This window comes from Arthrobacter sp. UNC362MFTsu5.1 (assembly GCF_000685965.1).
GTDB lineage: Bacteria > Actinomycetota > Actinomycetes > Actinomycetales > Micrococcaceae > Arthrobacter.
On record NZ_JMLE01000016.1, the window covers coordinates 1 to 57,671 of the forward strand.

General features: G+C 65.9%; 47 protein-coding genes and 4 tRNA genes. 33 read left to right on the forward strand and 18 right to left on the reverse strand.

What is annotated here, in order from left to right; translation table 11 throughout:
• Positions 1–4: 4 nt before the first annotated feature.
• The gene (locus BS38_RS0115240; protein WP_028271594.1) at positions 5–667 is read right to left on the reverse strand and encodes a DUF1684 domain-containing protein; all 663 of its coding nucleotides are present in this window, start codon (positions 665–667) and stop codon (positions 5–7) included.
• Positions 668–765: 98 nt separating this feature from the next.
• Here BS38_RS0115240 and BS38_RS0115245 point away from each other — a divergent pair, with 98 nt between their 5' ends.
• Both BS38_RS0115245 and BS38_RS0115250 read left to right on the forward strand, forming a co-directional pair.
• Positions 766–1,593, forward strand: a complete 828-nt coding sequence (locus BS38_RS0115245) for a hypothetical protein (RefSeq protein ID WP_028271595.1) — start codon at positions 766–768, stop codon at positions 1,591–1,593.
• A 75-nt stretch (positions 1,594–1,668) separates the two neighbouring features.
• Entirely contained in the window at positions 1,669–2,475 is an 807-nt protein-coding gene (locus BS38_RS0115250) for a transglutaminase-like domain-containing protein (RefSeq protein ID WP_028271596.1), read from the forward strand.
• A 20-nt stretch (positions 2,476–2,495) separates the two neighbouring features.
• Here BS38_RS0115250 and BS38_RS0115255 read toward each other — a convergent pair whose 3' ends face one another.
• The 8 genes from BS38_RS0115255 to bcp all read right to left on the reverse strand — a co-directional run bounded on the left by BS38_RS0115255 (position 2,496) and on the right by bcp (position 12,697).
• Complete coding sequence (locus BS38_RS0115255) at positions 2,496–2,957, reverse strand: MarR family winged helix-turn-helix transcriptional regulator (RefSeq protein ID WP_028271597.1); 462 nt, start codon at positions 2,955–2,957, stop codon at positions 2,496–2,498.
• Positions 2,957–4,081, reverse strand: coding sequence for an LLM class flavin-dependent oxidoreductase (locus BS38_RS0115260; protein ID WP_028271598.1), 1,125 nt, complete (start codon positions 4,079–4,081; stop codon positions 2,957–2,959). Before BS38_RS0115260 ends, BS38_RS0115255 begins: the two co-directional genes overlap by 1 nt.
• A gap of 192 nt (positions 4,082–4,273) precedes the next feature.
• Positions 4,274–7,507, reverse strand: coding sequence for an efflux RND transporter permease subunit (locus BS38_RS0115265; RefSeq protein ID WP_028271599.1), 3,234 nt, complete (start codon positions 7,505–7,507; stop codon positions 4,274–4,276).
• A gap of 69 nt (positions 7,508–7,576) precedes the next feature.
• Positions 7,577–9,082, reverse strand: a complete 1,506-nt coding sequence (locus tag BS38_RS0115270) for a malate:quinone oxidoreductase (RefSeq protein ID WP_028271600.1) — start codon at positions 9,080–9,082, stop codon at positions 7,577–7,579.
• 78 nt (positions 9,083–9,160) lie between these two features.
• Positions 9,161–10,837: an ABC transporter substrate-binding protein gene (locus tag BS38_RS0115275; RefSeq protein ID WP_028271601.1), complete on the reverse strand. Its 1,677-nt coding sequence runs from the start codon at positions 10,835–10,837 to the stop codon at positions 9,161–9,163.
• Between the two features lie 241 nt (positions 10,838–11,078).
• The gene (locus tag BS38_RS0115280) at positions 11,079–11,753 is read right to left on the reverse strand and encodes a fasciclin domain-containing protein (RefSeq protein WP_028271602.1); all 675 of its coding nucleotides are present in this window, start codon (positions 11,751–11,753) and stop codon (positions 11,079–11,081) included.
• Positions 11,754–12,003: 250 nt separating this feature from the next.
• Positions 12,004–12,085, reverse strand: a tRNA-Leu gene (locus BS38_RS0115285).
• A 141-nt stretch (positions 12,086–12,226) separates the two neighbouring features.
• Positions 12,227–12,697, reverse strand: a complete 471-nt coding sequence (gene bcp / locus BS38_RS0115290; RefSeq protein ID WP_028271603.1) for a thioredoxin-dependent thiol peroxidase — start codon at positions 12,695–12,697, stop codon at positions 12,227–12,229.
• A gap of 96 nt (positions 12,698–12,793) precedes the next feature.
• Between bcp and BS38_RS0115295 the strand changes: the two genes are divergently transcribed.
• The gene (locus tag BS38_RS0115295) at positions 12,794–13,276 is read left to right on the forward strand and encodes a MarR family winged helix-turn-helix transcriptional regulator (protein WP_051628953.1); all 483 of its coding nucleotides are present in this window, start codon (positions 12,794–12,796) and stop codon (positions 13,274–13,276) included.
• 12 nt (positions 13,277–13,288) lie between these two features.
• Here BS38_RS0115295 and BS38_RS0115300 read toward each other — a convergent pair whose 3' ends face one another.
• From BS38_RS0115300 to BS38_RS25340, 5 genes are all read right to left on the reverse strand, one after another.
• Entirely contained in the window at positions 13,289–13,564 is a 276-nt protein-coding gene (locus BS38_RS0115300; RefSeq protein ID WP_156037146.1) for a hypothetical protein, read from the reverse strand.
• Between the two features lie 172 nt (positions 13,565–13,736).
• Positions 13,737–13,812 (reverse strand) — tRNA-Lys (locus BS38_RS0115305).
• 106 nt (positions 13,813–13,918) lie between these two features.
• On the reverse strand, positions 13,919–15,070 hold the full coding sequence (locus BS38_RS0115315; protein ID WP_051628960.1) for a PQQ-dependent sugar dehydrogenase: 1,152 nt from the start codon (positions 15,068–15,070) through the stop codon (positions 13,919–13,921).
• Positions 15,071–15,098: 28 nt separating this feature from the next.
• The gene (locus BS38_RS26495; protein WP_028271607.1) at positions 15,099–16,181 is read right to left on the reverse strand and encodes a sunset domain-containing protein; all 1,083 of its coding nucleotides are present in this window, start codon (positions 16,179–16,181) and stop codon (positions 15,099–15,101) included.
• 75 nt (positions 16,182–16,256) lie between these two features.
• A complete protein-coding gene (locus BS38_RS25340) occupies positions 16,257–16,820 on the reverse strand; it encodes a hypothetical protein (protein ID WP_231511270.1) in 564 nt (187 codons plus the stop codon).
• Positions 16,821–16,957: 137 nt separating this feature from the next.
• Here BS38_RS25340 and BS38_RS0115330 point away from each other — a divergent pair, with 137 nt between their 5' ends.
• The 17 genes from BS38_RS0115330 to BS38_RS0115410 all read left to right on the forward strand — a co-directional run bounded on the left by BS38_RS0115330 (position 16,958) and on the right by BS38_RS0115410 (position 39,122).
• Positions 16,958–17,881: a LysR family transcriptional regulator gene (locus BS38_RS0115330; protein ID WP_028271608.1), complete on the forward strand. Its 924-nt coding sequence runs from the start codon at positions 16,958–16,960 to the stop codon at positions 17,879–17,881.
• 142 nt (positions 17,882–18,023) lie between these two features.
• Positions 18,024–19,745 (forward strand): dihydroxy-acid dehydratase, encoded by a 1,722-nt coding sequence (gene ilvD, locus BS38_RS0115335; RefSeq protein ID WP_028271609.1) that lies wholly within the window; start codon positions 18,024–18,026, stop codon positions 19,743–19,745.
• A 299-nt stretch (positions 19,746–20,044) separates the two neighbouring features.
• Positions 20,045–21,946 (forward strand): acetolactate synthase large subunit, encoded by a 1,902-nt coding sequence (locus BS38_RS0115340; RefSeq protein ID WP_028271610.1) that lies wholly within the window; start codon positions 20,045–20,047, stop codon positions 21,944–21,946.
• A 2-nt stretch (positions 21,947–21,948) separates the two neighbouring features.
• A complete protein-coding gene (ilvN, locus tag BS38_RS0115345) occupies positions 21,949–22,461 on the forward strand; it encodes an acetolactate synthase small subunit (protein ID WP_028271611.1) in 513 nt (170 codons plus the stop codon).
• A 79-nt stretch (positions 22,462–22,540) separates the two neighbouring features.
• Complete coding sequence (ilvC, locus tag BS38_RS0115350; protein ID WP_028271612.1) at positions 22,541–23,566, forward strand: ketol-acid reductoisomerase; 1,026 nt, start codon at positions 22,541–22,543, stop codon at positions 23,564–23,566.
• 141 nt (positions 23,567–23,707) lie between these two features.
• Complete coding sequence (gene serA, locus BS38_RS0115355) at positions 23,708–25,297, forward strand: phosphoglycerate dehydrogenase (RefSeq protein WP_028271613.1); 1,590 nt, start codon at positions 23,708–23,710, stop codon at positions 25,295–25,297.
• Between the two features lie 208 nt (positions 25,298–25,505).
• The gene (locus tag BS38_RS0115360; RefSeq protein WP_028271614.1) at positions 25,506–28,301 is read left to right on the forward strand and encodes an ABC transporter permease; all 2,796 of its coding nucleotides are present in this window, start codon (positions 25,506–25,508) and stop codon (positions 28,299–28,301) included.
• The gene (locus BS38_RS0115365) at positions 28,298–29,053 is read left to right on the forward strand and encodes an ABC transporter ATP-binding protein (RefSeq protein WP_028271615.1); all 756 of its coding nucleotides are present in this window, start codon (positions 28,298–28,300) and stop codon (positions 29,051–29,053) included. The genes BS38_RS0115360 and BS38_RS0115365 overlap by 4 nt, the downstream gene beginning before the upstream one ends.
• A 65-nt stretch (positions 29,054–29,118) precedes the next feature.
• The gene (gene metG / locus BS38_RS0115370; protein ID WP_028271616.1) at positions 29,119–30,678 is read left to right on the forward strand and encodes a methionine--tRNA ligase; all 1,560 of its coding nucleotides are present in this window, start codon (positions 29,119–29,121) and stop codon (positions 30,676–30,678) included.
• A 414-nt stretch (positions 30,679–31,092) separates the two neighbouring features.
• On the forward strand, positions 31,093–31,845 hold the full coding sequence (locus tag BS38_RS0115375) for a hypothetical protein (RefSeq protein WP_156037147.1): 753 nt from the start codon (positions 31,093–31,095) through the stop codon (positions 31,843–31,845).
• Between the two features lie 88 nt (positions 31,846–31,933).
• Positions 31,934–32,740, forward strand: coding sequence for a class F sortase (locus tag BS38_RS0115380; RefSeq protein WP_028271618.1), 807 nt, complete (start codon positions 31,934–31,936; stop codon positions 32,738–32,740).
• An 82-nt stretch (positions 32,741–32,822) separates the two neighbouring features.
• Complete coding sequence (locus BS38_RS0115385) at positions 32,823–33,875, forward strand: 3-isopropylmalate dehydrogenase (RefSeq protein ID WP_028271619.1); 1,053 nt, start codon at positions 32,823–32,825, stop codon at positions 33,873–33,875.
• A 102-nt stretch (positions 33,876–33,977) separates the two neighbouring features.
• The gene (locus tag BS38_RS0115390) at positions 33,978–35,090 is read left to right on the forward strand and encodes a branched-chain amino acid aminotransferase (RefSeq protein WP_011692370.1); all 1,113 of its coding nucleotides are present in this window, start codon (positions 33,978–33,980) and stop codon (positions 35,088–35,090) included.
• A gap of 91 nt (positions 35,091–35,181) precedes the next feature.
• Complete coding sequence (locus tag BS38_RS0115395) at positions 35,182–35,964, forward strand: MBL fold metallo-hydrolase (RefSeq protein WP_028271620.1); 783 nt, start codon at positions 35,182–35,184, stop codon at positions 35,962–35,964.
• Positions 35,965–36,048: 84 nt separating this feature from the next.
• Positions 36,049–36,825 carry a fumarylacetoacetate hydrolase family protein gene (locus BS38_RS0115400; RefSeq protein ID WP_028271621.1) on the forward strand — a complete coding sequence of 259 codons (777 nt, stop codon included), beginning with the start codon at positions 36,049–36,051 and terminating at the stop codon, positions 36,823–36,825.
• 45 nt (positions 36,826–36,870) lie between these two features.
• Positions 36,871–38,385 carry a glutamate--tRNA ligase gene (gltX, locus tag BS38_RS0115405; protein WP_028271622.1) on the forward strand — a complete coding sequence of 505 codons (1,515 nt, stop codon included), beginning with the start codon at positions 36,871–36,873 and terminating at the stop codon, positions 38,383–38,385.
• Positions 38,385–39,122, forward strand: coding sequence for an HAD family hydrolase (locus BS38_RS0115410; protein WP_028271623.1), 738 nt, complete (start codon positions 38,385–38,387; stop codon positions 39,120–39,122). The genes gltX and BS38_RS0115410 overlap by 1 nt, the downstream gene beginning before the upstream one ends.
• Before the next feature lie 47 nt (positions 39,123–39,169).
• Here BS38_RS0115410 and BS38_RS0115415 read toward each other — a convergent pair whose 3' ends face one another.
• On the reverse strand, positions 39,170–40,564 hold the full coding sequence (locus BS38_RS0115415; protein ID WP_028271624.1) for a hypothetical protein: 1,395 nt from the start codon (positions 40,562–40,564) through the stop codon (positions 39,170–39,172).
• 347 nt (positions 40,565–40,911) lie between these two features.
• On the opposite strand from BS38_RS0115415, the gene BS38_RS0115420 reads away from it, so the two are divergent.
• From BS38_RS0115420 to BS38_RS0115435, 4 genes are all read left to right on the forward strand, one after another.
• A tRNA-Gln gene (locus BS38_RS0115420) sits at positions 40,912–40,983 on the forward strand.
• 128 nt (positions 40,984–41,111) lie between these two features.
• Positions 41,112–41,187: transfer RNA gene (locus BS38_RS0115425), tRNA-Glu, on the forward strand.
• Positions 41,188–41,327: 140 nt separating this feature from the next.
• Positions 41,328–43,109, forward strand: a complete 1,782-nt coding sequence (locus BS38_RS0115430) for a dynamin family protein (protein WP_043438890.1) — start codon at positions 41,328–41,330, stop codon at positions 43,107–43,109.
• Positions 43,106–44,725, forward strand: coding sequence for a GTPase (locus tag BS38_RS0115435; protein ID WP_028271626.1), 1,620 nt, complete (start codon positions 43,106–43,108; stop codon positions 44,723–44,725). Before BS38_RS0115430 ends, BS38_RS0115435 begins: the two co-directional genes overlap by 4 nt.
• On the opposite strand, the gene BS38_RS0115440 is transcribed toward BS38_RS0115435, so the two are convergent.
• Both BS38_RS0115440 and BS38_RS0115445 read right to left on the reverse strand, forming a co-directional pair.
• On the reverse strand, positions 44,722–45,267 hold the full coding sequence (locus BS38_RS0115440; RefSeq protein WP_028271627.1) for a DUF1697 domain-containing protein: 546 nt from the start codon (positions 45,265–45,267) through the stop codon (positions 44,722–44,724). The genes BS38_RS0115435 and BS38_RS0115440 overlap by 4 nt on opposite strands.
• A gap of 13 nt (positions 45,268–45,280) precedes the next feature.
• Positions 45,281–46,000, reverse strand: a complete 720-nt coding sequence (locus BS38_RS0115445; protein WP_011692361.1) for an IclR family transcriptional regulator — start codon at positions 45,998–46,000, stop codon at positions 45,281–45,283.
• Positions 46,001–46,112: 112 nt separating this feature from the next.
• Between BS38_RS0115445 and leuC the strand changes: the two genes are divergently transcribed.
• The 6 genes from leuC (at position 46,113) to BS38_RS0115475 (ending at position 52,733) form a co-directional block, all read left to right on the forward strand.
• Positions 46,113–47,567, forward strand: a complete 1,455-nt coding sequence (leuC, locus tag BS38_RS0115450; protein WP_028271628.1) for a 3-isopropylmalate dehydratase large subunit — start codon at positions 46,113–46,115, stop codon at positions 47,565–47,567.
• 82 nt (positions 47,568–47,649) lie between these two features.
• On the forward strand, positions 47,650–48,252 hold the full coding sequence (gene leuD / locus BS38_RS0115455; RefSeq protein WP_028271629.1) for a 3-isopropylmalate dehydratase small subunit: 603 nt from the start codon (positions 47,650–47,652) through the stop codon (positions 48,250–48,252).
• 201 nt (positions 48,253–48,453) lie between these two features.
• Positions 48,454–49,779 carry a UDP-N-acetylglucosamine 1-carboxyvinyltransferase gene (gene murA, locus BS38_RS0115460; protein ID WP_028271630.1) on the forward strand — a complete coding sequence of 442 codons (1,326 nt, stop codon included), beginning with the start codon at positions 48,454–48,456 and terminating at the stop codon, positions 49,777–49,779.
• 10 nt (positions 49,780–49,789) lie between these two features.
• Positions 49,790–50,536 (forward strand): lysophospholipid acyltransferase family protein, encoded by a 747-nt coding sequence (locus BS38_RS0115465; protein WP_028271631.1) that lies wholly within the window; start codon positions 49,790–49,792, stop codon positions 50,534–50,536.
• Positions 50,533–51,585 (forward strand): NAD(P)H-dependent glycerol-3-phosphate dehydrogenase, encoded by a 1,053-nt coding sequence (locus BS38_RS0115470; protein ID WP_028271632.1) that lies wholly within the window; start codon positions 50,533–50,535, stop codon positions 51,583–51,585. The genes BS38_RS0115465 and BS38_RS0115470 overlap by 4 nt, the downstream gene beginning before the upstream one ends.
• A 2-nt stretch (positions 51,586–51,587) precedes the next feature.
• A complete protein-coding gene (locus BS38_RS0115475; RefSeq protein ID WP_051628955.1) occupies positions 51,588–52,733 on the forward strand; it encodes a D-alanine--D-alanine ligase family protein in 1,146 nt (381 codons plus the stop codon).
• A 62-nt stretch (positions 52,734–52,795) separates the two neighbouring features.
• Here the strand turns inward: BS38_RS0115475 and BS38_RS0115480 are convergent, their stop codons facing one another.
• On the reverse strand, positions 52,796–53,299 hold the full coding sequence (locus BS38_RS0115480; RefSeq protein ID WP_028271634.1) for a DUF3515 domain-containing protein: 504 nt from the start codon (positions 53,297–53,299) through the stop codon (positions 52,796–52,798).
• A gap of 101 nt (positions 53,300–53,400) precedes the next feature.
• Between BS38_RS0115480 and thiL the strand changes: the two genes are divergently transcribed.
• Genes thiL through BS38_RS0115495 form a run of 3 tightly spaced genes read left to right on the forward strand, consistent with a single transcriptional unit; the run spans position 53,401 to position 57,665 of the window.
• Positions 53,401–54,438 (forward strand): thiamine-phosphate kinase, encoded by a 1,038-nt coding sequence (gene thiL, locus BS38_RS0115485; protein ID WP_028271635.1) that lies wholly within the window; start codon positions 53,401–53,403, stop codon positions 54,436–54,438.
• 22 nt (positions 54,439–54,460) lie between these two features.
• The gene (locus BS38_RS0115490; protein ID WP_028271636.1) at positions 54,461–55,450 is read left to right on the forward strand and encodes a DAK2 domain-containing protein; all 990 of its coding nucleotides are present in this window, start codon (positions 54,461–54,463) and stop codon (positions 55,448–55,450) included.
• Between the two features lies 1 nt (position 55,451).
• Positions 55,452–57,665 (forward strand): ATP-dependent DNA helicase RecG, encoded by a 2,214-nt coding sequence (locus BS38_RS0115495; RefSeq protein ID WP_028271637.1) that lies wholly within the window; start codon positions 55,452–55,454, stop codon positions 57,663–57,665.
• The last annotated feature ends 6 nt before the right edge of the window (positions 57,666–57,671 follow it).

Below are 57,671 nucleotides of genomic sequence, written 5' to 3' on the forward strand. Positions count from 1 at the left end.
CCCGTCAGTACAGTTCGCCGACCGGGATCTCCACGGCCAGCCGGTTGGACGGGCCGGCCAGCGGGCAGGCCCAGGCCTCGTTGTAGGCGCAGGAAGGGTTGTAGGCGAAGTTGAAGTCCAGGATGAACTCGGCGTCCGGCCCTGATCCCAGCACGCCGTGGAAGGCGCCCTTGATCGTGTCCAGCAGGTAGCGTCCGGCGCCGTAGCTGCCGCCGGGCTGACCCGCCGTTGCATCCCGGAACGGCACGAAGATGCCGCCGCCGTAACCGTGCAGCTTCCAGACGGCCAGCTGGCCCATCTCGGGCAGGTCGAAGGTTCCCAGGCGGACAAACCTGACCACCCCGTCGGTGCCCGTCTCAACGTTCATTTCCCGGCCGGCTCCCTCTTTCGTCAGGCGCACGTGGAACCTGTAGATGGGATCGTAGTCCGCTGTCCGGAGGCCGCTGAACGTGGCTTTGGAGGCGGCGGTGAGTGCCGACGCCGGGTGGGTGCCGAACATCCTGTCGCGTTCCTGCCGCCAATACGAGTGCGCCTCGGCGGGGCTGTCCACGGCTATCCTGCGGACGTTTTGGTACATGGCGAAGGTCCGGACCCGCCAGTCGGCAATGTCCAGGGCCGAGATGTGCGCCACGCTGTCCTGCTCCGTCTCAAAGTGCTGTTCCGCCATGCCCCCAGCGTAGCCCTCTTTGCGGGCGGGAAAGCCCGTGCGTCAACACTCCGGCCCGAAGGCGGCGGCCGCGCCGGGCGCGCGGCTACTCTTGCCTCATGACAGGGAAGGCAATGGCCCGCAGGGCACGGCTGGGCGCGGCGTTCATCGTTGCGGCCGCGGTGATGTCCGGATGCAGCGGCGACGGCAAGGGGCAACCGGCCTGGACGGCGGGCAGCAGCCCGTCCGAGAGTTCGACGGCGGGAGGAACGCCGTCGGCGTCGGCAACAGGCGCAACTCCCGGACCCTCCGCAACCGGCGGACAGCCTTCGGCGTCCGGTACGGAATCCGCGTCCGCCGGTGCGACGGCCGCCGCGTGGAAGGTCTTTTCGGACCCCGCCAAGGTGGTCAGTTTCGAACTGCCCCAGGACTGGATCGCGCAGTCGGTCACACCGGACCAGGGGACGCTTCCGGGGGCCCTCAAGGTCGAAGTCAAGGACGCCAAGGGCACGTATCTGGCAACGCTTCAGACCGGCCTGCCATCGCCATCCCCGGCTGCCTGCGCGGACGCGGCCCGAAGGCCGTACGTGGTGGTCAGCAGTGTTCCGCTGGACCTGCCGCACCGTGAGGGCGACGGGCTGATCACCCCGCACGTGGTGTTCCGCGTGATCCAGGGATACAAGTACTTCGGCTCCTTCGGCATCACCAACGTGGTGGGAGGAAGCGACGGCAAAGCGTGCGCGCTGCAAAACGTGGTCCGTGGCCCCGAAGGCAAGGGCGACGTCTCGTTCGGTGACCTGGCCGCGATCAGGGCCTTCGCCGCGGATGAGAAGGTAGCCCCCGCCAAGGCTTTCGACACCCTGGACCAGGCGGCCAGGTATGTCAACGAGGGCTCTGAATTTGCGAATGTCCAGCGGATGCTAATGTCTCTGAAGATCAAAAGTTAGTCCCGCCGCCCGCCCGTAAACCCAACCGGCCGGCACCGGGGACTGTTCGGCAACTACCTCACACCCCGGAGATACATGGAACGCAGCGTGGCCGCCCGCCTCGTCTTCAAGACCGCAGCTGAAACCAAAGTCGCGCTGGCGGTTGCCGTCGCAAGGAATCCGGGCTATTCGTCGCTCGTGGAGACGCTGTCGGTGACCTCCGGCACGGACCCGGTGCCGGTGACGGAGCTGTCCGACCACCACGGGGGCCGCTTCCATTACATGGAGTTCGCGGATCCCACGGAGGTGACCGTGGACTACTCGGCCACGGTTTCCGGGCTGGCCCTTCCGGAAGAGCCCACCCGGATGGAACTCATCCGCTATGTCCGGCCCAGCCGCTACGCGGAGTCCGACCGGCTGCTGCCCACGGCCTACGCGGAATTCGGCGGGCTCCAGGGCGAAGAGCTCCTGCTGGCCGTCCGCAACTGGGTCTTCAGCGAGCTTCGCTACGTCAGCGGTTCCTCCCGGGGGACCGACGGGGCGGTGGAGACGCTCCTGAACCGCCGCGGCGTGTGCCGGGACTTCGCGCACCTGGCCATTTCCCTCCTGCGTTCGAAGGACGTCCCGGCCAGGCTCGTGGCGGTATACGCACCCGGGCTGAGCCCGATGGATTTCCATGCCGTGGCAGAGGCCTATGTCAACGGCGCCTGGCATGTCATCGACCCCACCGGGCTGGCGCCGCGCGAGAGCATGCTGAGGATCACCGCGGGCCGGGACTCCTCGGACACGGCCTTCCTGTCCACGGTGGGCGGAAGCCTGTCCCTGCGGGAACTTCGGGTGACCGCAGTAGTGGACGGGCAACTGCCTGCGGAGGACCCCGCCAGGCTCGTCGCGCTAACCTGACGCCGGCCCTGGCTAAGCATCTAGCGCCCTGACAGGGACCCTCGCAGTTTCTCGGTAAGCCGCAGCAGTTCACGCTGTTCACTGGCGGTGAGCGCCGGCGTGATCAGCGCGGAAATGTCGCGGACATGCTCGCGTCCGATCTGCTTCTGCAGCTCCCGCCCGGCATCTGTCAGCTTCAGGAGGACCCCGCGTCCGTCCTGAGGTGCCGGCATACGCTCCACCAGTCCCCGCTTCTCCAGCCTCTCCACAAGCCTGCTGAGGCTGGACTGGCTGAGGAGCACGTTGTCATTCAGCTCATTCAACCGCAGCCAGCCGGAGGGGCAGCGCGAGAGGGTAAAAAGGACGTCGTATTCGTTGACGGCCAGCGACTTGAAGGCAGGGCCGGACTGGAGCCTTCGCATCACCGCCACCTGGGCACGGAACAGAGACTCCCAGGTTTCCGAAGCGAGTCTGACGGGCGAGCCGCCTGGCTGGGCGTTCATCAGGCGTCCTGGGCTGTCGGATTGGTCACTGCATCCTCCTGCACCTGGGCGGCCAGCCGGGCTGCCACCCGCCCGGCGTGGGTGGGCGGTTCCGGCACATGCGCGGGCGTGAGGGCGGCGTACTCCTTGCGCAGGACCGGCAGGACCTCTTCGCCGAACAGGTCGAGCTGTTCCAGCACGGTCTTCAGCGGCAGGCCGGCGTGGTCAATCAGGAACAGCTGGCGCTGGTAGTCGCCGAAGTACTCGCGGAACGTCAGGGTCTTTTCGATGACTTCCTGCGGGCTGCCGACGGTCAGCGGGGTCTGCGAGGTGAAGTCCTCCAGGGAGGGTCCGTGGCCGTAGACCGGGGCATTGTCGAAGTACGGGCGGAACTCCTTGACGGCGTCCTGCGAGTTCTTGCGCATGAAGAACTGTCCGCCGAGGCCCACGATCGCCTGGTCGGCCTTGCCGTGGCCGTAGTGCTCGTAGCGTTCGCGGTAGAGGCCGATCAGCTGCTGGTAGTGCTCCTTGGGCCAGAAGATGTTGTTCGCAAAGAAGCCGTCGCCGTAGTACGCGGCCACTTCGGCGATCTGCGGCGTGCGGATGGAGCCGTGCCACACGAAGGGGGCGACGCCGTCGAGCGGGCGGGGTGTGGACGTAAAGTTCTGCAGCGGCGTGCGGTGCTTGCCGGACCAGTTCACCGTGTCCTCGTCCCACAGTTTGCGCAGCAGGCTGTAGTTCTCGATGGCCAGTTCGATGCCGTCCTGGATGTTCTTGCCGAACCAGGGGTATACCGGTGCCGTGTTGCCGCGGCCCATCACCAGGTCCACGCGGCCGTCGGCGAGGTGCTGCAGCATGGCAAAGTCTTCGGCGATCTTCACGGGATCGTTGGTGGTGATCAGGGTGGTCGCCGTGGACAGGATGATGCGTTCTGTCTGCGCCGCGATGTAGGCCAGCGTGGTGGTGGGGGAGGAGGAGAAGAACGGGCGGTTGTGGTGCTCGCCGATGGCGTAGACATCCATGCCGATCTCTTCGACCTTCTTGGCGATGGCTACGGACGCTTTGATGCGCTCGTGCTCCGTGGGCGTGCGGCCCGTGGTGGGGTCGGTGGTGATGTCACTGACACTGAATACGCCGATCTGCATGATGTGCCTTCCGTTCCTGAACTGTTCGGGTCTGGTTTCAGTGTACCCGAGATACATGCATTTGCATCTATTGGTGGATGTAACGTCAGGCACGCCAGGATATTCCCGCATGGTTAAACGGCCGTGCCCGTGCCACTTGGTGGCACGGGCACGGCTGTTGTTCGGCTGCAGAAAGGCGTTCGGGTACCGCCGCTATTCGGGTTCGCCGGCCGCAGCGCGGCGGCCGGATACCTTCGGCACCATGCCCGTTGTCCAGTCGCGGAACTCGGCGTCGACGTCGTCCGGGGGCCCGAAGTCGGGACGTTCGTGCATTGCCCGGAGTAGGGCTTTCTTCTCGCGGCGCCCTTCCACCAGCCGGTACAGGACCGGTACCAGCACCAGCGTCAGCGCCGTCGAGGACACCAGGCCGCCGATCACCACGATCGCCAGCGGCTGGGAGATGAATCCGCCGCCGCCGGTCAGGCCGAGTGCCATGGGCGTCAGGGCGAAGACGGTGGCCAGCGCGGTCATCAGGATGGGGCGGAGGCGCTGCCGGGCCCCGTGCGTGATGGCATCGGCCACGCTCATTCCGGGGGCCTTCATTCCGGAGGGCCCGGTCCGCGGTTGCCGGTACTGGTTGATGAGGTCGATCAGGACGATGGCGTTGGTCACCACGATGCCCACCAGCATCAGCATGCCGATCAGCGAGGGCAGCCCCAGCGGCACCCTGGTCACCAGGAGGAGCGCGATGGCTCCCGTGGCGGCGAACGGGACGGACACCAGCAGGATGAGCGGCTGGATGAGCGATTTGAACGCCGCCACCATGATCACGTACACGATGGCGATGGCGGCGAGCAGGGCCAGGCCCAGCTGCTGGAAGGATTCTGTCTGCTGGGTGGTGGCCCCGCCGATCTCCGCCGTCACGCCTGCGGGCAGTTCCACTCCCTTGAGCCGGTTCTGCACCTCTGTGCTCACGGCGCCAAGGTTGGCGCCCGACGGCGTCACCGAGACCCGCGCGGTCCGCTGGCCGTTGCTGGCGGTGATGGACACCGGGATGTCCACCTGTTCCACGGAAGCGACGCTTCCCAGCGTAACGGCACCGCCAGCGGCCGGCAGCGGGATGTTCCGGACGGCGCTAACGCTGGTGAAGCGGGTTCCCTCGCCGATCTGGACCGGGAAGTCGTTGGTGTCGATCCGCACCGTTCCGGCCGGCAAGGGGCTGATGGTGGAGGCCAGGACACCGGCCACCTGCTCCTCGTTCAACCCCGCCGCGACGGCTTTGGCGCGGTCCACTTTGACCTGGACCACCGGCTGGCTGGCCGCAAGGTTGGTGGCAACCTCGGTGCTGCCGGGTACGCCTTCCATGGCCTTGACCATGGCGTCGCTGGCCGCCCTGAGGTCTGCGGAATTTGCCGCCTTCAGGGTGATGTCCACCGTGGACGTGGTGCCGAACCCGCCCTGCTGGGAGCCTACGGAGATCTTGCCGACGTCACTGATTTTGGCCAGTTCGGTGCGGACGGTTTCCTGGAGCCTGGCCTGGTTGGCCTTCTCCTCGGTGACCACCGTGAACGAGGAGTTGGAGGCGCCGCTGGACGTCAGCGCGGTGAAGCCCGTTTGTGCGTTCCCTGACGTGACCTGGACGTCCTTGATGCCGTCGATGTCCCGCAGGACTTCCTCGACCTTCACGGCGGCCGCGCTGGTATCTGTGAGGCTGGTTCCGGCGGGCAGGACTTGCCGGACCGTCATGCTGTTCTCGCCGGAGCGGCCCAGCAGGTCGGTGGCGAGCAGGGGGGTCATGGCCGCCGTTCCGCCGAGCACCAGGACAGCCGCGATGAGTGTCACCACCGGGTGTTTCTGTGTCTTGTTGAGGACTGGCAGGTATCCCCGCTGGAGCAGGCTACGCTGCTCCTTCTCATGGGCCCTGGCGGCGGCTTCCCGGGCCGCCTCTGCGGAAAGCTCGGCGCCCGCACTGCCGGCCGGCGTCCTGAGGAACCAGTACGCCAGGACGGGAACGATGGTGAGGGACACCAGGAGTGACGAGAGCAGCGCTATGGTCACCGTCAGGGCGAAAGGCCGGAACAGTTCGCCTGCCAGTTCCCCGACAAAGGCTATGGGGAGGAAGACGGCCACGGTGGTCAGGGTGGATGCCGTAATGGCACCGGCGACTTCCCGGATGGACGTGAGGATGGCGGAGAGCTTGGTTTCGCCATAGCTCAGGTGCCGCTTGATGTTCTCGATGACCACAATCGAGTCGTCCACCACGCGTCCGATCGCGATGGTGAGTGCTCCGAGGGTCAGGATGTTCAGCGAGTATCCCGTGGCGGAGAGCCCGATGAACGTGATGAGCAGCGAGAGCGGGATGGACACGGCGGTAACCAGCGTGGACCGCACGGACATCAGGAACACCAGGATCACCGCGACGGCAAAGCCGAGGCCCAGGAGACCCTCCGTGGTGAGGTCCTTGATGGACTTTTCGATGAACGGGGCCTGGTCGAACACCGGGGTGAACTTGGCGTTGGATCCCAGCTCGGCTTCAAGCTGGCTGATGGAGTCCTTCACCGCGTGGGAGATCGCCACGGTGTCGCCTTCGGGCTTCTTCGTCACGGAGAGGGCAAGCGTTTCCTTGCCGTTGGTCCGGGTGATCGAGGTGCGTGTGTCGTCCTTAATGCTGACATCGGCCACGCTGCCGATGGTGGCGGCGTCCCTGGCGCCACCTAGCGGCAGGGCCTTGACGGCGTCCAGGGAGTCCACGGGGCTGCCGATCTGCAGCGAGAGCGTTTTGCCCTGTTCCTCGATGGTGCCTGCCGGAACCAGCGCCCCGTTGTTCTTCAGGGCGTTGGTGATGGACTGGAGGGTGGCGCCCTTGGCTGCCATGGCCTCGGGGCGGGGGAGGATCTGGATGTGCTGGGACGCACCGCCGGTGACGTCGGCGCCCCTGACGCCGTCGAGCTTCTGGAGGCGGGGGACGCTGAGGCGCTGGAGATCGGCGTTCAGCTCACTGAGCGGTTTGTCGGAGGAGACCGCCAGGAAGACAATCGGGAAATCGCTGATGCTGCCCGCAATGGCCTGCGGCTGGACGTCGTCGGGCAACGTGCGCTTGGCATTGGAGATGGCACGGTCGATCTGGTTCCGTGCCCGGTCCAGGTTGGAACCGTACGTGAACACCATGGTGATCTGGGAAACGCCGGTGCGGGACGTGGACGACGTCGACTCCAGCCCCTCGACACCATTAAGCGCGGTCTCGAGGGGCCCGCTCACCTGCTTGTCCACCACTTCCGGCGAGGCCCCGGGCATGGCCGAGATGACCGTTATTTGCGGAAACTCGATGGAGGGAATGAGCTCCTGTTTCAGCGAGGACATGGTGATCACGCCGAACACCGACGCAAAGACGGTAATCAGCGCGATCAGTGCCCTGTTTGCCAGCGAAAGTTTAGCCAGCCGGTACATCTCATGGTCTCCTGGTGGGTTGACGGTCTAGTGGTTGGAGGTGGAACCGGCCGTAACCCGAACAGGGCGTCAGCTGGAGGGCGCGTCCACGGCTTCCAGCTGGAGGGCCTTGGCAGTTTCTGCCTCCAGCTGTGCGGCCAACTCCGGGTTGTCGTTGAGCTTGATGCCGTAGCCGGGCATCATTTCCTTGAGCTTGGACTGCCAGCCCTTGAAGTCCTTGGGGAAGGACTTCTGCAGGAGTTCGATCATGATGGGAACGGCGGTGGATGCTCCCGGGGAAGCCCCCAGCAGCGCTCCGATGGAACCGTCGCGTGCCGCGATCACCTCGGTGCCGAACTGCAGGACACCGCCCTTCTTCGGGTCCTTCTTGATGATCTGAACACGCTGGCCGGCGGTGATGAGTTCCCAATCGCCGTCTTTTGCTTCGGGGTAGTACTCGCGCAGGGCCTCGACCTTGTCGCCGTGACGCTTGGCCACTTCCTTGACCAGGTAGGCCGTGAGGTCCATGTTGTCCTTGGCCACGGCAAGCATCGGGATGATGTTGCTCGGGCGGATGGACAGCGGCAGGTCCAGGTACGAGCCGTTCTTGAGGAAGTTGGTGGAGAACCCGGCATACGGGCCGAACAGCAGTGAACGCTTGCCGTTGACGTAGCGGGTGTCCAGGTGCGGTACGGACATGGGCGGTGCTCCGACGGAGGCCTGGCCGTAGACCTTGGCGCTGTGCTGGGCTGCGAGGGCCTCGTCGGTGCAGCGGAAGAACTGGCCGGAGACCGGGAAGCCGCCGTAGCCCTTGCTCTCCGGAATTCCGGAGGCCTGCAGCAGGTGGAGCGCGCCGCCGCCCGCGCCGACGAAGACGAACTTGGCGCGGATGTTGCCGTGCTCGCCGGACTGCTTGTGCTTGAGCGTGAGGTCCCAGCCGCCGCCCGGTGCACGGCGGATGCCGTTGACGTCGTGGCCGTAATTGATCTCCACACCGTTGTTGCCCAGGTACGTGGTCAGCTCGCGGGTCAGGGCGCCGAAGTCGACGTCGGTCCCCTCGGCTGCGCGGGTGGCAGCGATCCGCTGCTTGGCGTCCCGGCCCTTGACGATCAGCGGCGCCCACTTGGCGATCTGCGCGTGGTCCTCGGAGTACTCCATCGAGCGGAAGAGGGTATTCGGCTTCAGCGCCTCATACCGGGCCTTCAGGAAGTCGGCGTTGGCGTCCCCGATCACAAAGCTCATGTGCGGGACGGTGTTGATGAAGCCCTTGGGGGACCCGATGAGGGAGTTGCTGACCAGGTGGGACCAGAACTGGCGGGACAGCTGGAACTGCTCGTTGATGTGCAGTGCCTTGGAAGGATCAACCGAGCCGTCTTTGGCTGCGGGGGAGTAGTTAAGCTCACACAGCGCGGCGTGGCCGGTACCTGCGTTGTTCCACGGGCCTGAGCTTTCCAGGCCGGCTTCGTCGAGCCGTTCGAACAGCGAGATGGTCCAGTTCGGTTCGAGCTGCTTGATGAACGCACCCAGGGTGGCGCTCATGATGCCGCCGCCAATCAGGACGACGTCGGCATGTTGGGTCTTGGATATGAAAGTCACAATCAGTCTCCGATAGCAGCGGCTCTGGCTGTCACAGAATATCCCGAGCGCCCCTCTAACTGAAATTGGGGCGGTCCGTCAAGGCTTAAGCTCCACCTTTGTGAAAACCTCGTTTAATACCGGCGAGGCGGGGTACTTCAGCACCCGGTCGGAGAGCGCCAGGGCAGAAATGGGGAAGGCGATGGGGACGGCAGGGACGGATTCCGCAATCTGGGCGTTGATGGTGCGGTACTGCTCCGTCCGGTCCTGTCCCTCCGGCAGGCCCCTGGCCCGCGCAATCTTCGAAAAGACCTGCGGATCCTGGTAGCCGAACTCGCCGGTTTTCTCGCCGAACAAAGGCCCCACGAAGTTGTCCGGATCGGAGTACGAACCATTCCAGCCCAGCAGGTGCAGGGCATGGTCGCCCGGAGACTGCACCTTCTGCAGGTACCCGTCCGTCCAGTCCACCGGGACCGGCTTGATGTTCAGGCCGACGGCGGTGAGCTGCCTGCTGAGTTCCGCATAGATTTTTTCGGGTGTCGGCAGGTACGGCCTGGTCACATTCAGGGGGTAGTAGAACTTGAGTTCCTCGCCCTTGTAGCCGGCCTCCTCCAGAAGCGCTTTGGCCTTGGCCGGATCATGGCCCAGGGAGGGGGCGTTGTTATTGAAGCCGCTGAGTTTGGGCGGAACGAACTGGGACGCCTGGGCGGTGTTGTCGATGAAGAAGCGGCGGATCAGCGTTTCCTTGTCCACCGCCAGCTCGATGGCCTGGCGCACCTTGATGTTCTGCAGGATGGGCACATCCTGGTTCATGCCGAGGTACATCACGGAGAACGGGTCCCGCTGGATGATCTGCTTCCCGCGCTTGACGAGCTGGTCGAAGTTGCCCACGGTGACGGCGTCATAACCGTCGATCTTCCCGTCGAGGAGGGCCTGGAGCCGGGACTGCGGATGGTCGTAGGTGACGAAGTTGATGGTGCCGATCTGGCCCTTGTCGCCCCAGTAGTCCTTGTTGCTGACCAGCTTCACGCTGGAGTCCTCCCAGGCTGCGAAGCTGTAGGGGCCCGTGCCCACGGGATGCAGGGCATAGGCCGAGACCGGCTGGCCGTCGCGGCTCTGGCTGAGGCTGTCCGCTTTCTGCGCCGCCATGGCAGTCGGCGAGGACATCGCGAAGGCCGGGAGCGTCAGGGCCTGGAGGAACCCGGTGAAGGGCTGCGTGAGGTCGATCCGGACATTTCCGGGGGTAAGTGCCGTGCAGCCCTTGTAGATGGACAGCGAGGCCTGGTCGGCGTGGGCCTTGAAGACGCCCTTGAACGATGTGCCCGGGGCCTGCTTCCGCAGGCTTTCGGGGAAGTTGAACCACCGGTTGAAGTTGGTGCAGACCGCTGCCGCATCGAAGGGGGAGCCGTCCTGGAAGGTGACGCCTTCACGGAGCTTGAAGGTGTAGGCGCGGCCTTCACTGGACTCTGCCCACTCGGTGGCCAGCAGTGGAGTGGGAAGTCCGGTTGTCTGGTCCACTCCGACGAGGCCTTCGAGGACCTGGCGGGTGATCCGGTAGGACTCGACGTCAGAGGCCAGGGCAGGATCGAGTCCCAGCGGCTGGGCCGCGGTGCCGAACGTGAATGTCGCCGTGGGCGCGGCGGGTGCCGAGCTGGTCTGAACCGCAGACGACGACGCCGGTGCCGGAGCGGGCGTGCCCGTGCACGAGGCCAGAAGCAGCGACAGGACCCCTGCGCCGATACTGACTGCAATGCGGCGCGATTTACTGCTGGGCACTCGATGATCACCTCTGGACGGCAGGAAGGCCCGCGGACAACGGACCGGTCCCCAGTCTAATTGACCGATCCTGGACACCCGCCGGGTGCGTGCCGGCCGCGCGCCGTGGTGCATGCCGGGCTGCCGCCAGCCTTTGCTGAGGGCAAAAAAGGAGGCCCGCACCGTGCGGTGCGGGCCTCGATTTCTCCAGGATCGGTCCAGGGAGTCAGTCTGGAGCCGGAGCAGGAGCGTGCAGGGTTGCCTACTTCGGCATCAGGACGGAGTCCACCAGGTAGACCGTGGCGTTGGCCGTCTGAACGCCGCCACAGATGACGCTGGCGTCATCGACCTTCAGCGCATCCTTGGTGCCTGTCACGGTGACCGACCCGCCCTGGACCGTCTTGTGGGTGCCCACAATCTTGTCAGGAGTGATCTGGCCCGGAACCACGTGGTAGGTCAGGATCTTGCTCAGGAGGGCGTCGTCGGTCTTGAGCGTCTCGATGGTGGCGGCGTCGATCTTGGCGAACGCGTCATCCACCGGTGCGAAGACCGTGAATTCACTGCCATTGAGCGTGTCCACGAGGTTGACCTTCGGGTTGAGCTTGCCGGACACGGCTGCCGTGAGGGTGGTCAGCAGCGGGTTGTTCGAGGCTGCAACCGCAACCGGATCGAGGGCCATCCCTGCTACCGAGCCGGCGCCGCTGGGAACCTTTTCCGCGTAACCGGCGCAGCCGGGGCCAACCAGGTTGGCGGCCGGATCCATGGCGGCCGAAGAGCTGGCGGACGGTGACGGTGCCATGCTCGAAGCGGACGGCGTCGAAGCCGGTGCGGAAGAGCTGTTCGCCGTCGTGGCTGAACCGCCGCAGGCGGTCAGGCTGAGCAGTGCTGCAGCTGCAACACCTGCGACGGTGAAAGTTGTGCGCTTGAATGACTGCATTTCGATTCTCCTTGTTAGTGCCGACCATTGCCTGCGGTGAACGACTTTGCCGATCACTGCACTGGCTGAATTTCCGACTGCGGGCACCGACCCTTGGTTGGTGTCTCAATGGGTATTCGGCCGTTCGGCGGGAATGGATGGGTGGACGGGGAGAATCTTTTTTCCGAGGTTCCCCCGGACGCTGGCGCAGGGAAGTTAAACGAAGGAATCCCGGACCGTGAGGCCCGGGATTCCAAGGGTTGTGCTGTTGTGCGCAAGGGGGGACTTGAACCCCCACGCCCGAAGGCACAGGAACCTAAATCCTGCGTGTCTGCCAATTTCACCACTCGCGCGCGCCGCCGTCGTGCATGTTTTTCCTGCTGTTCCTGCGGATGCAGGGAACGTCCGACGGCGGATTCCAGGCTCCAGTGTACCTGCCGGGGGCGCCATCCGCTCGATGGGCCGGTGTGCCGCACGCGGCCTGGCGAAAACGACTAGGACAGTCCGAGGTCCCGGCGCAGCTTGGCCACATGGCCGGTGGCCCGCACGTTGTACTGGGCTATGGAGACCGTGCCGTCCGCGTCCACCACAATGGTGGACCGGATGAGGCCCTCATAGGTCCGCCCGTAGTTCTTCTTCTCCCCCCAGGCACCGTAGGCCTCAGCCACGGCGTGGTCTTCGTCGGACAGGAGCGGGAAGGTCAGCCCTTCCTTTTCTGCGAATGTGGCGAGCTTCCCGACCGGATCCGGAGACACGCCGACGACGTCGTAGCCTTCGCGTTGCAGGGAGGCGAGCGTGTCGCGGAAGTCGCACGCTTCCTTGGTGCAGCCCGGCGTCGACGCCGCCGGGTAGAAGTACACGATGGTGTTCCGGCCGCGGTAATCCTTCAGGCTGACGTCCTTCCCTGCGGAATCCTTCAACGTAAAGTCCGGTGCCGGAGTGCCGGGAGTGAGTCGTTCAGCCAAGATTTTCTCCTTAGGAATGTTCTGGACATCCAAGCTTAGTAAGCGGGGGAGCGAGGGACGAATCCCACGCTGGCTATACTAAGTTGTATGCCTGATATGGATCGCTGGCCCACAGGGCGCCTCTTGTCCACCGCGGCACGTCTCGTGGAACACTCCTGGAACGAGAAGCTGGGAGCCATCGGGCTCACCCATGCCGGAGTGATCGCCATGGAGGTACTTTCCCTTAACGGACCCATGACGCAGGCCCAGCTGGCCCAATTGGTCCGCGTCCAGGCCCAGACCATGGGAAAAACACTCAGCCGGCTCGAGGTCCACGGCCACATCCGGCGCGAGCGCAGCACGTCCGACCGCCGAAGCCACGTGGTGTCCCTGACCGAGCGCGGGGTGGAAGCTGTGGCCGCTGCGGCGGACATGGAACGAACAGTTCTTGCCGCCGCTTCCATCGACCCGGACATCCTTCGCCAGGAGCTCCAGGCGGTGGTGACCGTCCTGGCCAGCCGTTTTTCCTCGCCTGAAACCAAGGCAATTGTGGCAAGTGCCGAATCCGGACTGACTGTCGACGCGAACAGCGCCAACTGACCAGCTGATTGACTACCCCAGGAGCCGGACGGCAATGGCCTCCAGCGCCTGGACGTCCCAGCCCTTATTCAGGGGACCCAGTTTGGCCTGCAGGACGGCCATGACGCCCATCTCCAGCAAAGCCTGTAAAGCCGAACCGGGGTTTTCGCTGAACTCGAGGCTGCTTTCCAATATCCCCAGCGCGTCGGCATCCGTGGAGGGCGCAGGCAGGGAGGCCGCCATCGCGGCGCCAAGCGCGTCGGCGTCGGCTTCGATCGTGCCCGTCACAGTAAACCGAAAGACAGCCATGGTTAGCCCCTCCCACACCTAGTAGTGACGTCACTCTATCCAGTGCCGCGCAGGTTCTCCGATGCTTAAGGTGAATATTTCCTAAAGAATTGCGGCCAGGCCCGATGCGCTGTTTTCGGGCAAAACGAAACCCCGCCTTCACGGCTTGTGGCCTGTGAAGACGGGGTTTCTCTGGTGCACCCCCCGGGACTCGAACCCGGAACCCATTGATTAAGAGTCAATTGCTCTGCCAGTTGAGCTAGAGGTGCAGCTGTTGTTTTGGTTCTTCCCGATGGCTTTTGTTTCCCTCGTTCATCTCCGCAACGACATGAAACTCTACACGAGTTTTAGCCCGGTGTGAAATCGGCGCCTGCATCAGCCTCCGGGGCTGCCCGGAGGCGCCAAAATCAGCGCGGAATCAGGGTTTTGATTGTTGGTAAGCATCCACAAGGTGCCGTCCGGGGCCAGCGAAACGTCGCGGATGCGCCCGAACCGCGCTGTGAAATGGCTCACAGGATTGCCTGCATTTTCACCGGCGAGGGGGACTGCCCACAGTCTCTGGCCCCGCAGCGCTCCCAGATACGCTGTGGAGCCGACGATCTCGAGTCCGCTTGGAGAGGATTCCGCGGTGGACGGCCAGACGACTTTTGCGTCAATGAAGCCGGCCCTTCCCGGAGCTCCGGTGACCTCGGGCCACCCGTAGTTCCCGCCGGGTTGGATCAGGTTCAGTTCGTCATCCACGTTCGGACCGAATTCGCTGGACCAGAGCCTGCCCGCGTCGTCCCAGTCGAGCCCCTGCACATTGCGGTGGCCAAGGCTGTAGACCGGGTTGTCTCCGAACGGATTGCCGGGCGCCGGCTCGCCCTTTTCGGTAATCCGAAGGATCTTCCCGCCAAGCGCGCTCGGATCCTGGGGCTGGTCGCGGCGCTGCGAGTCTCCGGTTCCCACATAGAGGTTCCCGTCCGGTCCGAAACGGATGCGGCCGCCGTTATGGGTCGAGGCCTTCGGGATGCCGGCGAAGATCGTCTCGGGCGTGCCCAGCTCCAGCGCGCCCCCTGGAACCCGCTCAGTCAGTGTGAGCCGGGCGATCCGGTTGTCGGACCGGGCCGTGAAATAGGCGAAAAGTGACCGGTCGGAAGCGAAGTTCGGCGACACCGCCAGCCCAAGGAGGCCGCCTTCACCGCCCGGGACTACTCCGGGGACACTCCCCAGTGCCGTTGTGTTCCCGTCCCGGACCGCTTTGAGTTCGCCGCTGTCCCGTTCGGAAATAACGGCCGTGCCGTCCGGCAGGAACACCGTGGACCATGGCAGGCGCAGCCCCTCCACTGTCCGCAGCACCCGGGGTTCCTGGCCCGCACTGTTGCTGCCTGTGACCTGGCCGGCGTTACCCTTGGGGATGCTGCTGCCGCCACCGGTGCAGGCAACCAGCGCCAGCAACGACACGACGGCGGTGACAGGCCCGACGGCGGTGACGGGCCGCAGCAGGAGCGCCGGCCCGGGTCGGCGCCGCTCCTTGTCCCGGTTCATGGTGACGGCGGCCCTCCGGATGCCGGGCCTAGTGCCGGCTCCGTCGCGGCGCACGGAAGCCGGCCGCTTCGGCATGGGCTGCCGACTCGAACCAGACCTCCGCTACGGTTTCCTCATAGGCCGGGCTGGTTTCGTCGTGGTAGATCATCGACTGCGCATTGCCCTTGACCGTGTAGCCCTCGGGTGCGCTGCCATCCGGACCCGGGGCGGCTGATCCTTCCCCGTACGGTTTGTCTGCCGCAAGGTGTCCGGCGGGTTCGGCCGTGTGGGTTGCGGACCCTTCAGTCGCGGCTGACGAGGCGGCCGCCTGCATGGTTTCGGCATCCCCCTCGGACGGGGCTCGTGTGTCGCCCGCAACGGCTGGCCCGGTCCCGCCGGCCGGTGGCAGTTCCGCCCCGGCTCCTTCTGTGCGGACTTCTTTTTCCTGGACTTCTTTTTCCTGGACAGCTGCTTCCGGGACGTCTTCCGCTGCGGCGGATTCGGCGCCGGGGAGCGTGGGAGAATGCGGCTCCGTGTACTCGGGGTGATGGACAGGCGCCGCGGTAGCCTTCCCGGCGGCCGGGGATTCCCCTGCTGATTCCTGAGCCGGGGCCGCCAGGGTGTGCGGTTCGGCGTGGGCTTCCGCCGCGTGCGGCGTGCTTGCCGCCTCGGACCACTGCGCCTCCCACTCTGCCTTGTCGGACACGGCTGCCTTGTCGGACGCAGCTGCCTTGTCGGAAACGGCTGCTTCGCCGGACACCGCTGCCATACCCGCGGCGGGCGCCGCCGTCGTGGCTGCTGTGTCTTCGTCCCAGTCATCCACATCTCCACCGGCGGGTGCGGACGCTGCCGGTGCTGACGTCATCGGTGCGGCTTTGGCTGCCGAGCTGAACCCTGCGGCACCCGGCATCCCGGCGGTGGCGGCTGCGTCTGCCGAAGGTGCTGCACTGCCTCCGGCCGGTGCGCCGGCAGCGGGCCGCGGAGTTCCTGCCTGCCCTGACGGTGGAACGGACACGCCGGCATCGGAGGGCGTCGATGTTCCGGTGGTATTTCCCGAACTGTTGCGGTTCAGGAGCCACCAAACAACTCCGACGATGACTACGATGACGATGACCCAGATAATCCAGTCCATAGCAGAGCCCTTCTGTCCATAAGGCAAGGTTGCCGTTGCTTGACGTTACGTCGGTGTGATTAGGGCTGTAAAGGTTCAGAGGGGCAGCCCGCGCCGGATGAAGTCAGCCATGAATTCATGGAAGTCCGCGGCGTCGTCGGCCTGTTCGATGCTCCGGGTTCCGCGACCGGCCCGCTGAGCCGGTCCTCCCGGCGGCGAAGCCAGGCGCATGCTGTTTTCCACCCCGAAACGGAAGGCTTTCCCGGTACTTGCGGCCACTTCGTAACCGCCCAGCGAAGACTTGACGGCGGGCAGCCGGAGGGCATGCGAAAGGTTTGTCATGTTGATCGCCACCGGAACCCCGGCCGCGGCCAGGGACTTTTCATCAAAAGGGGCCACGATGATCTCGGCCGGATGCCAGCGGTAGCCGATCACAAAGCTCCGCCGGCGCGGAGGAGCCCAGCCCCGGGCCGCAGCACCCGCACCCTCAAAGCTGTTGGAGCCGCAGACGAGGTTGTAGTCGCCGTAGTTGGGAATCTGGTGATCAAAAACGGCGCGGAGCCTGGCCTTGAGCTCTTCGCTGCTGAGCGGGGGAGCGGCGTCAGTGTCCGATTCCGGGTTGGTCGCGTCCGGGTTGACCGGCACGGGCTTGCTGTTCACAGTGAAGTCCTGATGGTCGACCGGCAGGGTGGCTTGCACGCTACCAGAGCCGGCGCAGGATGCCTTGTCATGTCCGGGCTGCATGCGGGCTCAGTGCGCGGGCACTGTCCTGCAGCACTGTCCTGTAGCCTCGCTTCATGGATTTGAAACGGCTCCGGATTCTCCGTGAACTCTCGGACCGGGGAACCGTGGGCGCCACCGCCGAGGCCATGGAGGTGACGCCGTCGGCCGTTTCCCAGCAACTCAAGACCCTCCAGGACGAGCTGGGCGTTGTCCTGGTGGAGAAGTCCGGCAGGGGAGTGCGCCTGACCGAGGCAGGGCGCGCGATGGCGGCGGCAGCGGCGGATGTGTCCACTGCCATGGCCCGCGCCGAAGCCACCATCGACACGTACCGGCAGGGCTGGCAGACGCACGTTAAGGCAGCCTTCTTTCCGAGTGCGGCGGAAATGTTCCTCCCAGGTCTCCTGCACCGCGTCAAGGCGGTGGAAGGACTCCGGTTCGAGGCCTCCTTCGAGGACCCCGGCGTCGCGGGCTTCGCTGCCCTGGCCGCCGACTACGACATCGTCCTGGCCCACAGCGTTGATGGTCCCGATGTCTTCGCCCGGCAGGGGCTCGTGGTGGTTCCCCTGCTGAACGAGCCGCTGGACGTCGCCGTGCCGGCCGGCCACGTCCTGGCGGCGAAGTCCTCGCTGACCGCCGGCGACGTAGTGGGTTTTCCATGGATGGGCGTCCCGGAGGGTTTCCCCTTCGACACGGTGCTGCGCCAGATCGAGGTCCAGGCAGGGTCTCCGGCGGTACGCGCGCAGTTGTTTCCCGATCTTCGCGTCCTGGAGGCACTCGTGAGTGCAGGTCACGGGCTGAGCCTGCTGCCCCGGTACACCGCCTTGCGGAACCAGGAGCGCGGCTTCGTCTTGCGCCCGCTGCTCGGGGTGACTGCCCGCCGCAGCATCGTGGCGCTCGCCCGCCCTGATGTGGCGGCACGGACCACAATCGCGCAGGTCCTGTCCATGCTGGAGGCCGAAGCTGCATCAATCGATGCCGCCGGCCTCCGTGATGCCTGACACAATCCAAGGCAGCTCGGGCCTCAGCCGATCTCATTATTCGAGACGAGAGTCCACTATTTGATCGAAATATTCCCGGTTTTCGGCTTAACGGTCCCCTCCGGGTCGTTGGCGTCCCGATCGGAGTCATAGACTTTGACCCATGAGTGAGGACACCCAAGCAGCAATCGAGAACAAGATTGACATCAAGCCCCGCAGCCGGGTCGTCACCGACGGGATCCACGCCGCCCCCGCGCGCGGTATGTTCCGCGCCGTGGGCATGGGCGACGACGACTTCGCGAAGCCGCAGATTGGCGTGGCAAGTTCGTGGAACGAGATCACTCCCTGCAACCTTTCCCTGAACCGGCTGGCCCAGGGCGCCAAAGAGGGCGTCCACGCAGGCGGCGGTTTCCCCATGCAGTTCGGCACCATCTCCGTCTCGGACGGCATCTCCATGGGCCACGAGGGCATGCACTTCTCCCTGGTCTCGCGTGAGGTCATCGCCGACTCCGTCGAAACCGTGATGCAGGCCGAGCGCATCGACGGCTCGGTGCTCCTGGCCGGCTGCGACAAGTCCCTCCCGGGCATGCTGATGGCAGCTGCCCGCCTGGACCTCGCCAGCGTGTTCCTGTACGCCGGCTCCATCATGCCGGGCTGGGTCAAGCTGGAGGACGGTTCCGAGAAGGAAGTCACCCTGATTGACGCCTTCGAAGCCGTGGGTGCCTGCGCCGCCGGCAAGATGAGCCTCGGAGACCTGGAACGCATCGAAAAGGCCATCTGCCCGGGTGAAGGCGCCTGCGGCGGCATGTACACGGCCAACACCATGGCCTGCATCGGCGAAGCCCTGGGCATGTCCCTCCCGGGCTCCGCTGCCCCGCCCTCGGCAGACCGCCGTCGTGATGAGTTCGCCCGCAAGTCCGGCGAAGCGGTGGTCAACCTGCTCCGCCTTGGCATCACTGCCCGCGACATCATGACCAAGAAGGCCTTCGAGAACGCCATTGCCGTGACCATGGCATTCGGTGGCTCCACCAACGCCGTCCTGCACCTGCTCGCCATTGCCCGTGAAGCCGAAGTCGAACTGACGCTCGACGACTTCAACCGCATCGGCGACAAGATCCCGCACCTCGGCGACCTCAAGCCCTTCGGCCGCTACGTGATGACCGACGTGGACAAGATCGGCGGCGTGCCGGTCATCATGAAGGCACTGCTCGACGCCGGACTGCTGCACGGCGACTGCCTCACCGTTACCGGCAAGACCCTTGCCGAGAACCTCGAGTCCATCAACCCGCCGGACCTCGACGGCAAGATCCTTCGTGCGCTGGACAACCCGATCCACAAGACCGGCGGCATCACCATCCTGCACGGTTCCATGGCGCCGGAAGGCGCCGTCGTCAAGAGCGCCGGTTTCGACGCCGACGTCTTTGAGGGCACCGCCCGCGTCTTCGAGCGCGAACAGGGCGCCCTGGATGCCCTGGACAACGGAAACATCAAAGCCGGCGACGTCGTCGTCATCCGCTACGAAGGTCCGAAGGGCGGTCCGGGCATGCGCGAGATGCTCGCGATCACCGGCGCCATCAAGGGCGCGGGCCTCGGCAAGGACGTCCTGCTCCTGACGGACGGCCGCTTCTCCGGCGGGACCACCGGCCTGTGCATCGGCCACGTTGCCCCGGAAGCAGCCGACGGCGGCCCCATCGCCTTCGTCCAGGACGGCGACAGGATCCGTGTCGACATCGCCGCGCGAACCTTCGACCTCCTGGTCGACGAGGCCGAGCTGGAATCCCGCAAGACCGGCTGGGAGCCGCTTCCTGCCAAGTTCACCAAGGGCGTGCTCGCCAAGTACGCCAAGCTGGTGCACAGCGCCTCCACCGGCGCATACTGCGGGTAGTACCCGCAGCCCAATCCGTGGACAACGGCGTCCACATAGTGAGATGCGTACCGTCGTCGTTGACACGCTTCTCATCAGAGGGAAAACTGAACGCATGATCGCATTCGTTACTAGCTTCGCTGCTGCAGAGGCAGTCGTCGTCCTTACCAAGCGCGTGGCTCAATAGCCCGACTGGTAACGAACCGTCACGCGCAAACCCCTCGAAGAGCCTCACGGCTGAGGGGTTTTTTTATTTGTTCCACATATTGAACCCGTCATGAGATTTACCCGCTAATAAAGATCCACAAAGGAAGAGTCCGATGAGCAAAGGATCGCCGATCAGCCCCTCGCTGATGGCTACAAAGTCCGCTGGAGCCCCCAAAGCTCCGGAACGCGCCGACCGCACGGCCGATGCCGGCGTCGAGCACGCTGCTGCTGTCTCTCCTGTACTCGGACCGAACAACGTCGTACCCCCGACGGTGATGACCGGTTCACAAGCTATTGTCCGCTCGCTCGAAGAACTCGGCGTGGACGATATTTTCGGTTTGCCCGGTGGCGCGATCCTGCCCACCTATGACCCCTTGATGGCCTCCCGCATGAATCACGTGCTGGTCCGTCACGAACAGGGAGCCGGCCACGCCGCGCAAGGCTACGCCATGGTTACCGGGCGGGTGGGCGTCTGCATTGCCACCTCGGGTCCCGGCGCCACCAACCTCGTTACCGCCATCATGGATGCGCACATGGATTCCGTGCCGCTGGTGGCCATCACCGGCCAGGTATCCAGCGGTGTCATCGGCACGGACGCCTTCCAGGAAGCTGACATCGTGGGCATCACCATGCCCATCACCAAGCACTCGTTCCTGGTGACCGACCCCAATGACATCCCGCATGTCATGGCTGAGGCATTCCACCTCGCCTCCACGGGCCGTCCCGGTCCGGTGCTGGTGGACGTCGCCAAGGACGCCCAGCAGGGCCAGATGACGTTCTCCTGGCCGCCGAAGATCGACCTGCCCGGCTACCGCCCGGTGGTCCGCGGCCACAACAAGCAGGTTCGCGAAGCAGCGAAGCTGATTGCTGCGGCCAGCAAGCCCGTCCTCTACGTCGGCGGCGGCGTGGTCAAGGCGCATGCTTCGGCGGAACTGCGGGAGCTCGCCGAAATCACCGGCGCACCGGTGGTGACCACCCTGATGGCCCGCGGCGTGTTCCCGGACTCACACCCGCAGCACGTCGGCATGCCGGGCATGCACGGCACGGTGTCCGCCGTTACCGCGCTGCAGCAGTCCGATCTGCTCATCACCCTGGGCGCCCGTTTCGATGACCGGGTGACCGGCGTCCTGAAAACCTTCGCGCCGAACGCCAAGGTGATCCACGCGGACATCGATCCGGCCGAGATCTCCAAGAACCGCACCGCGGACGTTCCGATCGTGGGCTCCGTCAAGGAGATCATCCCGGAACTGACCGAGGCCGTGAAGACGCAGTTCGCTGCTTCCGGCACGCCGGACCTGGAGAACTGGTGGGCGTTCCTGAACAACCTGAAGGATACGTATCCGCTGGGGTGGACCGAGCCCGAAGACGGCCTCACCGCACCGCAGCGCGTCATTGAGCGCATCGGTGCCCTCACCGGCCCCGAAGGGATTTACGTTGCGGGCGTCGGCCAGCACCAGATGTGGGCTGCGCAGTTCATCAAGTACGAACGCCCCCACGCCTGGCTGAACTCCGGCGGAGCCGGCACCATGGGATACGCCGTTCCCGCGGCCATGGGCGCCAAAGTGGGCGCACCGGACCGTGTGGTCTGGGCCATCGACGGCGACGGCTGCTTCCAGATGACCAACCAGGAACTGGCCACCTGTGCCATCAACAAGATCCCCATCAAGGTTGCGGTCATCAACAACTCCTCGCTGGGCATGGTTCGCCAGTGGCAGACCCTCTTCTACGAGGGCCGCTACTCGAACACCGACCTGAACACCGGCCACGAGACAGTCCGCATCCCGGACTTCGTGAAACTGGGCGAGGCCTACGGCTGCGCGTCCTTCCGGTGCGAACGCGCTGAGGACATCGACGCCACCATCCAGAAGGCCCTTGAGATCAATGACCGCCCCGTGGTCATCGACTTCGTAGTGAGCCCCGACTCCATGGTGTGGCCGATGGTGCCCGCCGGAGTGAGCAACGACCAGATCCAGGTCGCCCGCAACATGACCCCGGAATGGGAAGAGGAGGACTGATCATGACCCGCCACACGCTGTCCGTTCTGGTCGAAGACAAGCCCGGTGTGCTGACCCGAGTCGCGAGCCTCTTCGCGCGCAGGGCCTTCAACATCAATTCCCTGGCCGTCGGCCCGACGGAAGTTCCGGGCATGTCCCGGATGACCGTCGTCGTCGACGCCGACGGTGACCTGATCGAACAGGTCACCAAGCAGTTGAACAAACTTGTCAACGTGATCAAGATTGTTGAACTGACCTCAGAATCTTCCGTACAGCGAGACCACATCCTGGTCAAGGTACGTGCGGATGCCGCAACACGCCTGCAGGTGACCCAGGCTGCAGACCTGTTCCGCGCTTCAGTGGTCGACGTCTCCACAGACTCGGTGGTCATTGAAGCAACCGGCCACCCCGAAAAGCTCACCGCACTGCTGTCAGTGCTCGAGCCCTTCGGCATCCGCGAAATTGTGCAGTCCGGCACCCTGGCCGTTGGACGGGGATCCCGCTCCATGAGCGACAGGGCCTTGCGCAGCGCCTAGGCGCCACGTACAGCCCGTGCAGTAACGCAACACCACAGACTATTTACACCCGAGAATCCACTCAAAAGGAGTTACGCAAGTGACTGAAATGTTCTATGACGACGACGCTGATCTGTCCATCATCCAGGGCCGGAAGGTAGCCATCGTCGGCTATGGCTCGCAGGGCCACGCCCACGCCCTGAACCTGCGCGACTCCGGCGTTGAAGTTACCATCGCCCTCAAGGAGGGCTCGGCGTCGATCGCCAAGGCACAGGACGCCGGATTCACGGTCAAGAACGTCGCCGACGCCGCCGAATGGGCCGACGTCATCATGATCCTGGCGCCGGACCAGCACCAGCGCTCGATCTACAACGACTCCATCAAGGACAAGCTGACCCCCGGCAAGGCCCTGGCCTTCGCACACGGCTTCAACATCCGCTTCGGCTACATCGAGGCGCCGGAGGGTGTTGACGTCATCCTGATCGCCCCGAAGGCTCCCGGCCACACCGTGCGCCGCGAATTCGAAGCCGGCCGCGGCATCCCGGACATCATCGCGGTCGAGCAGGACGCCACCGGCGCAGCCTGGGACCTGGCCAAGTCCTACGCCAAGGCCATTGGCGGCACCCGCGCCGGTGTCATCAAGACGACCTTCACCGAGGAAACCGAAACCGACCTCTTCGGCGAGCAGGCCGTCCTGTGCGGCGGTGTCTCCCAGCTGGTCCAGTACGGCTTCGAGACCCTGACCGAAGCCGGCTACCAGCCGCAGATCGCCTACTTCGAGGTGCTTCACGAGCTCAAGCTCATCGTTGACCTCATGTGGGAAGGCGGCATCGCCAAGCAGCGCTGGAGCGTTTCCGACACCGCAGAGTACGGCGACTACGTCTCCGGCCCGCGCGTCATCACCCCCGAGGTGAAGGAAAACATGAAGGCTGTCCTCGGCGACATCCAGAACGGCGCGTTTGCCAAGCGCTTCATTGAAGACCAGGACAACGGCGGCGTGGAGTTCAAGGCGCTGCGTGCCAAGGCTGAGCAGCACCCCATCGAGAGCGTCGGCCGCGAACTGCGTGGCCTGTTCTCCTGGCAGCAGCAGGACGAGGACTACGTAGAGGGCTCGGCAGCCCGCTAAGGCTGCCGCCACCAAGGCCGTCGGCCAGGTGCCCTTCACAAGGCAGTAGTGAGGCCGGGTTCACACTTAACAATGTGAGCCCGGCCTTTCCGTCCGCCTAGACTTGATTTATCCCCAGGACTGCAACGCAGAGGATCAGCCGTGTCAAAACCCGTAGTACTGCTCGCCGAAGAACTTTCACCCGCCACAGTCGAGGCCCTCGGCCCGGACTTTGAAATCCGCCAGACAGACGGCTCCGACCGTTCCCAGCTGCTCTCTGCCATCGTGGACGTTGACGCAATCCTGGTCCGTTCTGCCACGCAGGTGGACGCTGAGGCCATCGCTGCGGCCAAGAACCTGAAGGTCATTGCCCGCGCCGGAGTGGGCCTGGACAACGTCGACATCAAAGCTGCCACGCAGGCCGGTGTCATGGTGGTCAACGCGCCGACGTCGAACATCGTCTCCGCCGCTGAACTGACGGTCGGCCACATCCTGAGCCTCGCCCGCCACATTCCGCAGGCCAGTGCCGCGCTCAAGGACGGCGAATGGAAGCGCTCCAAGTACACGGGCATTGAACTCTACGAGAAGAAGATCGGTATCATCGGCCTCGGCCGGATCGGCGCCCTCGTGGCAGCCCGCCTGAAGGGCTTCGACACCAAGATCCTGGCGTACGACCCCTACATCACCTCCGCCCGCGCCGCCCAGCTGGGCGTGCAGCTGGTCACCCTGGACGAGCTGCTGGCACAGTCGGACTTCATCACCATCCACATGCCCAAAACGCCGGAAACGGTGGGCATGCTCGGCGCCGAGGCGTTCAAGAAGATGAAGAAGACCGCCTACGTCATCAACGTCGCCCGCGGCGGCCTGGTGGACGAGGAAGCCCTGCACGCTGCCCTGAAGGACGGCGAGATCGCCGGTGCCGGCGTTGACGTGTTCGTCAAGGAACCCAGCACCGACCTGCCGTTCTTCGACATGGACAACGTGGTGGTGACCCCGCACCTGGGCGCCTCCACTGACGAAGCCCAGGAAAAGGCAGGCGTCTCCGTGGCCAAATCGGTCCGGCTCGCCCTGGCCGGCGAACTGGTCCCCGACGCAGTGAACGTTGCCGGCGGCGTCATTGCTCCGGACGTTCGCCCGGGCATCCCGCTGATCGAAAAGCTCGGCCGCATCTTCACCGCGCTGACCCACGCCTCCCTGACCCAGTTCGACGTCGAAGTTGCCGGCGAGATTTCCTCACTGGACGTCAAGGTGCTGGAACTGGCCGCGCTCAAGGGCATCTTCGCCGACGTCGTGACCGAACAGGTCTCCTACGTCAACGCCCCTGTCATCGCCGAGCAGCGGGGCATCAACGTCCGCCTGATCACCACGCCGGAAACCGAGTCGTACCGGAACCTCCTGACGCTGCGCGGTGCCCTGAGCGACGGCAGCCAGATCTCCGTGGCCGGCACACTGACGGGCCCCAAGCAGATCCAGAAGCTCGTGGGCGTCAACGGCTACGAGGTGGAGATTCCCATCAGCGAACACCTTGTGGTGGTTGCTTACGCGGACCGTCCGGGTGTGATCGGCACCATCGGCCACATCCTGGGCATGAACAACATCAACATCGCCGGCATGCAGGTTGCGCGCCAGGCCGAGGGCGGCCAGGTCCTGGCGCTCCTGACCATTGACAGCTCGGTTCCGCAGCAGGTCCTTGACGCGATCAAGGCCGGCATCGGTGCCGAGATGGTGCGGGAAGTCGACCTCGAAGACTGACATCCCGCCTATTCGGTGAACTTCTCGTGACAGACGTTAACTTCTGCCACGTATGATTGGCCGGTCTGCGTACAATGGCTGGGTCCGATTTTCGGATCCGGCCGGCAGACCGGCCATTATTTTTTGCACACCCGGCAGGGGACGCCTTCACATCCGTTAGGTGTGGACAGAGGTGTGCGCTCACGCAATCCAGCTTTCAGGGAGCCCAATGAACGCCGTCCAGAGGTTCATCAGAAGCCGAGTGCTTTTGCTGACCGCGGCCATTTTGATCGTCGCCATGTGCCTGTCCGTCCTCGTCCAGGGCCAGTCACAGGCGGCGCTCAACCGAACAGTCGACCAGAATTCCCGCGGACTTTATGACATCCTCGTCCAGGCCAAGGCAGGTTCCGGCGGCGCACTCATGCAGCCGGAAATCGCCAACGGCCAGGGCGGCATCAGCTTCGATCAGCTGGATGGCATCAGGAAGCTCACCGGCACCTCCGTGGCGGCCCCCATCAGCCTCGTCTCACGGGTATCGCAGAACCTCGAAGCGCCGCGGCTTGACGCCATGGACTACCTGGGATTCAACGCCGGCCTGGTGGGCACGGCGACCGCAGGGGAGCCCGGCGGAACCGACCCCGGCAAGTGGCCGGCAGCGCAATCGGTCCTCACTGACGAGGCCAAGAAATACCGCGTGACGGCCAGCGCCGTCAGCTCCGACGGCCAGTCGGAACAGACCCTGTTCAAGTCCATGGCCGAGGGTTCCCTCGGCAAGGCCAAGCTCGTCGAAGAGCAGACCGCCGGCGGCAAGAGCATCCGCATCGCGGGCGCCGACGGGGAAACGGGCATCAAGTTCCCGGCCCCCGCGGGCGGCTCCGAACACAACCTGTTCAACCTCTCGGTATCGCTGCCGCTGGCGCCGCAGGTGACGGAGTCCGTCGTCGCCGTCGACCCGGTGTCCGAGCGGGCCCTCCTGGGCACCGCAGGCGACTTCCTCGCACCGCTCGAAAAGGCGCCGCCGGCAGATGCACGGAACGCCGGAGCGATCGGCCGGCACTTCGAAAGCCTGTTCACCACGGGAATCAGCATGGAGGAACTGGAAGAGGGGCCCGACTTCCTCGGCGTCAAGCTCAAGTACTGGGCACCCCTGATGACCCAGTACCAGCAGGCCAAGCGCGCCGGCCAGCTCACGGCCGATTCCCAGGCGATCCCGCTGATCGTCCGCTCCGGCACCTCCCTCGACCTCAAGTACTCGGTCAAGATCGAGGAAATCGACGACTCCGGAAACGTGGTCAAAGACGTGGGCACGGTGACCCGTTCGCTGGACAAGGACTACCTTCCGTTCGTTTCCAAGTCGCCGTTCGCCCTGTCCTGGCCGGGCTCGCAGGACTTCTCCCAGCTGCTGGGGAACACCGGCAACTTCAGCCAGGGCCTCTACAACCCGGCAACGTGGAGCACCGCCTTCGCGTCCGCCCCCAAGTACACCGACGGTGCCACTGCCGGCAACGGAGCCGTGGACAAGACCGCCACACCGGGGGAGTGGGTGACCGTCAACCGCCTTCCGGAGAAGGGTGCCGGCGGAGCGCCCGTCGACCAGACCCAGCGCGAGCCTGTTGACGAACGTTCCTACCGCGACAGCCTGGAGACCGGCACCAAGGTCGCCGCGCCGCTGGCCATGGTTTACGGCACGTTCGACGCCGAGAAGGTTAAGGAAGCCGCCGGGGACATCAACCGGCTGCCCCTGGGCGGCTACGATCCGTCGCCGCTCACCCTGACCGAGGACGCCCAGGGCAAGAAGGTGGAGAACACCGAACTCAAGCCGTCACTGAGCGCCACGGGACTGGTCAGCCAGTCTGCCGGTGCGATCACCGACTACTACGGCCTCGCCGCCGCCCGGGGATTCGAACAGAACGCTTCGGTCATCGACGCAGTCCGCGTCAAGGCCAAGGCGCCGGGCAGCTGGAAGGAGTCCCAGCCGGAGGTCGAGAAGCTTGCGGACGAAATCCGCGACATGGGCCTCGAAGCGACGGTTGTTGCCGGCTCGGCGCGTGAAGACGCCAACATTTTCGTTCCCGGATACTCCAAAGACGGCGCCGGCAAGGAATCCCCGCTGGGCACCGTCACCCAGTCGTGGGTCCGCCAGGATGCGGCCGACGCCGTGTCCGGTTCCCTGACCGGTACGAATGTGACGCTGCTGTTCCTCACTCTGTGCGGTGCCGCGTTGCTGACTGGTGCCTCCACGGTCAGCTACATCCGCCAGCGCCGCCGCGAGGCCGGCACCCTGCGGGCCATGGGTTGGACGCAGAACAGGATCCGCAGCTGGGTCCTCGCCGAGTTCGGCGTGGGAGCGGCCATGCTGGCAATTGCCGGCACCATCCTGAGCCTGGTCAGCTGGAACCTCGCTACGGTCATTGTTTCCGCCTCTGTGCTGGTGCTCTACGCTGCCGCAGCCTACTTCGCGGCCCGGCAGCTGAGGCACCGTGACGAGATCGACCAGGAGCCGCAGCACGACGAGCGGCTGATCGCCGTCGACTCCCCGCTCACGTTCGCCAACCGCCAGCTGAGCACCAACAAATTCAACACCATCTCGCTGGCCGTGGCAGTAGGCGTTTTTGGTGCGGCCGTCGGCGGCCTGATCGCCCTGCTGATCGACATCCCGAGAGCCGCCGGCGCCAGTGCCCTCAGCGGCCTCGCTGCCGCCAGCGTGGCGCTGCCCAGCATCGTCCTGGCGCTCTCCGGCGTAGCTGTGGGCCTGGTGCTGACCCTTGTCACCGGACGCTTCGAGCTCCAGGCCAAGCGCCAGTACCTCGGCACGCTCGAAGCCATGGGCTGGAACCCGGACATGCTCGGCCAGGTCCGGCTGTTCGAAAACGCCCTCGTGGGCACGGTGGCCCTGCCGCTGGGCGTGGTCGGCGCCCTCGGCATCGGCCTCCTGCTCGCTCCCTATGCCGCGCTCTGGGCCGCCCTGGCCGGACTCGTGGCTGTACTTTGCTGGATTCCAATTGCAACGAAAGTGGTCCAATGAACAACGACCTGAATCTCGACCGGATTCCCCAGGATGACGCCGGGGACGGCTCGCTCCAGACCCGTGCCAACACCATCCTGAAGGCCGCAGACCACGGGACCCCGCTGGAACTGAGCAACATCACCATCCGCTACGGCGGCCAGAAGGGCGGAGCCGACGCCGTCAACGTCGTCGAAGGCTTTGACCTGACCCTCCACGCCGGGGAAATGCACTGCGTCGCCGGCCGAAGCGGTTCCGGCAAGACCAGTATCCTGACCGTCGGAGCAGGCCTTACCCTGCCGACGTCGGGCCGGGTGTACTGGGAGGGCCAGTCCCTCGAGAGCATGGGCGACGACGAAATCGCCGACCGCCGCCGGGCACTGATCGGCTACGTGGACCAGGGCGGCGCGCTGATTGACGGCATGAGCGCACTGGAGAACGTCCTGCTGCCGGCCGTGCCGGACGGCGAAGTGGACCAGCGCCGCGACATGGCAAAGGACCTCCTGGACCTTGTCGGCCTGGGGCGGCGGATGCGCCACCGTCCGGCCCAGCTGTCCGGCGGCGAGCGTCAGCGCGTGGCGATCGCACGTGCCCTGATCCTGGGCACCCGCGTCCTGGTGGTCGACGAACCGACGGCGAGCCTGGACCGTACCTCGGCCAACCGCATCATCAGCATCCTGAAGGACACCACGTCCGACGGAATTGCCGTGCTGGTGGCGTCACATGACCACGAACTTGTCCGGCTCAGCGATACCCTGACCGAACTGATCTAGATTTAGGGGTAGCGTTCCACCAGCTCCCGGCCCGCACCGCTTCCGAAAAAAGGTAACTTCCCAGAGTGTCGTCTTCAGCCCAGACCCCGTTCTACATCACCACCGCCATTACGTACCCCAACGGCGTGCCGCACATCGGCCATGCCTACGAGTACATTGCCACCGACGCAATGGCCCGGTTCAAGCGCCTGGACGGTTACGACGTTTTCTTCCTGACCGGCACGGATGAGCACGGCATGAAGATCGCGCAGACGGCCGACAAGGAAGGCATCACGCCCAAGGAGCTGGTGGATCGGAACGCCGAAATCTACAAGGCCGCCCACTCCGCCCTGGGAATCTCGTACGACCGCTTCATCCGCACCACGGACGAGGACCACTACGCCGCTTCCCAGGCCATCTGGAAGAAGATGGAGGCCAACGGGGACATCTACCTGTCCAAGTACGAGGGCTGGTACTCGGTCCGCGATGAGGCCTACTACGTTGAAGACGAGACCGTCGTCAAGGAAGACGGCCTCCGCTACTCGCGCGAGACGGACACCGAGCTGACCTGGACGGCCGAGGAAAGCTACTTCTTCCGGCTCTCCGCCTACCAGGACAAGCTGCTGGCACTGTACGAGGCACACCCTGAGTTCGGTGCCCCGCAGTCCCGCTTCAACGAGGTCATCAGCTTCGTCAAGCGGGGGCTGGAAGACCTCTCCATCAGCCGCACGACGTTCGACTGGGGTGTTCCGGTTCCCGGTAACGACAAGCACGTGATGTATGTGTGGGTGGATGCGCTGACCAACTACCTGACCGGCGTGGGCTACCCGGACGTCGATTCGGAGTCGTTCCGGAAGTTCTGGCCGGCGGACGTCCACGTGATCGGCAAGGACATTTCGCGATTCCACGCCATTTACTGGCCGGCGTTCCTCATGAGCGCCGGGCTGGAGCTGCCCAAGCGGATCATGATCCACGGGTTCCTGAACAACAACGGCGTCAAGATGTCCAAGTCGCTGGGCAACGTGGTGGCTCCGTCGGACTTCGTGGCACAGTACGGCCTGGACCAGGTGCGCTTCTTCTTCCTGCGTGAGGTGCCTTTCGGCGCGGACGGGAGCTACAGCCACGAAGCCATTGTGGGCAGGATGAACTCCGACCTCGCCAACAACTTCGGCAACCTGGCACAGCGCTCATTGTCGATGGTCGCCAAGAACTGCGAGGGCCGGGTCCCGGTTCCCGGCGCATTCACAGCGGAGGATTCCGCGCTGCTGGCGCAGGCCAACGGCCTCCTGGAGGCCGCCCGGGCCGCGTTCGAGAAGCAGGAATTCAGCCGTGCCCTGGAAGCGATCTGGGGCGTCCTTGGCGACACCAACGCGTACTTCGCCGAGCAGGCGCCTTGGGTGCTGCGGAAGACCGACGTCGAGCGCATGAACACGGTGCTGTTCGTGACGCTTGAGGTGCTCAGGATCGTTGCGATCCTGGTCCAGCCGGTTATGCCGACGGCGTCCGCCGCCCTCCTGGAAACGCTCGGCCAGCACGACGGCGACGCCCGCCTGTTCACGGCGGTCGCCGTGCCGCTCGTCCCCGGCACCGAGCTCCCTGCCCCGGCCCCGATTTTCCCGAAGTACGAGGAACCAGCCGAAGCGTAGTACTTCCGGACGCCCTGTCGTCCCGCCATAGTTACCCCGGCGCTCCCTCGCTTGCCGCAGCAAGCGGGGGAGCGTTTTTGTGCCCGCTGTTATCCCGGAGCGTGGCCCGGGGCGCGGTAGCAAGGGTCCAGGTATCCAAGTAGTCAGCCGTATGCGTGCGAGTGAATATTTTCACGAAGCAGGTAATTGATACCTGTGCCAGTTTGAGTAAACGCGTACCTGTTACTCGGGTTTAACCGGAGCGGCAAACCTAGCCTGAAAAGGCAAGCGAACTGATGACACTGTCTGGGGAGTAACTGTCGCCTTCACTTCGCTGTTTGAGGTCTCACACAGGTTTTGTTTTCACTGGTCTCGAAGACGGTTACTCCGCGCAGTCTGGTCAGTTCGAATCGGATTGGTATGGAGGGACCGAACATGAAACGGACAATAGCCACTCTGGGGGTGGTGGGCCTCGGCATTATGGGGGCCACAGTGGCGGCTTACGCCGCGCCACCGTCCAGCGACGAAAACAGCATTATCATCTGCCACGCCAAGGGCGGATCCGGGAGCTATACGGCGGTGGAAGTCAGTGTCAACGGGCTTTCGGGACACAGCGGGCACGCTGACGACGTTGTCCCGCAGAACAATGGCACCACGCTGCCGGGCGGCCAGAACCTGACAACGGCGAACCTGGCGCTCCTCGCCCAGGGCTGTGTGGCAGGGGGTGTGGTTCCGACAACTCCGCCGCCGCCTCCGCCTACGGACGAGCCGACGGACGAGCCGACTCCGACGGATGAGCCGACTCCGACGGATGAGCCGACGGACGAGCCGACTCCGACGGATAGCCCGACGCCGTCAGATACGCCGTCGGCGACCCCGACGCCGTCGGATACATCGTCGGCGACCCCGACGACGCCTGCGGTGGTGACCGTGGTGGTGCCGCCGGCAACCACACCGGCGGCCGTCACCCCGGCGCCCGCCGCAGTGACCCCGGTTGCGTCAACACCCCTGGGGGCTGCCGCAGCGTCCGTTCCGGCAGCGAGCAACACGGGCTACAACGTCCAGACGGCCGTTGGCTCCCCGGGCGGAATTCCCGCCTGGCTGTCCATCCTGACCGGCCTCTTTGCCGCTGCAGGAGCGTGGGTGCTCGTGAAGAGCGGCCTGCGGTCCCGCGGAGCAAGCAGCTAGGACAGTAAACCCGGGGCGGGTGCCGTGACCTTACGGCACCCGTCCTCCGGTTTTGGCATCACCTTCCCAAAATCTTCAGGAGCCCCGCATGGTCTGTCACGTCCGGAACCGGCACCGGCATGCCGCCCGCATCCGCGGCCTGGTTCTTAGCAGCAGGGACCTTCTGGTGCTGGCATTCTGCGTGGCGGGGATTCTCGGGGCGTGGCTGGCATACGGCGTGACCGGAGCCGGGGACCACGGAGCATCCGCTGCCGGGGAACCGGCGGCCATCGTCCTGTCCGGGCGCTTGCCGGATCCGCTGGCGCCGGCCACGGTGCCTGCCGCCGAAGCGGCGGCCGCCGAGTCCGTTGCAACGTCGGATCCAGTTGCCTTGCCCGCCGTGCCGGCGCCGGCCGCACCGTTGGCCGCCGGCGGGTCGCCCGCGGCACCGCCTGCTCCTTCCTATCCCGCCGCGGCGGCACCCCGGCGCATCATCTACCCGGCCGCCGGCATGGACGTTGTGGTGCATCCGCTCGAACCGGAGTCCGTGGACGCCGCAAGCCACAGCATCGTGCCACCGGAGACGATGGATGGCTACTGGCTTGCAAACCTGGGGATGCCCGGGACCGGCTCCGTGAATACCAGCTATGTCATCGGCCACAGCTGGGAGGGGCTCGACGCGCCGTTCAACCACTTGAGTTCCGCCGCGGCGGCCGGGGACGAACTCACAGTCACGACCTCAACCGGCGCCATGACCTACCGGGTGGACTCGGTGACCACGTACACGAAGGCCACCTTGAAGGACAGCCCCATCTGGGCGGTGGTCCCCAACCGGCTGGTCCTGATCAGCTGCTACACGGAGGATCCGTGGGGTAAGAACGTTGCCGTGGTCGCGTCGCCCGTGGCAGGCCGCTGACACGCACCATTCCGGGCTGCCGATGTGTTCGAATATTGAGACGACTTGACCATCATGTGGATGGCTTGGCTACCCTGAAAAGATGAGCGCATCCACGATAAATCTTGCTGTCATTCCCGGCGACGGCATCGGCCCCGAAGTCATCGCCGAAGCGTTGAAAGTGTTGGAGAAGGTTGTAGCCGCCGAAGGCGTCACGCTGGACCAGACCCACTACAAGCTGGGAGCCCAGCATTGGCTTGAGACGGGCGAGACCCTTCCGGAGGAAGTGCTCAGCGATCTCCGCACCCGGGATGCCATCCTGTTCGGCGCCGTCGGTGCTGCCCCCGGTGACACCCGGATCCCGTCCGGCATCATCGAACGGGAGATGCTCCTGAAGCTTCGCTTCAGCCTGGACCACTTCGTCAACCTGCGACCGTCACGCCTCTTCGGCACCGTCGGCAGCCCGCTGGCCAATCCCGGCGACATTGATTTCATCGTGGTCCGCGAAGGCACCGAAGGTCCATATGTAGGCAACGGCGGTACCCTGCGTGCCGGGACCAGGCACGAGGTTGCCACCGAGGTTTCGCTGAACACGGCCCACGGCGTGGAACGGGTTGTCCGGGACGCCTTCCGCCGGGCGAGCGAACGCCCGCGCAAGCACGTCACCCTGGTCCACAAGCACAACGTCCTGGTTTTCGCCGGCCACTTGTGGAAGCGCACGGTTGAAGCGGTGGCGCAGGAATTCCCGGACGTCACCCACGACTACCTGCACATCGATGCAGCCACGATCTTCATGGTCACGGACCCGGCACGCTTCGACGTCATCGTCACGGACAACCTCTTCGGCGACATAATCACCGACCTCGCCGCCGCAGTCACCGGCGGCATCGGCCTCGCAGCCTCCGGCAACATCAACATGGAACGCACCGCCCCGTCCATGTTTGAACCCGTGCACGGATCCGCCCCCGATATTGCCGGCCAGCAAAAAGCCGATCCCACGGCGGCGATCCTGTCGGCGGCACTGCTCCTGGACCACCTGGGCTATGCCGAGGCGGCAAAGAAGATCGAAGCGGCAGTCATTGCCGACGTCGAAACCCGGGATGGCCGGGAGCGTACCACCAGCGCGATCGGTGACGCTATCGCCGCCGCCGTTTAGGGCCACGCATCGGGCGTAAGCTAGTTTCGAATCACCAATAATGCTGCCGTGGTCCGACGCTGAACCACGTTCACACACCAGGCAGCCGACCGTGGAGGAACCATGACTCAGACTGCCCATGGCGTCGAATTCACCCATCAGCCTTCGGTAACCCCGAAGTCTGCTGAAGAGCGAGCAGCCATCCTGGCGAACCCGGGTTTCGGCAACTATTTCACCGACCACACTGCGATTGTCGACTACAGCGTCGACGAGAACGGCAAGGGCGGCTGGCATGACGCGCGCATCGAGGCATACGGTCCCATCTCGCTTGACCCGTCAGCGGCGGTGCTGCACTACGGCCAGGAGATCTTCGAGGGCCTCAAGGCCTACCGGCATGCCGACGGGTCGGTCTGGACCTTCCGTCCGGAGGCCAACGCCGCCCGGCTGAACAAGTCCGCCCGCCGGCTGGCGCTGCCGGAGCTTCCGGAAGAGTACTTCCTCGGCGCCATCCGCGAACTCGTGCAGGCCGACCGTGAGTGGGTTCCGGCGGGCGACGGCGAGGCGCTCTACCTGCGCCCGTTCATGATCGCCACCGAAGCGTTCCTGGGCGTCCGCGCGGCCAGGGAAGTCTCCTTCCGCGTGATTGCATCACCGGCCGGAAACTACTTCGGCGGCGAGCTGAAGCCCGTGTCGATCTGGATCTCCCGGGAGTATGCACGCGCTGGCCGCGGCGGCACCGGTGCGGCCAAGTGCGGCGGCAACTACGCAGCCTCCCTCATCGCCCAGCAGGAGGCCGAGGCCCACGGCTGCAAGCAGGTCCTTTTCCTGGACCAGTTCAATGACAACGCCGTGGAAGAACTCGGCGGCATGAACGTCTTCTTCGTGATGAAGGACGGCTCGCTGGTCACCCCCGCGCTGACCGGGACCATCCTGGAAGGCGTCACCCGGATGTCCGTCATGCAGGTGGCCAAGGACATGGGCCGCACCGTCACCGAGCGCAAGATCACCCTGGACGAATGGCGGGACGGCGTCGCCTCGGGCGAGATCACGGAGGTCTTCGCCTGTGGAACTGCCGCTGTCATCACGCCCATCGGAGTACTCAAGGACGCCACCGAGTTCATCGGCTCCGAGGATGCGAAGGCGGGGGAGACCACCATGGCCATCCGCGAGCAGCTTCTTGGCATCCAGACGGGCACCGTCGAGGACACCCACGGCTGGCTGACGCGCCTCGCCTGAGATTCCCCACTTTCCTGACGCACGACGCCGGGTGGGTCGCAATCGAAGCGGCCCACCCGGCGTCGTGCGTTAACAATGCGAAGATGGACGGGTGAATCCCGAAATCTTTCCGTCGATTCGTCCGGCCAGCGACCTGACACGGTTCCGGCTTGCCCCCAACCCCGGCCCCATGAGCCTGGACGGGACCAATTCCTACCTGCTGGGCAGCCCCGGTGCGGGCAGCACCGTCGTGGTGGACCCCGGGCCGCTGGATGAACAGCACCTGCAGGAACTTGCCGGGGCAGGGAGGGTGGAGCTTATCCTCATCACCCACCGTCATGCGGACCATACGGCGGCGGCCGCGCGCTTCCACGAACTCACGGGGGCGCCGGTGCGCGCAGCGGATGCAGGGCACTGCCACGGAGGGATTCCCCTGGCTGACGGCGAAACCATCCTCGCGGCGGGGGTTGAGATCCGTGTCATTGCCACGCCCGGCCACACCTCCGATTCGCTCTGTTTTCACCTGCCCGCCGACGGCCGGCACGGATCGGTGCTGACCGGCGACACCATCCTGGGCCGCGGCACCACGGTGCTGGACTTTCCGGACGGGAAACTGGGCGACTACCTGGCAACCCTCGACAGACTCGAAGGGATTGGGCCGGCCACCGTGCTGCCCGGGCACGGAGCCGTGCTCCCGGCGCTCGATGCAGTAGTCCGTGCCTACCGGAACCACCGGCACGAACGGCTCGCGCAGATCCGGGCCGCCCTGGCGGACCTTGGTCCCTCTGCGGGAGTGGGCGAAATCACTGATGCCGTCTATACGGATATCGAGCCCGCCGTCCGGGCGGCCGCGGCGAACTCCGTGGCCGCCCAGTTGGAATTCCTCCGCAGCTGAGCACCGGGATGCGAGCTCCGGCGCGGTGCTTGGGCGGCAGTGCCCGCGGCAGGACACGCGGGCGGAGACTGTACGCTAGGAACCATGCGTATCGCCCGTTTTGTAGCTGATTCTGATCCCCTCTACGGTGTTGTTGAAGGCGAGCCCGGCAGTGAGGAAGTCACTGTTATCAAGGGTGACCCCTTCTTTCACGGCGTGGAACGAACCACCCAAAAGCACAAGCTGGAGGACGTGCGGCTGCTTGCCCCCATCATTCCGCGCAGCAAAGTGGTGGGCGTGGGACGCAACTTCGTGGAGCACGCCGCGGAACTGGGCAACGAGGTCCCCAAGCAGCCGCTGCTGTTCCTCAAGCCGAACACCTCGGTGATCGGCCCCAACGATCCCATCGTGCTTCCGGAATTCTCCGAGGAAGTCTCCTTCGAGGCCGAGCTCTGCGTCGTCATCGGCCGGATCTGCAAGGACGTGCCCGAGGACCGCGTGGATGACGTCATCTTCGGCTACACCTGCGGCAACGACCTCACCGCCCGCGACGTTCAGAAGACGGACCTGCAGTGGGCCCGGGCCAAGGGCTTTGACACGTCGGCGCCGCTGGGCCCGTGGATCGAAACCGAGCTGGACACCGAGGACCTCCGGATCCAGGGCCGGCTCAACGGGGAGCTGCGCCAGGACGGCAGCACAAGCCAGATGATCCGGGGCGTCCGCGAGCTCGTCTCGGTAGTCTCCCAGGCCTTCACGCTGCTTCCCGGCGACGTGATCATGACCGGTACACCGGCTGGCGTGGGCGTGGTTGCGGCCGGCGACCGCTTTGAGGTGGAGATCGAAGGCATCGGCCGCCTGTCCAACCCGATCGTCCGGCGCTAGCGGCGAGGCCCGGCCCCCCGGGCAGGCGGTAAAGTTGGAGTCACTATGACTACTCCTTCTGTGTCCAACGCCGTCTCCAGTCCTGCCGTCACCGCCGAAACCCCGGTCCGGGTGCGGTTCTGCCCGTCCCCCACGGGCACGCCGCACGTCGGCCTGATCCGTACGGCGCTGTTCAACTGGGCGTACGCCCGGCATACCCAGGGAACCTTCGTTTTCCGCATCGAGGACACGGACGCGGCGCGGGACTCGGAGGAGAGCTACGAGCAGTTGCTCGAGGCCTTGAAGTGGCTGGGCATCTCGTGGGAAGAGGGCGTGGAAACGGGCGGACCGCACGAGCCCTACCGCCAGTCGCAGCGCCTGGATCTCTACAAGGACGTCGTGGCCAAGCTGCTGGAAGCCGGCTACGCCTACGAGTGCTACTCCTCCCCGGATGAAGTTGAGGCGCGCCACCGTGCCGCCGGCCGCGACCCCAAGCTCGGCTACGACAACTTCGACCGCGACCTCAGCGCCGAGCAGGTGGCCGCGTTCAAGGCGGAAGGCCGCGAACCGGTACTCCGTGTCCGCATGCCCGATGAGGACGTCACCTTCACCGACATGGTCCGGGGCGAAATTACCTTCAAGGCCGGAAGCATCCCGGACTACGTGATTGTCCGCGCCGACGGCTCCCCGCTGTACACCCTGGTGAACCCGGTGGATGACGCGCTCATGGGGATCACCCACGTCCTGCGCGGCGAGGACCTGCTGTCCTCCACCCCCCGCCAGGTAGTGCTGATCCGCGCGCTGATGGACATCGGCGTCGCAAGCTACATGCCGGTGTTCGGCCACCTTCCCTATGTGATGGGCGAGGGCAACAAGAAGCTGTCCAAGCGTGATCCGCAGTCCAACCTGTTCCTGCTCCGGGACCGCGGATTCATCCCCGAAGGCCTGCTCAACTACCTTTCCCTGCTGGGGTGGAGCCTGTCCGCCGACGAAGACATTTTCACGGTGGAACAGCTCATCGAGCACTTCGACGTCCACGATGTACTGGCCAACCCGGCGCGCTTTGACATCAAGAAGGCCGAAGCGATCAACGGCACGCACATCCGGATGCTGGAAGCGGACGACTTCAGGGGCCGCCTGGTTCCGTACCTGCGCGCAGCCAACCTCGTGGGGGAGACGCTCACGGCCCGCGAAGAGGAAATCCTTGCCGAGGCAGCACCCCTGATCCAGGAGCGCATCGCCCTGCTGGGCGAGGCTCCCGAGATGATTTCCTTCCTGTTCAAGAAGGACGACGCCATCGACGTTGCGGATGACGCGCGCAAGGGGCTCCCGGAAAACCTCACCGAGGTCCTGGACGCGGCAATCTCAGCCCTCGACGCCGTGGCTGACTGGAACGCCGAGAGCATCCAGGCAGCGCTGAAGCAGGCGCTCGTGGAGGGCCTGGGCGTCAAGCCAAGGCTGGCCTTCGGCCCGGTCCGGACCGCCATTTCCGGGCGCCGGATTTCGCCGCCGCTCTTCGAGTCAATGGTGATCCTGGGCAAGGCATCCTCACTGGCCCGCCTGCACGCTTTCCGCGGCTGATGACTGCACTGCGCGGCGACGGCGGCCGTGTGCTGCACACGGGCTTTGGTGTCATCCGGGGCGTGCTGTTCGACATTGACGACACCCTGGTGGACCTCGAATACGCCATGACCACGGCGCTGCGTGATGTCAGCGAGCATCTCCTGCCCGGCCTGGACCAGGCCGGGTGGGAGAAATTCGGGCGCATCTTCACGCACGAGACCACACACTTCTACGACCGCTACCTGGCCGGGGAGCTGACGTTCAACGAGCAGCGGCTCCTCCGCGGCCGGGCCGCCCTGGGACATTTCGGGGTGGAACTGGAAGAGGGGGAGGAATCCCACGCGTGGGTTACGTCCTACGCTGCCCTGCAGCACGGCTATGTCCGGGCGTTCGAAGATGTGGCCCCTGTTCTGGACGCCCTCGACGCCGCAGGAATTCCGTACGGAGCGGTGAGCAACAACGTCCACGATTACCAGCGCGTGAAGCTGGATACTGCGGGGCTGCAGCGGATCCGGGTGCTGGTGGGCACGGACACCGTGGGCGTGCCCAAGCCGGATCCGGCCATCTACCTCGAGGGCGTACGCCTCCTTGGCAGCAATGCCGCTGAAACGCTCTATGTGGGAGACAACCGCCTGCTGGACGCGGAAGGTTCGACGGCGGCAGGCCTGCTGGGCGTATGGCTGAACCGCAGCGGTGAAACGGAGTCCGCCTTTGCCGGCCACCAGGTAGGGTCGCTCGTCGACTTGCTGGGATAGCCCCCTGCCGGTGGCCCCGCCCGGTCCGGGCCGGGCCACCGGCGTGATCACACCGGGGCGCCGGCTTTCCGCCGGTTGCGCAAGGCAACGTACGCGCCAACCGAACCAAGCCCCAGAACGCCCACCATGCCGACGGCCGTGACCGCATCGGGCTGGCCCACCATGTCGGATGGCGAGACCGCGGCCGCACTCGAGTAGAGCGTTTCCGTGCCGGCAGCCACCTTCGCGTTCCCCTCCGCGAGCTTGCCGGACCCGGTGGCAAGCTGCGTGGAACCGGAAGCGAGCTTGGTGTTGCCCTCCGAGAGCTGTGCCGCTCCGACGGCAAGGGCCTCCGAACCGCCCAGCAGGCCGGGGTTCGCGGGATCTGCCGGATCCCCCTTGATGCCGGCATTCAGGGTTCCGGTTCCAGCGGCGAGCCGGGCGGAACCTTCGGTCATGCTTGCGGCGGCCTTGAGCAGGCCCGGGCGGTCGGGGTTTCCGGGTACGCCGTCCATGCCCACCCTGATCTTGGCAGTCCCGTCGGCGAGGAGCCGGGTGCCAAGCACAACACCGGGGTTTTCCGGATCCTGGCTGTTGAGCTTGCCGCTCAGGGTGGCAAAGCCCGCGGTCAGCCTGCCGGCCCCGGCCTGCAGTTCCCCCGTGCCGTCATGGAGCCGTGAGGCGCCGGACTGCAGCTGGGCGGCGCCGGCGTCCAGCTTGTGGGCACCTGCTGTGATCTTTGCGATCTTGTCCTTGACGACCGAGAGCGGCACGAGTCCCTGCACGGGATCGTTCGCGGCAGCCTGCAGCAGCTCCAAAGCCTGCGCAAGGGCAGCGGTCCCCGTGCCTGTTTCCGGGTTGCCGTTTGCCCCGCGGTAGCCCTTGAGCTGGTCTGTTCCGGCGGCAAGCTGGCCGGCCCCTGCTTCCAGCTTCGATGCACCGGCACTGAGCCGGGTCGCGCCGTCGGCGAGGTTGTTCTCCGCGTTCCCGGATGCAGTGGGCGTCAGCGCTGCGGAGAGCTGCACCGCGCCTGCAGCCAGTTTGCCGGCACCGTCATCGACCTTGTAGACACCCGGGGCGAGCTTCGTCGTGACGTCCGTCTCGATCTTCACCGCACCGGCCGCAAGCTTCTCGGCTCCGGCCTGGAGCTGGTCCGCGCCGGGGGCCAGCTTGTCGGTGATGCCGGCGCGGACCTTCTGCGCTCCGGCGGCGAGCTTGCCGGCCCCGGTGTCTGCCAGCGTGGCGCCGGCGGCGAGCTTCCCGGCTCCGTCCTTGAGCTGATCGGCGCCTGCGGAGGCCTGGCCGGCTCCGTCCTTGAGCCTGGATGATCCTTCGGTGATGCGGCCGGTGACCACGGTGTAGAAACCCAGCAAGGCAATAAGGAGCAAAGCAAGCAGCGCTATGGCGATCTGCTGGCCGCGTGTGCGGGGGTTCGGGGGAGCAGTGGCACGACTCTGTGGCACGGTTGGTTCCTCTCGACGGTCCTGGCGGAAGCGTGTGTGGCCCCGGAAGCCTCCAGCCGTGATGCAGCTAACATTCCGAACAGGGCGTAGAACTGCCGGTCAGGCCGGCTTCGGGGAGGTTGTTACTCTGCGGTAACTTACCGAGCGTAAACTTGTTTGCCCCGGAATTGCAAGGGTTTTCTCGCGGGGCGACCCGAATCGTGCGTCATCGCAGCGGGCTGGGCGTGCAGCGGAAGGGGAGTCGGGCCCCGATTTGTGCCATCCAAAACTCTCGGGTAAAGTAATTACTCGTGCTGAGGCGCTGAGAGCGAAGGTTTAGGCCTGAAAGTCCGGCCCGAAAGTTCCATTGGGATATGGTGTAATTGGCAACACTACGGTTTCTGGTACCGTCATTCTAGGTTCGAGTCCTGGTATCCCAGCTCTGAGAAAGCTGCATTCCGATGCGGAAGATCAGGGGTTTCGAGCGGTTTATCCGATTTGAAACACTGGCTTTGTGTGTGAAATACTCACTGAGCCTGATAGCAGAAATGCTATCTGGAAAGTACGCGGCCCCATCGTATAGCGGCCTAGTACGCTGCCCTCTCACGGCGGTAACGCGGGTTCGAATCCCGCTGGGGTCACCACTGAAACGGTCCCGGGCAACAGCCCGGGGCCGTTTTGTTCTTAATTCCGGTTGTATCCTGAGCAGCCGCTGCAGCCGCTGCAGCCGCGCGGCCAGCGCCGGATTCGAGCCGGACCAGCGCTGAACTGGCATGATGAAGCTGTGACGTCACCATCTGAGAGCTCGCCCCCGGGACCTGCCGCGCAAAACACGCGGGCGGCCGCCGCCGTGGAACTGCTCGAAGCTGTGCGCACGGACCTTGGCGCGGCCCGGCTGCCGCTCGCACTGCCCGGCGCGGACGCCGCGCGCCTCGATATCCGGAACGCGCTGGCGCAGCTGGACGACTACATCCTCCCGCGCTTCCGCAGCCTGGACGCCCCGCTGCTGGCGGTGGTGGGCGGATCCACCGGTGCCGGCAAATCCACCCTGGTCAATGCACTGGTGGGCCACCCTGTTACGAGGGCGGGTGCCATCCGGCCGACCACCAGGCAGCCGATCCTGCTTCACCACCCGGCGGACGCGGCCTGGTTCGAGGACCAGCGGGTCCTGCCGAGCCTGAGCCGTATCAGGGGCACTGTTGTGGACACGCAGTTGCCCGCCAACCGGGCCGGAGCCGCGCCGGACGCTGCGTCAATATCGTCCCTGGTGCTGGTGGGGCACCCTGCCGTGCCGGAAGGAATCGCCCTCCTGGATGCTCCCGACGTCGACTCCGTCTCGGATGACAACCGGAAGCTGGCGGGCCAGCTGCTTGCCGCCGCGGATCTCTGGCTTTTCGTCACAACCGCGAACCGCTACGCCGACGCCGTTCCCTGGAAGCTGCTCCTGGACGCTGCCTCCAGGGACATCATGGTGGCAGTGGTCCTGGACCGGGTGCCGCCGGCAGCCGAGGCGGAGGTCAGCACAGACCTGCGCATGATGCTGCAGCGGGAGGGCCTGGGCGCGGCCCGCCTGTTTATCATTCCGGAGGTCACCCTCGACGGCCTCGGAATGCTGCCCGACGGGGCCGTGGAGCCGCTGGCACGCTGGGTGCGAGAACTGGCAGCGGACGCCGCCGGGAGGGCCGACATCGCCCGCCGGACCCTGAACGGCACTGTTCGTGCGCTCAGCGGCCGCGTGGCCGCGCTGGCGCAGGCTTCGCTGGAACAGCAGCAATCGCGGGATGTCCTGGCCAAGGATGCCCGAGCCGCTTATCAGGATGCTGTGGCCCGGATTCTGGACGCTACCAGGGACGGCGCCCTGCTCCGGGGCGAGGTCCTTGCCCGGTGGCAGGACTTCGTCGGCACCGGGGAGTTCTTCCGCGTCCTGGAGCAGAACATCGGGCGCATGCGGGACCGGATGGGTGCATTCTTCCGCGGTGAGCCGGCACCGGCGGTCAAGGTCGAAACAGCCATTGAAACCGGACTCCAGGCGGTCATCATCGACGAAGCCGCCACTGCGGCCGAGGACGCCGACCAGCGCTGGCGCTCCGACCCGGCAGGACGTCAACTGCTGGGCACCGACGACCTTTCCGGCACCGGCCCCGGCTTCCCGGACAAGGTGGCCGCGGAGATCCGCGCCTGGCAGGAAGCCCTCATGGAGCTCATCCGTACGGAAGGCCAAGGCAAACGGACCCAGGCCCGGTGGCTGTCCTTCGGGGTCAACGGACTCGGGGCCGCCCTGATGATCGTCGTTTTCTCGATGACCGCAGGGCTCACCGGACTGGAAATCGGCGTGGCGGGCGGCACCGCCGTCGTCGGCCAACGGCTCCTGGAAGCGGTCTTTGGCGAGGATGCGGTCAGGCGCCTCGCGAAGACTGCGCGGGAGGACCTGAACGCGAGGTGCCACAAGCTGCTGCAGGCCGAACAGCAGCGTTTCCTGGACCGCCTCGACGTCAGCACAGGCGTATCGCCGGATGTCCTCTCGGGCCATGCCCGCGCCCTTCAGCGTCTGGCCGAGTCAGCATGAGCCGGCACAGCGGAACCAGGGAGGCCTCCCGCCTGGGCTCCCGCCTGGAAGCCCTCAACGACGCACGCGAGCTCGCCGGCGGCGTAGTGCCCGACGAGGCCCTGGACGACGTGCTCCAGGTGCTCGAGCGAGCCAGTTCCCGTCGTTCTTTGTCCTCGGACCACACGGTGGTGGGCTTCTTCGGCGCCACGGGCAGCGGTAAGTCGTCGCTCTTCAACGCGGTCAGCGGCGCGGAAATCGCGACGGCGGCGGCCCGCCGCCCCACGACGTCGGAACCGCTGGCGGGTGTCTGGGGAGCGGAGGGCAGTGAGCCGCTGCTGGACTGGCTTGGCGTCACCAGCCGGCACCATTCCGCAGCGGTACCGGGGTTCGCCGATGAATCCACCGGACTGGTCCTGCTGGACCTGCCCGATTTCGACTCAACCAAGGCCGCCAACCGGGAGATCGTCCAGCGCATGGTGGGACTGGTGGACGTCCTGGTGTGGGTGCTGGACCCGCAGAAATATGCGGACGCCGCTGTGCACAACGACTTCCTGACGCCGCTGGCTTCCCACGGAGCGGTAACGCTGGTGGTCCTCAACCAGATCGACCGGCTTCCGCCCCGGGACGTCGAGCCGGTCCTGGAGTCTCTCAAGGCCATCCTTGCCCGGGACGGACTGGGCAAGGTCCAGATCCTCGGCGCCTCTGCCCTGACTGGAACGGGAGTGGACAAAGTGCGGGCAGCCATCCGCCACGTGGTGGTGCAACGGCAGGCATTGTCGCAGCGGCTGGCCGCGGACGTCTCCAAGGCCTCGGCGCAGCTTGCGGAGGCCTCCGGGGCGGGAGAGGCTGCCGGGGTCACGGCGGGCACACGGTCGCAACTGGCGGCTGAGCTTGCGGCTGCCGCCAACGTCCAGCTGGTGGTGGACGCTGTGTCGCGGTCCTACCGGCAGGAAGCCACCCGGCGCACCGGCTGGCCGCTGACCCGGTGGCTGGTCCGGTTCCGGCCCGACCCGCTGCGGCGGCTGAACCTGCGCCGGGAGGGAGCCAGGTCCGAGGTCAACCGGACCTCGCTGCCGCCCGCGGGGGCACCGGAACGTGCCAGGACGGACGCGGCCGTCCGGGAATTCGCGGATGCAGCCAGCGCCGGAGCCCCGGGTCCCTGGCGTGCTGCCATCCGCAGCGCGGCGCGTGAAGGCCGTGACCGGTTGCCTGACGCACTTGACCAGGCTATTGCCGGCACCGAGCTGATGGCCGGCCGGAAATCGTGGTGGTGGGGACTGTTCAACGTCATCCAGTGGCTGGCCCTCGTCACGGCACTGGGCGGCCTGGCGTGGCTGGGCGTCCTGGCCGGCCTGGCGTATCTCCAGCTCCCGGTTCCCGAGGTTCCCAGGGTGGAAGGGTGGCCTGTTCCCACACTGATGATCGCCGGGGGAGCGGTGCTTGGTATTGTGCTTGCCCTCGCCGGGAAGTTCGTGGCGGCCGCCGCTGCCGGGCTGCGGGCCGCCGCGGCCGGGAAGAAGCTCAGGACCGCCGTGGCTGCGGTCGCGGACAGGCTGGTGGTGGAGCCGGTGGAGGTGGAGGTCAGCAGGCTGAAGTCCTTCAACGCCGCGTTGAAATCCGCCCGCCGCGACTAGCGGTCGTCCAGGGCCTGCGTGGCGTCGCGCACCTTGATCATGGTGCGAAGGTTGCGTGTGGTGGTTGTGGACTTGTAGCGGGCCTTGGATGACAGCTTGCTGAACGGGCTGTCCAGAGTGCCGCCCGCCGGCGCCAGCCACGCCATCGCTTGGGGGCCCAGGCGGTGCTGCTGCGTACCGTCCAGCCGGGAACCCGCCTCGTACAGCTCGTCCAGAACGGCTGTGTCCGAACTCAGCGTGACGTACGTGTGCGTCGTTTTGTCCTCAGCCGGGTACGGGCACGCCTCCACGAGCGCGGCAATGCGGTCTGCGGTCAGCACCACCACCCAGGCGTCGTAGCCAAAGGCCTTACGGAGGCAGGTTTCGACGTCCTTCTTGACCGCCGCCGCGCCGAGATCGCTGGCCATCACCACGTTGCCGCTGGCCAGCAGCGTCTTGACGCCCGCGAAACCCTGTTCGTCGAGTGCACTGCGGAGGTCCGCCATTTTGATGTTGATGCCGCCCACGTTGATGCCGCGAAGGAATACCCCATAGCTGTTCATGGGCACAGCCTACTTAGTCGTTGTTCTTACGGAGCGCCTCGGTCAGCACCCGTGCAGCGTTGCAGACGACTTCGGCGTGCAGCCGGCCGGGCTGGCGGGTCAGGCGCTCGATCGGGCCGGAAATGGAGACGGCGGCAATCACGCGTCCGGACGGTCCCCGGACCGGCGCGGAGACGGAGGCGACCCCCGGCTCGCGTTCGCCGAGGCTCTGGCCCCAGCCCCGCCGTCGTACTCCCGCCAGGACGGTGGGCGTGAAACGCGCCGCCTGCAGTCCTTCGAGCAGCCGGTCGTGGTCCTCCCACGCCAGCAGCACCTGGGCGGCGGAGCCGGCCTTCATGGAGAGCTGCGTACCCACCGGGATGGTGTCGCGGAGCCCGATGGGGCGTTCGGCCGACGCGACGCACACACGCCAGTCGCCCTGCCGGCGGAAGATCTGGGCGCTTTCGCCGGTGGCGTCGCGCAGCTGCATCAGCACCGGTCCGGCGGAAGCGATCAGCCGGTCCTCGCCGGCGGCGGAGGCGAGCTCCACCAGGCGGCTTCCCAGGACAAAGCGGCCCTGGATGTCGCGGCTCACAAGCCGGTGGTGGACCAGCGCCAGGGCAAGCCTGTGTACGGTCGGCCGGGCCAGTCCGGTGGCAGCCACCAGCTGCGCCAGAGTGGTGGGACCGGCCTCAAGTGCGTCAAGCACATGGGCCGCTTTATCGATGACACCGACTCCACTAGAATTGTCCATGTAATGATATTGCCGTCTCAATATCTGAGATGCAAATCATTTGGCTGGCGTATTACGCGGGCGTGCTGGTTCAGTGGATGTAAACAGCCAACAGCAGTGAAGGGAGATGGCCATGGCAAAGACATTGGCCGAGAAAGTCTGGGACGCGCACGTGGTGCGCAAAGGCGACGGCGAAGGTGCCAACGCCCAGCCGGACCTTCTCTACATCGACCTCCACCTGGTGCACGAAGTGACCTCGCCGCAGGCCTTCGAAGGTCTCCGCCTGGCGGGACGGCCGCTGCGCCGCCCGGACCTCACCATCGCCACCGAGGACCACAACACCCCCACGCTGGACATCGACAAGCCTATCGCCGATCTCACCAGCCGGACGCAGATCCAGACGCTCCGCAACAACTGCCAGGAGTTCGGCGTCCGCCTGCACTCCCTGGGCGACGCCGAACAGGGCATCGTCCACGTGGTCGGTCCCCAGCTTGGCCTGACCCAGCCCGGCATGACCGTGGTCTGCGGCGACTCGCACACGTCCACGCACGGCGCCTTCGGCGCACTCGCCATGGGCATCGGCACCTCCGAGGTGGAGCACGTCATGGCCACCCAGACGCTGTCCCTGAAGCCGTTCAAGACCATGGCCATCAATGTGGAGGGCGCGCTGCGTCCGGGTGTTTCGGCAAAGGACATCATCCTGGCCGTCATCGCGAAGATCGGCACCGGCGGCGGGCAGGGCTACGTGCTCGAGTACCGCGGCTCGGCGATCCGTGCGCTGTCCATGGAAGCCCGGATGACCATCTGCAACATGTCGATCGAAGCCGGCGCCCGCGCAGGCCTGGTTGCTCCGGACCAGACCACTTACGACTACATGTACGGACGCCCGCACGCGCCGCAGGGCGCTGAGTGGGACGCCGCCGTCGAATACTGGAACACGCTCCGCTCCGAAGACGACGCAACGTTCGACGTCGAGGTGGACCTCGACGCCGACACCCTGGAGCCGTTCGTGACCTGGGGTACCAACCCCGGCCAGGGCGTTTCGCTGTCCGCCAAGGTGCCGTCGCCGGAGGACTTCGGCGACGAAAACGCCAAGGCCGCGGCTGAACGGGCATTGCAGTACATGGGGCTGGAAGCCGGCACCCCGATGAAGGAGATCCGGGTGGACACGGTCTTCCTGGGCTCCTGCACCAACTCCCGGATGGAGGACCTGCGCGCGGCGGCGGACATCGTCCGGGGCCGCACCAAGGACCCGAACATCCGCATGCTCGTGGTTCCCGGCTCGGCCCGGGTCCGGCTCGAGGCCGAAGCGGAGGGCCTGGACAAGGTCTTCAAGGACTTCGGTGCCGAATGGCGCTTCGCCGGCTGCTCCATGTGCCTGGGCATGAACCCGGACCAGCTGGAGCCGGGCGAACGCTGCGCCTCCACCTCCAACCGCAACTTCGAAGGACGCCAGGGCAAGGGCGGCCGCACGCACCTCGTTTCACCGGTGGTCGCGGCAGCCACTGCAATCCGCGGAACGCTCAGTTCGCCGTCGGACCTGGACCCCGCTCCGGAGTCCGCCGCAGCCCGCAGCAGCGCTGCTTAGATAACGCCTCTTAGGCAACACCGGCTAGCCCGCGCAGCCCAGAGCACGCAGCCCAGACCCACTCAGTACCGAAGGATCCGCCATGGAAAAGTTCAGCACCCACACCGGGATCGGCGTACCGCTGCGCCAGAGCAACGTGGACACCGACCAGATCATCCCCGCCGTATACCTCAAGCGCATCACCCGCACCGGCTTCGAAGACGCGCTGTTTGCGGCCTGGCGCAAGGACCCGGCCTTCATCCTGAACCAGGCCCCCTTCAACGCCGGCTCCGTGCTGGTGGCCGGTCCGGATTTTGGCACCGGGTCGTCCCGCGAGCACGCCGTCTGGGCCTTGAAGGACTATGGCTTCAAGACCGTCCTGTCCTCCAGGTTCGCCGATATCTTCCGCGGCAACTCCGGCAAGCAGGGCCTGCTGGCGGCTGAAGTCGCCCAGGATGACATCGAACTCATCTGGAAGGTGCTGGAGAACGCCCCGGGCACCGAAGTGACCGTGGATCTCGTCTCCAAGACCGTGATGTGCGGCAATGTGGTGGCACCGTTCGAGATTGACGACTACACGCGCTGGCGCCTCCTGGAAGGCCTGGACGACATCGGGCTGACCCTCCAGCACGAGGAAGACATCACGGCCTACGAGGCCACCAGGCCCGCGTTCAAGCCGAAGACACTGCCCGCACGGCTGTCCTAGGCGGGGCGGTCCCCGGGATCCCAGCCGCACCCCCGCCTGGTACACGCCGCACCCTTAACCGGTCCGCGCCGCGCCCGCTTCAGATCTCCTCTGCAGTGTTGGGAAAATCGCGCCGTATTTCAGATCGGTAACGCTAGCTCCTATGCTTAGCTGGAGCCTTTGTAAGGATTTGGGGGCGAGTAGTCGTGAGGAAACCGGTATATGAGTAGTGTTTTGACAATCCGCGGAGGCGTCCCGCTAACTGGACGCGTCACCGTTCGCGGGGCCAAGAATCTTGTCCCCAAGGCCATGGTGGCCGCCCTGCTGGGCAACGAGCCGTCCGTGCTGCGCAACGTCCCTGAAATCAAGGACGTCGAGGTTGTCACCAGCCTGCTCCAGCTCCACGGCGTCACGGTCGAAAAGGACCCGGTGACCGGTGACCTGACCCTGGATCCGAAGGGTGCCAAGACCGCATCCAGCACCGCCATCGATGCCCACGCAGGCGACTCCAGGATTCCCATCCTGTTGTGCGGCCCGCTGATCCACGCCATCGGCGAAGCATTCATTCCCGACCTTGGCGGCTGCAAAATCGGCGACCGCCCCATCGATTACCACCTGAACGTCCTCCGCCAGTTCGGGGCCGTTGTGGAAAAGCGTCCGGGCGGCATCCACATTTCCGCGCCCAAGGGACTCCAGGGCGCCAAGATCTCGCTGCCGTACCCGTCGGTGGGCGCCACCGAGCAGGTTCTGCTCAGTGCCACCCGGGCTGAGGGCATCACGGAGCTTTCCGGTGCCGCCACGGAACCGGAAATCATCGACCTCATTGCCGTGCTGCAGAAGATGGGCGCCATCATCAGCGTCCAGACAGACCGCACCATCCGGATCGAAGGCGTGAAGGACCTCGGGGGCTACAACCACCGCGCCCTCTCGGACCGGAACGAATCCGCATCCTGGGCATCAGCGGCACTCGTGACCCGCGGAGACATCTTCGTGGAGGGCGCCTCACAGCGCGACATGATGACGTTCCTGAACACCTACCGCAAGGTGGGCGGCGGCATGGACATCGGTGAGGACGGCATCCGTTTCTACCACCGCGGCGGCAAACTGAACCCGCTCGTCCTGGAAACGGACGTCCACCCCGGCTTCATGACGGACTGGCAGCAGCCCCTCGTGGTTGCCCTGACCCAGGCCGAGGGCGTGTCGATCGTCCACGAAACCGTCTATGAGAACCGTTTCGGATTCACTGACGCCCTCATCCGGATGGGCGCCAACATCCAGGTGCACCGCGAATGCCTCGGCAGCGTGCCGTGCCGTTTCGGCCAGCGCAACTTCCTGCACTCCGCCGTCATCTCGGGACCCACGCAGCTCAAGGGCACCGACATCGACGTCCCGGACCTCCGGGGCGGCTTCAGCCACCTCATCGCCGCACTGGCCGCCACGGGCACGTCCCGGGTGACCGGAATAGACATCATTAACCGCGGCTACGAGCGCTTCACGGAGAAGCTCGCCGGGCTGGGCGCCGATTTCGACATCACTTCAGCCAAGTAACGGGGCCCCAGTGAAGGAAACGGCCAAGAGCCGCATCACCTTTGTCATCGTCGCCGGAATCGTCAGGCCTGTGATGAACCTGATGATGAATAAGAAGTGGGAAGGGCTGGAAAAGCTCCCGGCGGGCGGCTTCATTGCCGCCCCCAACCACTGCACCGAGATCGACCCGCTGGTCATCGGCCACATGCTGTACAACCAGAAGCGGATGCCGCACTTCCTTGCGAAGGGCGGCCTGTTCAAGGTGCCGGTCCTCGGAGCGGTGCTGCGGGCCACCAAGCAGATCCCGGTGGAACGCTCGACGGCGGGCGCCAACCGGTCGCTGAACGTCGCCAAGGAAGTGGTGGACGAAGGCGGGGCCATCGTCATCTACCCCGAAGGCACGCTGACCCGGGACCCGGAGCTGTGGCCGATGAAGGGGCACACCGGTGCCGCCCGGATGGCGCTCGAAAGTGGCATTCCCGTGGTTCCGATGGCGCACTGGGGAGCGCACCAGGTGTTCCCGCGCTATGCGAAGCGCTTCCACCTTTTTCCCCGGCGCACCTCACGCGTCATCGTGGGCAACCCCGTGGACCTTAGCGCCTTTGAGGGCCGGCCGCTGGACAAGGCCACGCTGACGGCTGCCACCGGCGTCATCATGGACGCCATCACCGGACTCCTGGCCACCCTGCGGTCGGAACAGCCTCCCGCTGAGCGGTGGGATCCGGCCGCCCACAACCAGAGCAAGCACGGGCGCAACATCGATCGGGGCGGCAAATGACCCCTGAGCAGGCCGCAGCGGGCTCAGCCATGTCGGTCGCTGTCCTCGGAGCAGGCTCCTGGGGCACCACCTTTGCCAAGATCCTTGCCGATGCAGCAACGGCATCCGGTGTCCAGCGGAGCATACGGCTCTGGGGGCGCCGCGCCGAGGTCGTTGAGCAGATCAACACCCTGCACCGGAACCCGCAGTACCTCAAGGACATCGACCTCCCGCACAGCATCACCGCTTCCACCGACGTCGCCGAGGTGCTTTCCGGCGCAGACCTCGTGGTGCTGGCGGTTCCCGCCCAGTCGCTGCGGCTGCAACTGCGCGAGTGGCGGCACCTGATCTCACCGGATGCCTACGTGGTTTCCCTGATGAAAGGCCTCGAACTCAGTTCGGATGCCCGCATGAGCGAGGTCATCTGCGAGGAACTGGGTATCAAAGCCGAGCGGATCGCTGTGGTGTCGGGGCCGAACCTGGCCATGGAAATCGCCCGCGAGGAACCCACCGCCTCCGTGGTGGCCTGTTCCGACGCCGGGGTGGCCTCCTGGATCGCCCGCAGCTGCACCGCGCCGTATTTCCGGCCGTACACCACCACCGATGTCGTCGGCGTTGAAATCGGCGGCATCGTGAAAAACGTGATCGCCCTGGCGGTAGGTATCTGCGAAGGCAAAAGGATGGGTGACAACACCAAAGCCTCGGTTATCACCCGCGGGCTTGCCGAGACCTCCAGGCTCGCCCTGGCACTGGGGGGAGAAGCGCAGACCATGGCCGGCCTGGCGGGCCTGGGCGACCTGGTCGCCACCTGCTCCTCGCCGTTGTCCCGTAACCACACCGCCGGACGCCTGCTGGGCAAGGGGCTGACGCTGGAACAGGTCACCGCCGAAATGACCCAGACAGCCGAAGGGATCAAGTCCGGGCAGGCCGTGCACGAACTTGCCGGAAAGCTCGGCGTCGAGATGCCCATCACCGCGGCAGTGGTTGCCGTGCTGGCCGGAAAATTGTCCGTTGACGAACTGGGACCGCTGCTGCTGGCCCGGGACCTGAAATCCGAAGGCGATTACTGACTGTGTCGGAAGTACAAGTGAACAAGAACGGCCACGGCCACACCAAACCCCGCGTCGCCGTGTTGTTTGGGGGCCGCTCCAGCGAGCACGCCGTCAGCTGCGTCACGGCCGCCGGCGTTCTCGGGGCCATCGACTACGACAAGTACGATGTCATCCCCATCGGCATCGCCAAGACCGGCCAGTGGGTCCTCGCCCCGGGGGACACCCGGCAGTGGTCCCTCTCGGCCTCCTCGCTTCCCGAGGTGGCGCCGTCGGCCCGGACGGTAACGCTTGCTGAGATCGGCGGCGAACACCAGCTCATCGTGGCGTCCCCGAACGAAGTGCCGCAGGAACTCGGCACCGTGGACGTTGTTTTCCCGCTGCTCCACGGTCCGTTCGGTGAGGACGGCACCATCCAGGGCCTGCTGGAACTGTCGGATACCCGCTATGTGGGTGCCGGCGTGCTGGCCTCCGCCGTGGGCATGGACAAGCACTACATGAAAGTGGTCTTCGAAGCCGCCGGCCTGCAGGTGGGACCCTACATTGCCGTGACGGACCGCCAGTGGATCACGGACCCCGAGTCCGTCCGCAAACGCGTTGACCTGCTGGGGTACCCCGTATTCGTCAAGCCGGCGCGGGCGGGGTCCTCCATGGGCATCTCCAAGGTGGATTCACTGGAGGGCCTGGATGCGGCCATCGAGGCGGCCCGTGAGCATGACCTCAAACTCGTGATCGAAGCCGGAATCGTGGGCCGCGAAATCGAATGCGCCGTCCTCGAAGGGCGCGGCACCGATGCACCGCGCACGTCCATGCCCGGAGAGATCGCCGTGGCACCGGGCGAACACGAGTTCTATGACTTCAACGCAAAATACGTGGAGGACGACGCCGCGTCGCTCAGCTGCCCCGCAGACCTCCCCGATGAGGCGATCGCCCGGGTCCGCGAGCTTGCCGCCGCTGCGTTCGACGCCGTGGGGGCCGAAGGGCTGAGCCGCGTGGACTTCTTCTACACCCCCGACGGTGAGCTGATCATCAATGAGATCAACACCATGCCCGGTTTCACGCCGAAAAGCATGTACCCGCAGATGTGGGCCGCCTCCGGGCTGGGCTACGCGGAACTCATTGACGAACTGATCTACCTGGCGCTGAACCGGAAGACCGGGCTGCGCTAGCGTCGCCCGGCCGGGACGCGTGTGCCGTTGGCCCCGGCCGGTCGGGACCCTTGGTCGGGACCCTATTGCCCGGTGGGCAGGTTTTGCAGCTCTTCCTGGCCCACGCAGTTCCTCGTGGCCTTGATCTTCCCGGCAGCGGCCGAGAGTTCCGCCAGCACGGTCGCGGAACTGATCTGGTCGGGGTCCATGAGGATTTCCGTGGCCGGTTCGCGGCCGAAGGTCGTCAGCGTCCACACGGGGTCGCCTTCCTTGATGACCCAGTCGATGCCGTTGACGCTGACGCAGCGGTCGGTGGTGGGGCCGGGAACATTGACCCCGCAGCGGAGGATGACCTTGGACGGATCGCCCCACGCGGCGGTTGCCTGGCTGTTGGTCTTCCGCAGCCCCGCATCCCCCATGCTGTCCGGCAGGGCCACCATCATGGGGGCGCAGGCCGGGTTGGCCGCATCCTTGGCCGGCGCCACATCCACCACCGGGGCGCATCCGCTGAGGGCCAGCACCACAGCCGCCGCCGTTGCGGGCAGGCGAAGCGAACGGAGGGAAGCCGGGGTGCGGAGCTGGTGCATGGTTTAAGCCTATCCCGGCCCGGGCGCCCGGCCGGACGGGCAGGAGAGGCCGGCGCCCGGCCCCGGAACCGGATGTCGGTCCCGGACTGTAGCGTAGTGGTGTGCCTGAATCTCACCTCACTGTCGCCGGACTTTCCGAATCCGAACTCCTCGCCAGGATCTTCCCGCGCCTGAACAATCTGCACCCGAACGGCGGAGCAGCGGCCTCGGCGCTCCTGCTGGGACCGGGTGATGACGCCGCCATCGTGGCAGCCCCGGACGGCCGGACCGTGGTCAGCATTGACACCCAGGTCCAGGACCAGGATTTCCGGCTGGTGTGGCGCAACGGATACCGGACCACGGGCTTCGACGTCGGCTGGAAGGCTGCAGCGCAAAACCTCAGCGACATCAACGCCATGGGCGCGCGGTCCACGGCCATGGTGGTGAGCCTGACCCTGCCGCCCGAGACGCCCGTTTCCTGGGTCGAGGATTTTGCCGACGGGCTTTCCCATGCCATCCACGACCTCGGCGCCGACGGATGTTCGGTGGCCGGCGGCGACCTCGGCCGTGGCCGCGAACTCGCGGTCACGGTGGCCATCCTGGGCACCCTGGCCGGGCAGCAGCCTGTTCTGCGTTCGGGCGCCCGCCCGGGCCATACCGTCGCCCTGGCCGGAACGGTGGGGCATGCGGCGGCCGGGCTTGCCCTGCTTGAATCCGGGCCGGCCGTTGACCTGCTGTCTCCGGCGCTGCGAACCATTATGGACAGGCAATGCCGGCCGCTGCCGCCGCTGGCAGCCGGGCCGGCTGCCCTGGCTTCGGGTGCCTCGTCCATGATGGACATTTCCGACGGACTGGTCCGCGACGGCCACCGCCTGGCCGCCGCCAGCGGTATCGTCCTGAACCTCGATCCGGCGGCACTGAAGCTGCTCACGGAACCATTAGCCGCCGCCGCGGACGCGGTGGACGCCGACCCCATGGCCTGGGTGCTGGGCGGCGGGGAAGACCATGGGCTCCTTGCCACATTCCCGGCGGACGTACAGCTGCCTCCGGGTTTCGCTGCGATAGGCTCAGTAGAAGCCCTTGCACCAACGGAAAGCACTGGCGTGAAGATAGCGGGCCGGCCCGCGGACACTGTGGGATGGGATCACTTTGCAGACTAAGATTGCCGCCAACGCGCAAGCGATGAAGCGGTGGTTGGGCAAGGCCGAAACAGCGCTCGGGAACCACAGCGACCGCCTCAACGCCATCAACATTTTTCCCGTGGCCGACGGCGACACCGGCACCAACCTCTACCTGACGGTCCGTGCCGCTGCGCAGGCGGTCAACGGCGCCGCCATATCGCCCGATCCCGAACTTTCGCAGCAGCCCGGGAGGACCCCGGGCCAGCAGGACGTCGGGGCCGTGCTTGCGCGGGCAGGCCAGGCCGCCATGGAACAGGCTCGCGGCAATTCGGGAACCCTGTTTTCGGTGTTCCTGTGCGCCGCCGCTGAGCCTTTGGCCGGCCATGCCCGCCTGAGCTCGCCGCTGCTGGCAGCGGCCCTCAACCGCGCCCAGATCAGGGCCTGGTCCGCCTTGAGCGATCCCGTTCCCGGGACCATGCTCTCGGTCATGGAGGCGGCCGCGCGCGCTGCCGCCGGAGTGGATGCCGACCAGAACGGCGATGACAGCAACCACGCCCTGGGCCTTGCCCTCGATGCGGCGGTTGAGGCGGCCCTCGAAGCGGTCGTCAGGACCGAGGACCAGTTGGCGGCCCTGCACGAGGCCCATGTCGTGGACGCCGGCGGGGTCGGAATGCTCCTCATCCTCGACTGCCTGCGTTCATCGGTGCTCGGCGAGGAACTTCAAAGCGACATGCTGGACGGCCTCCACGGCTATGACGTCCAGGATCCGCACATCCATGCGGACATGCCCGACGACGACGGCGTGGAAGTCATGTGCACCATCAGCCTTTCGCCGTTGGACGCCGCCACACTGCGCCAGCGGCTGGATGAAATGGGTGATTCGGTGATCATGAGCCAGGTGGGCGGTGCCACTGACGCTGACGGGAAATACCGCTGGCGGGTGCACGTGCACGTCCCGGCCCCTGAACCGGCCGTGGCACTGATCGGATCCCTCGGCGAACCCACGGACATCTCTGTCAGCCAGCTCGCCCTGCCGCGGGACCCCGACTGAGATGAACGCTGAGCTGGAACTGGGCCTGGAACGCCGTATCGGCAAACGTTCCGCGGCCGTCATTGAGAAACACCTCGGTATCACCACCGTCGGCGGCCTGCTCAACTACTTTCCGCGCCGCTACCTCAACCGCGGCGAGCTGACGCCCATCAGCGAGGTCCCGCTGGACGAAGAGGTCACCCTGATCGCGCGCGTCGTGTCCAGCAGCACCCGGGCCATGCGGGCGCGCCGCGGCACCCTGACCGACGTTGTGATCACGGATGACGACGGCACCCTGAAGGTGAGCTTCTTCAACGGTTACCGCGCCAAAGCGGAGCTGCTCCCGGGCCGGCGGGCCCTGTTCTCGGGGAAAGTCACCCGGTACGCCGGCAACCTGAGCCTCACGAACCCTGACTTCCAGCTGCTCGACGAGGACCCTGACACTCCGGGCATGGATCCGGAGAAGCTCGCCGCCATGCCCATCCCGATCTATCCGGCAACGGCAAAACTCACGAGCTGGTCCATCCAGAAAGTGATCTCAACCCTTCTGGACACCGCCGACCTGGAACTCCTGGACGACCCCCTGCCGGGCGACGTCTCGGCGCGGGAAAAGTTCCTGCCGGCCGCCGAAGCCTACCGGCTCATCCACACGCCGGAGGTGCCGGGGGACTGGCAACGGGCCCGGGACCGCTTCCGGTACCAGGAAGCCCTCGTGCTGCAGTCCGCCCTGGCCCGGCGCCGCGCCCAGCTGGCGGCCGAAGAGGCCACGGCCCGGCGGCCGGTCGCAGTCGGAATCCTGACGGCGTTCGACCGCCAGCTGCCGTTCACCCTCACCGCCGGCCAGTCCGCCGTCGGCAAGACCCTCGCGGAGGAGCTCTCGCAGGACAGCCCCATGAACCGGCTCCTCCAGGGCGAGGTGGGCTCGGGCAAGACCATCGTTGCCCTGCGCGCCATGCTCCAGGTGGTTGATGCCGGCGGGCAGGCCGCGCTGCTGGCGCCCACCGAAGTCCTGGCCGCGCAGCACTTCGAATCCATCCGCCGGACGCTCGGTCCGCTCTCCCGGGACGGACTCCTGGGCGGATCCGGGCCGGACGCCGTCCAGGTGACGCTGCTGACCGGATCGATGCCCGTTGCTGCCCGCAAGCAGGCCATGCTGGATGCGGCCTCTGGCACTGCCGGGATCGTGATCGGAACGCATGCGCTGCTGAGCGACAATGTCTCCTTCTACGACCTCGGGCTGATTGTCGTGGATGAACAGCACCGTTTCGGCGTGGAACAGCGCGACGCCCTCCGCGCGAAGGCCAGCAAACCGCCCCACCTGCTGGTCATGACCGCCACGCCCATCCCGCGGACCGTGGCGATGACCGTGTTCGGCGACCTGGAAACATCGGTGCTGGACGAACTCCCGGCGGGCCGTGCCCCCATCTCCACGCACGTGGTGGGACTCGCCGAAAATCCCGGCTGGGCCGGGCGCATCTGGTCCCGTTCCCGGGAAGAGATCGACGCCGGCCACCAGGTCTACGTGGTGTGTCCCAAGATCGGCGAGGACGACGACGGCGACTTCAGCCCCGGGGAAGCGGAACCGACAGCCGCGGACCTGGAAGGGGACGGACCTGCCCGCGAGCTCGCGTCCGTTACCGCCGTCGTCGAACACCTCCAGGATGAACCTGCGCTGGCCGGCGTTTCACTGGCGCCGCTCCACGGCAGGCAGGATCCGGCCCTGAAGTCCGCAACCATGGCGTCCTTCACCGCGAATGAAACCAAACTGCTGGTGTCCACCACGGTGATCGAGGTGGGTGTTGACGTCCACAACGCCACGCTGATGGTGATCCTGGACGCGGACAGATTCGGCATATCCCAGCTGCACCAGCTTCGCGGACGGGTGGGCCGCGGCGGACTGCCCGGCACCTGCCTCCTGGTGACCACCCTGGAACCCGGACACCCCAGCCGACGCCGGCTGGATGCCGTGGCAGCCACCACCGATGGCTTCGAACTGTCGCAGGAGGACTTGAAGCTGCGCCGCGAAGGGGACATCCTCGGGGCTTCGCAGTCAGGCGGACGCTCCGCACTGAAACTGCTCCGCGTGCTGGAACATGAGGACGTCATTGCGAAGGCACGCCAGGACGCGCAGCAGATCGTGGCCGCGGATCCGGCCCTGGCGGGCCATTCCGCACTGGCGGAGGCAATCGAAGAGTATTTGAACCCCGAAAAGGAGGCGTTCCTTGAGCGTGGCTAGGAGCGG

What these genes read in the sequence shown, in the direction of transcription:
- BS38_RS0115240 (WP_028271594.1), bottom strand. Translation starts at nt 667, where the DNA reads ATGGCGGAACAGCACTTTGAGACGGAGCAGGACAGCGTGGCGCACATC.
- BS38_RS0115245 (WP_028271595.1), top strand. Translation starts at nt 766, where the DNA reads ATGACAGGGAAGGCAATGGCCCGCAGGGCACGGCTGGGCGCGGCGTTC.
- BS38_RS0115250 (WP_028271596.1), top strand. Translation starts at nt 1,669, where the DNA reads ATGGAACGCAGCGTGGCCGCCCGCCTCGTCTTCAAGACCGCAGCTGAA.
- BS38_RS0115255 (WP_028271597.1), bottom strand. Translation starts at nt 2,957, where the DNA reads ATGAACGCCCAGCCAGGCGGCTCGCCCGTCAGACTCGCTTCGGAAACC.
- BS38_RS0115260 (WP_028271598.1), bottom strand. Translation starts at nt 4,081, where the DNA reads ATGCAGATCGGCGTATTCAGTGTCAGTGACATCACCACCGACCCCACC.
- BS38_RS0115265 (WP_028271599.1), bottom strand. Translation starts at nt 7,507, where the DNA reads ATGTACCGGCTGGCTAAACTTTCGCTGGCAAACAGGGCACTGATCGCG.
- BS38_RS0115280 (WP_028271602.1), bottom strand. Translation starts at nt 11,753, where the DNA reads ATGCAGTCATTCAAGCGCACAACTTTCACCGTCGCAGGTGTTGCAGCT.
- BS38_RS0115295 (WP_051628953.1), top strand. Translation starts at nt 12,794, where the DNA reads ATGGATCGCTGGCCCACAGGGCGCCTCTTGTCCACCGCGGCACGTCTC.
- BS38_RS0115300 (WP_156037146.1), bottom strand. Translation starts at nt 13,564, where the DNA reads ATGGCTGTCTTTCGGTTTACTGTGACGGGCACGATCGAAGCCGACGCC.
- BS38_RS0115315 (WP_051628960.1), bottom strand. Translation starts at nt 15,070, where the DNA reads ATGAACCGGGACAAGGAGCGGCGCCGACCCGGGCCGGCGCTCCTGCTG.
- BS38_RS26495 (WP_028271607.1), bottom strand. Translation starts at nt 16,181, where the DNA reads ATGGACTGGATTATCTGGGTCATCGTCATCGTAGTCATCGTCGGAGTT.
- BS38_RS0115330 (WP_028271608.1), top strand. Translation starts at nt 16,958, where the DNA reads ATGGATTTGAAACGGCTCCGGATTCTCCGTGAACTCTCGGACCGGGGA.
- ilvD (WP_028271609.1), top strand. Translation starts at nt 18,024, where the DNA reads ATGAGTGAGGACACCCAAGCAGCAATCGAGAACAAGATTGACATCAAG.
- BS38_RS0115340 (WP_028271610.1), top strand. Translation starts at nt 20,045, where the DNA reads ATGAGCAAAGGATCGCCGATCAGCCCCTCGCTGATGGCTACAAAGTCC.
- ilvN (WP_028271611.1), top strand. Translation starts at nt 21,949, where the DNA reads ATGACCCGCCACACGCTGTCCGTTCTGGTCGAAGACAAGCCCGGTGTG.
- BS38_RS0115360 (WP_028271614.1), top strand. Translation starts at nt 25,506, where the DNA reads ATGAACGCCGTCCAGAGGTTCATCAGAAGCCGAGTGCTTTTGCTGACC.
- BS38_RS0115365 (WP_028271615.1), top strand. Translation starts at nt 28,298, where the DNA reads ATGAACAACGACCTGAATCTCGACCGGATTCCCCAGGATGACGCCGGG.
- BS38_RS0115375 (WP_156037147.1), top strand. Translation starts at nt 31,093, where the DNA reads ATGAAACGGACAATAGCCACTCTGGGGGTGGTGGGCCTCGGCATTATG.
- BS38_RS0115380 (WP_028271618.1), top strand. Translation starts at nt 31,934, where the DNA reads ATGGTCTGTCACGTCCGGAACCGGCACCGGCATGCCGCCCGCATCCGC.
- BS38_RS0115385 (WP_028271619.1), top strand. Translation starts at nt 32,823, where the DNA reads ATGAGCGCATCCACGATAAATCTTGCTGTCATTCCCGGCGACGGCATC.
- BS38_RS0115390 (WP_011692370.1), top strand. Translation starts at nt 33,978, where the DNA reads ATGACTCAGACTGCCCATGGCGTCGAATTCACCCATCAGCCTTCGGTA.
- BS38_RS0115400 (WP_028271621.1), top strand. Translation starts at nt 36,049, where the DNA reads ATGCGTATCGCCCGTTTTGTAGCTGATTCTGATCCCCTCTACGGTGTT.
- gltX (WP_028271622.1), top strand. Translation starts at nt 36,871, where the DNA reads ATGACTACTCCTTCTGTGTCCAACGCCGTCTCCAGTCCTGCCGTCACC.
- BS38_RS0115410 (WP_028271623.1), top strand. Translation starts at nt 38,385, where the DNA reads ATGACTGCACTGCGCGGCGACGGCGGCCGTGTGCTGCACACGGGCTTT.
- BS38_RS0115435 (WP_028271626.1), top strand. Translation starts at nt 43,106, where the DNA reads ATGAGCCGGCACAGCGGAACCAGGGAGGCCTCCCGCCTGGGCTCCCGC.
- BS38_RS0115440 (WP_028271627.1), bottom strand. Translation starts at nt 45,267, where the DNA reads ATGAACAGCTATGGGGTATTCCTTCGCGGCATCAACGTGGGCGGCATC.
- BS38_RS0115445 (WP_011692361.1), bottom strand. Translation starts at nt 46,000, where the DNA reads ATGGACAATTCTAGTGGAGTCGGTGTCATCGATAAAGCGGCCCATGTG.
- leuC (WP_028271628.1), top strand. Translation starts at nt 46,113, where the DNA reads ATGGCAAAGACATTGGCCGAGAAAGTCTGGGACGCGCACGTGGTGCGC.
- leuD (WP_028271629.1), top strand. Translation starts at nt 47,650, where the DNA reads ATGGAAAAGTTCAGCACCCACACCGGGATCGGCGTACCGCTGCGCCAG.
- murA (WP_028271630.1), top strand. Translation starts at nt 48,454, where the DNA reads ATGAGTAGTGTTTTGACAATCCGCGGAGGCGTCCCGCTAACTGGACGC.
- BS38_RS0115470 (WP_028271632.1), top strand. Translation starts at nt 50,533, where the DNA reads ATGACCCCTGAGCAGGCCGCAGCGGGCTCAGCCATGTCGGTCGCTGTC.
- BS38_RS0115480 (WP_028271634.1), bottom strand. Translation starts at nt 53,299, where the DNA reads ATGCACCAGCTCCGCACCCCGGCTTCCCTCCGTTCGCTTCGCCTGCCC.
- BS38_RS0115490 (WP_028271636.1), top strand. Translation starts at nt 54,461, where the DNA reads ATGAAGCGGTGGTTGGGCAAGGCCGAAACAGCGCTCGGGAACCACAGC.
- BS38_RS0115495 (WP_028271637.1), top strand. Translation starts at nt 55,452, where the DNA reads ATGAACGCTGAGCTGGAACTGGGCCTGGAACGCCGTATCGGCAAACGT.